At 72.6% G+C, this 55,906-nt stretch carries 47 protein-coding genes and 5 tRNA genes (1 of these 52 cut by a window edge); 33 read left to right on the top strand and 19 right to left on the bottom strand.

Annotated elements, in window-relative coordinates:
- Positions 1 to 142: 142 nt before the first annotated feature.
- The 3 genes from ACIG36_RS29385 to ACIG36_RS29395 all read right to left on the bottom strand — a co-directional run bounded on the left by ACIG36_RS29385 (position 143) and on the right by ACIG36_RS29395 (position 4,180).
- Positions 143 to 1,072 (bottom strand): Yip1 family protein, encoded by a 930-nt coding sequence (locus tag ACIG36_RS29385; RefSeq protein ID WP_399934497.1) that lies wholly within the window; start codon positions 1,070 to 1,072, stop codon positions 143 to 145.
- Positions 1,073 to 1,247: 175 nt separating this feature from the next.
- Positions 1,248 to 1,763 (bottom strand): MarR family winged helix-turn-helix transcriptional regulator, encoded by a 516-nt coding sequence (locus ACIG36_RS29390; protein ID WP_399934275.1) that lies wholly within the window; start codon positions 1,761 to 1,763, stop codon positions 1,248 to 1,250.
- 134 nt (positions 1,764 to 1,897) lie between these two features.
- Entirely contained in the window at positions 1,898 to 4,180 is a 2,283-nt protein-coding gene (locus ACIG36_RS29395) for a (Fe-S)-binding protein (RefSeq protein WP_399934278.1), read from the bottom strand.
- Positions 4,181 to 4,480: 300 nt separating this feature from the next.
- On the opposite strand from ACIG36_RS29395, the gene dnaK reads away from it, so the two are divergent.
- The 5 genes from dnaK to ACIG36_RS29420 all read left to right on the top strand — a co-directional run bounded on the left by dnaK (position 4,481) and on the right by ACIG36_RS29420 (position 9,756).
- Positions 4,481 to 6,346 carry a molecular chaperone DnaK gene (dnaK, locus tag ACIG36_RS29400; RefSeq protein WP_399934281.1) on the top strand — a complete coding sequence of 622 codons (1,866 nt, stop codon included), beginning with the start codon at positions 4,481 to 4,483 and terminating at the stop codon, positions 6,344 to 6,346.
- Entirely contained in the window at positions 6,343 to 6,999 is a 657-nt protein-coding gene (gene grpE / locus ACIG36_RS29405; RefSeq protein WP_399934284.1) for a nucleotide exchange factor GrpE, read from the top strand. The genes dnaK and grpE overlap by 4 nt, the downstream gene beginning before the upstream one ends.
- A 33-nt stretch (positions 7,000 to 7,032) precedes the next feature.
- Positions 7,033 to 8,211, top strand: coding sequence for a molecular chaperone DnaJ (gene dnaJ, locus ACIG36_RS29410; RefSeq protein WP_399934286.1), 1,179 nt, complete (start codon positions 7,033 to 7,035; stop codon positions 8,209 to 8,211).
- Between the two features lie 5 nt (positions 8,212 to 8,216).
- Positions 8,217 to 8,672, top strand: coding sequence for a heat shock protein transcriptional repressor HspR (locus ACIG36_RS29415; protein ID WP_399934288.1), 456 nt, complete (start codon positions 8,217 to 8,219; stop codon positions 8,670 to 8,672).
- A 133-nt stretch (positions 8,673 to 8,805) separates the two neighbouring features.
- Positions 8,806 to 9,756 carry a hypothetical protein gene (locus tag ACIG36_RS29420; protein WP_399934291.1) on the top strand — a complete coding sequence of 317 codons (951 nt, stop codon included), beginning with the start codon at positions 8,806 to 8,808 and terminating at the stop codon, positions 9,754 to 9,756.
- Positions 9,757 to 9,799: 43 nt separating this feature from the next.
- Here ACIG36_RS29420 and ACIG36_RS29425 read toward each other — a convergent pair whose 3' ends face one another.
- On the bottom strand, positions 9,800 to 10,204 hold the full coding sequence (locus ACIG36_RS29425; protein ID WP_399934294.1) for a pyridoxamine 5'-phosphate oxidase family protein: 405 nt from the start codon (positions 10,202 to 10,204) through the stop codon (positions 9,800 to 9,802).
- A 185-nt stretch (positions 10,205 to 10,389) separates the two neighbouring features.
- Between ACIG36_RS29425 and clpB the strand changes: the two genes are divergently transcribed.
- Complete coding sequence (gene clpB, locus ACIG36_RS29430; RefSeq protein ID WP_399934296.1) at positions 10,390 to 13,050, top strand: ATP-dependent chaperone ClpB; 2,661 nt, start codon at positions 10,390 to 10,392, stop codon at positions 13,048 to 13,050.
- 79 nt (positions 13,051 to 13,129) lie between these two features.
- Positions 13,130 to 13,663, top strand: coding sequence for a YbjN domain-containing protein (locus tag ACIG36_RS29435; RefSeq protein WP_399934298.1), 534 nt, complete (start codon positions 13,130 to 13,132; stop codon positions 13,661 to 13,663).
- Between the two features lie 55 nt (positions 13,664 to 13,718).
- On the opposite strand, the gene ACIG36_RS29440 is transcribed toward ACIG36_RS29435, so the two are convergent.
- On the bottom strand, positions 13,719 to 14,945 hold the full coding sequence (locus ACIG36_RS29440) for a hypothetical protein (protein ID WP_399934300.1): 1,227 nt from the start codon (positions 14,943 to 14,945) through the stop codon (positions 13,719 to 13,721).
- Positions 14,946 to 15,214: 269 nt separating this feature from the next.
- Here ACIG36_RS29440 and ACIG36_RS29445 point away from each other — a divergent pair, with 269 nt between their 5' ends.
- The 3 genes from ACIG36_RS29445 (at position 15,215) to ACIG36_RS29455 (ending at position 18,958) form a co-directional block, all read left to right on the top strand.
- Entirely contained in the window at positions 15,215 to 16,435 is a 1,221-nt protein-coding gene (locus ACIG36_RS29445; RefSeq protein ID WP_399934501.1) for an aminotransferase class I/II-fold pyridoxal phosphate-dependent enzyme, read from the top strand.
- Positions 16,436 to 16,793: 358 nt separating this feature from the next.
- Complete coding sequence (locus tag ACIG36_RS29450) at positions 16,794 to 17,312, top strand: DUF2617 family protein (protein ID WP_399934302.1); 519 nt, start codon at positions 16,794 to 16,796, stop codon at positions 17,310 to 17,312.
- 92 nt (positions 17,313 to 17,404) lie between these two features.
- Positions 17,405 to 18,958: a polyamine aminopropyltransferase gene (locus ACIG36_RS29455; RefSeq protein ID WP_399934305.1), complete on the top strand. Its 1,554-nt coding sequence runs from the start codon at positions 17,405 to 17,407 to the stop codon at positions 18,956 to 18,958.
- Positions 18,959 to 18,963: 5 nt separating this feature from the next.
- Here the strand turns inward: ACIG36_RS29455 and ACIG36_RS29460 are convergent, their stop codons facing one another.
- Positions 18,964 to 19,878: a helix-turn-helix domain-containing protein gene (locus tag ACIG36_RS29460; RefSeq protein ID WP_399934307.1), complete on the bottom strand. Its 915-nt coding sequence runs from the start codon at positions 19,876 to 19,878 to the stop codon at positions 18,964 to 18,966.
- Between the two features lie 127 nt (positions 19,879 to 20,005).
- Here ACIG36_RS29460 and ACIG36_RS29465 point away from each other — a divergent pair, with 127 nt between their 5' ends.
- The 12 genes from ACIG36_RS29465 to ACIG36_RS29520 all read left to right on the top strand — a co-directional run bounded on the left by ACIG36_RS29465 (position 20,006) and on the right by ACIG36_RS29520 (position 31,371).
- Positions 20,006 to 20,656, top strand: a complete 651-nt coding sequence (locus ACIG36_RS29465; RefSeq protein ID WP_399934310.1) for an NAD(P)-dependent oxidoreductase — start codon at positions 20,006 to 20,008, stop codon at positions 20,654 to 20,656.
- Between the two features lie 78 nt (positions 20,657 to 20,734).
- Positions 20,735 to 21,535, top strand: coding sequence for an SRPBCC domain-containing protein (locus ACIG36_RS29470; protein WP_399934313.1), 801 nt, complete (start codon positions 20,735 to 20,737; stop codon positions 21,533 to 21,535).
- A gap of 76 nt (positions 21,536 to 21,611) precedes the next feature.
- Positions 21,612 to 22,403 (top strand): aldose 1-epimerase, encoded by a 792-nt coding sequence (locus ACIG36_RS29475; RefSeq protein ID WP_399934315.1) that lies wholly within the window; start codon positions 21,612 to 21,614, stop codon positions 22,401 to 22,403.
- 4 nt (positions 22,404 to 22,407) lie between these two features.
- Positions 22,408 to 22,953, top strand: a complete 546-nt coding sequence (gene pyrE / locus ACIG36_RS29480; RefSeq protein ID WP_399934318.1) for an orotate phosphoribosyltransferase — start codon at positions 22,408 to 22,410, stop codon at positions 22,951 to 22,953.
- A 203-nt stretch (positions 22,954 to 23,156) separates the two neighbouring features.
- Positions 23,157 to 24,179, top strand: a complete 1,023-nt coding sequence (fbaA, locus tag ACIG36_RS29485; protein ID WP_399934321.1) for a class II fructose-bisphosphate aldolase — start codon at positions 23,157 to 23,159, stop codon at positions 24,177 to 24,179.
- Positions 24,180 to 24,322: 143 nt separating this feature from the next.
- Complete coding sequence (locus tag ACIG36_RS29490) at positions 24,323 to 25,816, top strand: MFS transporter (protein WP_399934324.1); 1,494 nt, start codon at positions 24,323 to 24,325, stop codon at positions 25,814 to 25,816.
- A 152-nt stretch (positions 25,817 to 25,968) separates the two neighbouring features.
- Entirely contained in the window at positions 25,969 to 26,382 is a 414-nt protein-coding gene (locus tag ACIG36_RS29495; RefSeq protein WP_399934327.1) for a DUF3151 domain-containing protein, read from the top strand.
- Positions 26,383 to 26,527: 145 nt separating this feature from the next.
- Positions 26,528 to 27,394: a tryptophan 2,3-dioxygenase gene (locus tag ACIG36_RS29500; protein WP_399934330.1), complete on the top strand. Its 867-nt coding sequence runs from the start codon at positions 26,528 to 26,530 to the stop codon at positions 27,392 to 27,394.
- On the top strand, positions 27,387 to 28,625 hold the full coding sequence (gene kynU / locus ACIG36_RS29505; protein ID WP_399934333.1) for a kynureninase: 1,239 nt from the start codon (positions 27,387 to 27,389) through the stop codon (positions 28,623 to 28,625). The genes ACIG36_RS29500 and kynU overlap by 8 nt, the downstream gene beginning before the upstream one ends.
- Positions 28,622 to 29,341, top strand: a complete 720-nt coding sequence (locus tag ACIG36_RS29510) for an alpha/beta hydrolase (protein ID WP_399934336.1) — start codon at positions 28,622 to 28,624, stop codon at positions 29,339 to 29,341. Before kynU ends, ACIG36_RS29510 begins: the two co-directional genes overlap by 4 nt.
- 78 nt (positions 29,342 to 29,419) lie before the next feature.
- Entirely contained in the window at positions 29,420 to 30,694 is a 1,275-nt protein-coding gene (locus tag ACIG36_RS29515; RefSeq protein WP_399934503.1) for a sensor histidine kinase, read from the top strand.
- Complete coding sequence (locus tag ACIG36_RS29520; RefSeq protein ID WP_399934339.1) at positions 30,691 to 31,371, top strand: response regulator; 681 nt, start codon at positions 30,691 to 30,693, stop codon at positions 31,369 to 31,371. Before ACIG36_RS29515 ends, ACIG36_RS29520 begins: the two co-directional genes overlap by 4 nt.
- 247 nt (positions 31,372 to 31,618) lie before the next feature.
- Here the strand turns inward: ACIG36_RS29520 and ACIG36_RS29525 are convergent, their stop codons facing one another.
- Complete coding sequence (locus ACIG36_RS29525; protein ID WP_399934342.1) at positions 31,619 to 32,521, bottom strand: diacylglycerol kinase; 903 nt, start codon at positions 32,519 to 32,521, stop codon at positions 31,619 to 31,621.
- Between the two features lie 176 nt (positions 32,522 to 32,697).
- Here ACIG36_RS29525 and ACIG36_RS29530 point away from each other — a divergent pair, with 176 nt between their 5' ends.
- Positions 32,698 to 33,984 (top strand): adenylosuccinate synthase, encoded by a 1,287-nt coding sequence (locus ACIG36_RS29530; RefSeq protein WP_399934344.1) that lies wholly within the window; start codon positions 32,698 to 32,700, stop codon positions 33,982 to 33,984.
- Between the two features lie 67 nt (positions 33,985 to 34,051).
- Here the strand turns inward: ACIG36_RS29530 and ACIG36_RS29535 are convergent, their stop codons facing one another.
- Positions 34,052 to 35,797: a protein kinase gene (locus ACIG36_RS29535; protein ID WP_399934347.1), complete on the bottom strand. Its 1,746-nt coding sequence runs from the start codon at positions 35,795 to 35,797 to the stop codon at positions 34,052 to 34,054.
- A gap of 236 nt (positions 35,798 to 36,033) precedes the next feature.
- Complete coding sequence (locus ACIG36_RS29540; RefSeq protein ID WP_399934350.1) at positions 36,034 to 36,237, bottom strand: cold-shock protein; 204 nt, start codon at positions 36,235 to 36,237, stop codon at positions 36,034 to 36,036.
- 381 nt (positions 36,238 to 36,618) lie between these two features.
- Between ACIG36_RS29540 and ACIG36_RS29545 the strand changes: the two genes are divergently transcribed.
- From ACIG36_RS29545 to ACIG36_RS29560, 4 genes are all read left to right on the top strand, one after another.
- Positions 36,619 to 37,974, top strand: coding sequence for an aspartate aminotransferase family protein (locus tag ACIG36_RS29545; RefSeq protein WP_399934352.1), 1,356 nt, complete (start codon positions 36,619 to 36,621; stop codon positions 37,972 to 37,974).
- A 155-nt stretch (positions 37,975 to 38,129) separates the two neighbouring features.
- The gene (locus tag ACIG36_RS29550) at positions 38,130 to 38,858 is read left to right on the top strand and encodes a GntR family transcriptional regulator (protein WP_399934355.1); all 729 of its coding nucleotides are present in this window, start codon (positions 38,130 to 38,132) and stop codon (positions 38,856 to 38,858) included.
- 45 nt (positions 38,859 to 38,903) lie between these two features.
- Entirely contained in the window at positions 38,904 to 41,426 is a 2,523-nt protein-coding gene (locus tag ACIG36_RS29555; protein ID WP_399934358.1) for a glycosyltransferase, read from the top strand.
- A 185-nt stretch (positions 41,427 to 41,611) separates the two neighbouring features.
- On the top strand, positions 41,612 to 42,262 hold the full coding sequence (locus tag ACIG36_RS29560) for a hypothetical protein (RefSeq protein ID WP_399934360.1): 651 nt from the start codon (positions 41,612 to 41,614) through the stop codon (positions 42,260 to 42,262).
- Between the two features lie 60 nt (positions 42,263 to 42,322).
- Here the strand turns inward: ACIG36_RS29560 and ACIG36_RS29565 are convergent, their stop codons facing one another.
- A complete protein-coding gene (locus ACIG36_RS29565; RefSeq protein WP_399934362.1) occupies positions 42,323 to 43,066 on the bottom strand; it encodes an SLATT domain-containing protein in 744 nt (247 codons plus the stop codon).
- Positions 43,067 to 43,340: 274 nt separating this feature from the next.
- Here ACIG36_RS29565 and purD point away from each other — a divergent pair, with 274 nt between their 5' ends.
- The 6 genes from purD to ACIG36_RS29595 all read left to right on the top strand — a co-directional run bounded on the left by purD (position 43,341) and on the right by ACIG36_RS29595 (position 51,429).
- Positions 43,341 to 44,588 carry a phosphoribosylamine--glycine ligase gene (gene purD, locus ACIG36_RS29570; RefSeq protein WP_399934365.1) on the top strand — a complete coding sequence of 416 codons (1,248 nt, stop codon included), beginning with the start codon at positions 43,341 to 43,343 and terminating at the stop codon, positions 44,586 to 44,588.
- Between the two features lie 312 nt (positions 44,589 to 44,900).
- Entirely contained in the window at positions 44,901 to 46,583 is a 1,683-nt protein-coding gene (locus ACIG36_RS29575; RefSeq protein WP_399934506.1) for a hypothetical protein, read from the top strand.
- A 219-nt stretch (positions 46,584 to 46,802) separates the two neighbouring features.
- Positions 46,803 to 48,281, top strand: a complete 1,479-nt coding sequence (locus ACIG36_RS29580; RefSeq protein ID WP_399934368.1) for a N,N-dimethylformamidase beta subunit family domain-containing protein — start codon at positions 46,803 to 46,805, stop codon at positions 48,279 to 48,281.
- Positions 48,282 to 48,350: 69 nt separating this feature from the next.
- Positions 48,351 to 49,250, top strand: a complete 900-nt coding sequence (locus tag ACIG36_RS29585) for a phosphoribosylaminoimidazolesuccinocarboxamide synthase (protein ID WP_399934371.1) — start codon at positions 48,351 to 48,353, stop codon at positions 49,248 to 49,250.
- 101 nt (positions 49,251 to 49,351) lie between these two features.
- The gene (locus tag ACIG36_RS29590) at positions 49,352 to 50,050 is read left to right on the top strand and encodes a response regulator transcription factor (protein ID WP_399934373.1); all 699 of its coding nucleotides are present in this window, start codon (positions 49,352 to 49,354) and stop codon (positions 50,048 to 50,050) included.
- On the top strand, positions 50,047 to 51,429 hold the full coding sequence (locus ACIG36_RS29595; protein WP_399934376.1) for an ATP-binding protein: 1,383 nt from the start codon (positions 50,047 to 50,049) through the stop codon (positions 51,427 to 51,429). The genes ACIG36_RS29590 and ACIG36_RS29595 overlap by 4 nt, the downstream gene beginning before the upstream one ends.
- A gap of 97 nt (positions 51,430 to 51,526) precedes the next feature.
- Here ACIG36_RS29595 and ACIG36_RS29600 read toward each other — a convergent pair.
- From ACIG36_RS29600 to ACIG36_RS29640, 9 genes are all read right to left on the bottom strand, one after another.
- Positions 51,527 to 51,599: transfer RNA gene (locus tag ACIG36_RS29600), tRNA-Gly, on the bottom strand.
- Positions 51,600 to 51,633: 34 nt separating this feature from the next.
- Positions 51,634 to 52,266 carry a response regulator transcription factor gene (locus ACIG36_RS29605; RefSeq protein ID WP_399934379.1) on the bottom strand — a complete coding sequence of 211 codons (633 nt, stop codon included), beginning with the start codon at positions 52,264 to 52,266 and terminating at the stop codon, positions 51,634 to 51,636.
- Complete coding sequence (locus ACIG36_RS29610; protein ID WP_399934382.1) at positions 52,263 to 53,612, bottom strand: sensor histidine kinase; 1,350 nt, start codon at positions 53,610 to 53,612, stop codon at positions 52,263 to 52,265. Before ACIG36_RS29610 ends, ACIG36_RS29605 begins: the two co-directional genes overlap by 4 nt.
- 42 nt (positions 53,613 to 53,654) lie before the next feature.
- A complete protein-coding gene (locus ACIG36_RS29615; protein ID WP_399934386.1) occupies positions 53,655 to 54,413 on the bottom strand; it encodes an ABC transporter permease in 759 nt (252 codons plus the stop codon).
- Positions 54,413 to 55,360 carry an ABC transporter ATP-binding protein gene (locus ACIG36_RS29620; RefSeq protein WP_399934389.1) on the bottom strand — a complete coding sequence of 316 codons (948 nt, stop codon included), beginning with the start codon at positions 55,358 to 55,360 and terminating at the stop codon, positions 54,413 to 54,415. The genes ACIG36_RS29615 and ACIG36_RS29620 overlap by 1 nt, the downstream gene beginning before the upstream one ends.
- A gap of 143 nt (positions 55,361 to 55,503) precedes the next feature.
- Positions 55,504 to 55,576 (bottom strand) — tRNA-Gly (locus ACIG36_RS29625).
- Positions 55,577 to 55,648: 72 nt separating this feature from the next.
- Positions 55,649 to 55,720 (bottom strand) — tRNA-Gly (locus ACIG36_RS29630).
- Positions 55,721 to 55,765: 45 nt separating this feature from the next.
- A tRNA-Gly gene (locus ACIG36_RS29635) sits at positions 55,766 to 55,837 on the bottom strand.
- Positions 55,838 to 55,882: 45 nt separating this feature from the next.
- Positions 55,883 to 55,906 (bottom strand) — tRNA-Gly (locus tag ACIG36_RS29640); it runs 148 nt beyond the window's last position.

Below are 55,906 nucleotides of genomic sequence, written 5' to 3' on the forward strand. Positions count from 1 at the left end.
GGGTGTGGGGTGGTTCGGCGTCGCTCCGTCCCGCCCCGCCCCCGCCCCCCCCCCCCCCCCCCGCCCGGCGCCGCGCCCGCCCCCCCCCCCCCCCCCCCCCCCCCCCCCCCCCCCCCCCCCCTCTCCCGTGGCTGCCGTCCGGCTAGAGCGTGCCCAGCTTCATCAGCGACAGCAGCGCTATCAGCTGGATCGCCGAAGCGCCCAGCGCCCTCGGCCAGGGCAGGTCGTGCGACTTGGCGACCATCGAGGTCAGCAGCGCGCCGCCGGCGAGCCAGGTGGCCCAGCCCAGCACCTGCACCAGCGTGCTGTCGCCGCCCAGGAACATCGCGAAGAGCAGCCGAGGCGCGTCCGAGATCGACATGATCAGCATCGACAGGCCGACCGTCGGCTGCCACAGCCCGTCGCCGCCGAGCTGCCGGGCGAGCGTGTGGGTGACCGCGCCCATGATCGCCCCGGCGATCACCACGACCACGCCGGTGATCAGCACCGCCGGCAGGCTGTTGGCGAGCGAGGCGTTCAGCACGTCCTCGCGGGCCTTGTCGAAGCCGAAGACGGCGAGCAGGCCGTAGACGAACGTGACGATCAGCGCCGGACCCCACACCGCGTGGTCGCGCATCTGCCAGAAGGTGGCCTGCGGGCGCAGCACGATGCCGCTCAGCAGGTCCTTCCAGTGCAGCCGCGGCCCGGCGGGCGGGGCGGGCGCCCCGGCGTCGCCGTACGGGCCGTCGCCGCCGTCGTACGAGCCGTAGGCGTCCGGCGCCTCACCGAGGCTGAACTGCTGGGTACGGCCCGGATCGCCGGCGCCGCGCCCGTAGTACGGATCGTGGGCGCCCTGCCCGCCGCCGTACGGCTGCTGCCCGTACCCGGGCGGGGGCGGCGCCTGGTGCTGCTGCCCGCCGCCGAAGTACTCCGGCTCGTCGTACCCGCCCTGCTGCTGCCACTGCTGCCGGCCGCCGCCGTAACCGGGTATGCCGGGCTGCCCCGGCGCGCCCTGCCCGCCCTGCCCGCCGTAGGGAGCCTGCTGTCCTTGCCGCGCGGGCCCGGGGTCGTGCGAGTCCCGTCCGCGTCCCATCCTGAATCCAGCCACGGTTCGAACGTACCCGGTCCCGGCGCGTGCGGGCGCCGGGGCGGGGGCGACGGGCCCGGCATTGCGGCCGACCTGTGACATCCCTTAGGGGAAAGTCCCGGGTCGGCCGCTCCCCAGGTGGGCCTTCGGGGTGAGGCTTCTTCAGGAGATCAGCGCGGCTTCAGGAGATCAGCGCGTCGATGCCGCCGGTGTTGTCGATCATCCGCCGCAGCACGCGCAGCGCGGCCACGTACTCCTCGTCGGTGATGCCGTCGTGGATCTCCGAGCGCACCCGCGTGACGACCTCCTTGGTGCGCGCCTTGGCCTCGCGGCCGGCGTCGGTGAGGTGGAGGAGGCCGTCGCCGTCGGCAGTGAGCCAGCCGCGGGCGAGCAGGCTGTCGGCCGCCTGGCCGATCTCGGGCGAGCCGATGCCGACGACGGGGCGCAGCCGCTCGCCGATCTGCTCGCGCCGGAGTCCGGCCTCGCCGGCGTTGTGGACGTGGTTGAGGATCCACCACTGCGGCTGGGTGATGTCGACATGGGCCATCGCGGTCCGGATGTGCCGGATGACGGCCTCGTGGGCCACCCAGCTCCAGTAGCCGATGGGCTGTGCGGCGAGGGAGTCGAAGTCGGTGGGGGTGTGGGGATCGGCGGGGTTGGTCGTCGGCTGCGTCGTCGTCTTTGTCGTCGTCGTCATGGGAACGACGCTATGACCTCAACCTTGCTTGAGCTCAAGTGTGTTGGCGGTCACGGAAAAGGCCGGGCCCCGCGGTTGCCCGCGGGGCCCGGCCGTACGCACGCACGCGCGCGTGGCGCGCTTTTTTCTCCGGCCTACTTCACCGGCTCCGGGTCCGGCTCCGGGGCGTTCGCCGTCTCGCCGTCACCGTTCTCGTCGCCCTCCGGGGCGAGGGGCGTCCTGACGGACTCCAGCAGCAGCTGGGCGACGTCCACGACCTGGATGGACTCCTTCGCCTTGCCGTCGTTCTTCTTGCCGTTGACCGAGTCGGTCAGCATGACGAGGCAGAACGGGCAGGCGGTCGAGACGATGTCGGGGTTGAGGGACAGCGCCTCGTCCACGCGCTCGTTGTTGATGCGCTTGCCGATGCGCTCCTCCATCCACATGCGCGCGCCGCCGGCGCCGCAGCAGAAGCCGCGCTCCTTGTGACGGTGCATCTCCTCGTTGCGCAGGCCCGGCACCTTGGCGATGATCTCGCGCGGCGGCGTGTAGACCTTGTTGTGGCGGCCCAGGTAGCAGGGGTCGTGGTAGGTGATCAGACCCTCGACCGGGGTGACGGGGATCAGCTTGCCCTCGTCGATGAGGTGCTGCAGCAGCTGGGTGTGGTGGATGACCTCGTACTCGCCGCCGAGCTGCGGGTACTCGTTGGCGATGGTGTTGAAGCAGTGCGGGCAGGTCGCGACGATCTTCTTCTTCGCCTTCTCGACCTTGACGCCCTCCTCGGCATCCTCGCCGAACGCCATGTTCAGCATCTCGACGTTCTGCTGGCCGAGCTGCTGGAAGAGGAACTCGTTGCCCAGGCGGCGGGCGGAGTCACCGGTGCACGCCTCGTCGCCGCCCATGATGGCGAACTTCACGCCCGCCATGTGCAGCAGCTCGGCGAAGGCCTTCGTGGTCTTCTTGGCGCGGTCCTCCAGGGCGCCGGCGCAGCCGACCCAGTAGAGGTAGTCGACCTCGGTGAGGTCCTCGATGTCCTTGCCGACGACCGGAACCTCGAAGTCGACCTCCTTGGTCCACTGCAGGCGCTGCTTCTTGGCCAGGCCCCAGGGGTTGCCCTTCTTCTCCAGGTTCTTGAGCATCGTGCCCGCCTCGGACGGGAAGGAGCTCTCGATCATCACCTGGTAGCGGCGCATGTCGACGATGTGGTCGACGTGCTCGATGTCGACCGGGCACTGCTCGACGCAGGCGCCGCAGGTCGTGCAGGACCACAGCACGTCCGGGTCGATGACGCCGCTCTCCTCGAGCGTGCCGATCAGCGGGCGCTCGGCCTCGGCCAGCGCCGCGGCCGGAACGTCCTTCAGCTGCTCCTCGGTCGCCTTCTCCTCGCCCTCGGCGGACTTCCCGCCGCCGGCGAGCAGGTACGGGGCCTTGGCGTGCGCGTGGTCGCGCAGCGCCATGATGAGCAGCTTCGGCGACAGCGGCTTGCCGGTGTTCCAGGCGGGGCACTGCGACTGGCAGCGGCCGCACTCGGTGCAGGTGGAGAAGTCGAGGATGCCCTTCCAGGAGAACTCCTCGACCTTGGAGACGCCGAAGACGTCGTCCTCGCCCGGGTCCTCGAAGTCGATCGGCTTGCCCGCGCTGGTCATCGGCTGCAGTGCGCCGAGTGCCACGTCACCGGACGCCTCGCGCTTGAACCAAATGTTGGGGAAGGCGAGGAAGCGGTGCCAGGCCACGCCCATGTCGGTCTTCAGGGAGACCGTGATCATCCAGATGAAGGACGTCGCGATCTTCAGGCCGGCGAAGAAGTAGGTGAGGTTCTGGAGCGTGGAGACGTCCATCCCCTGCAGCCACGAGACGACCGGGTACGAGACGAAGAACGAGGCCTCGTAGCCGTCCACGTGGTGCTGCGCGCCCTCGAGCGCGTGCAGCATGAAGATGCAGATGCCGACGATGAGGATGACGGACTCGACGAAGTACGCCTGGCCGGTGTTGGAGCCGGCGAAGCGGGACTTGCGGCCCGGCTTGCCCGGCCGGTTCAGCTGCCGGATGACGATGAGCGTCAGGATGCCGAGCGCGGTCATCGTGCCGAGGAACTCGACGAAGACGTTGTACGGCGCCCAGTCGCCGATGACCGGCAGGATCCAGTCGGCCTGGAAGAGCTGGCCGATGGCGTTGACGATCGTCAGCAGCAGCGAGAAGAAGCCCACCGCCACGAACCAGTGCGCCACGCCGACGACGCCCCAGCGGTTCATCCGCGTGTGCCCGAGGAATTCCTTGGCGACGGTTACGGTGCGCTGTGCGGGATCGTCCGTGCGGGTACCGGCGGGTACGGGCTGGCCTAGCCGTACGAAGCGGTAGATCTGCAGGATGGCACGGCCGAACAGCGCGACGCCGACCGCGATGAGGACCAGCGACACGATGATCGCGGCGAGTTGCATGGAGGGCTCCTCGAACCTGCGAGAGCGGGATTACTAATCGGTAACTTATGCAGTCCGTACGAGACTACTCACTCACCCGCGCGCGATATACCCGCATCGCCGGTGATCTGTGTCGCTCAGGCATGCCTTAGGTGGTGCCTGCGGGTGACCCGCCTTCCAGTGTGCTCTCGGTTCTCCGCGGGCGACTGACTGTGAAGCGGACATAAAAGTTGAGCGGGCTCGACTCAGGTCTGTTGACAGGTTTGCGGGGGGTGTTGCACCCTTGAGTCCGTTCCACTCAAGTCAGCTGGAGGAATCGACATGGCACGTGCGGTCGGCATCGACCTGGGTACGACGAACTCCGTCGTCAGTGTTCTCGAAGGCGGTGAGCCCACCGTCATCACCAACGCCGAGGGCGCCAGGACCACGCCGTCCGTCGTCGCCTTCGCGAAGAACGGTGAGGTGCTCGTCGGCGAGGTCGCCAAGCGCCAGGCCGTCACCAACGTCGATCGGACGATCCGCTCGGTCAAGCGCCACATGGGCACTGACTGGAAGATCAACATCGACGGCAAGGACTTCAACCCGCAGCAGATGAGCGCCTTCATCCTGCAGAAGCTCAAGCGGGATGCCGAGGCCTACCTGGGCGAGAAGGTCGTCGACGCGGTCATCACCGTCCCGGCGTACTTCAACGACTCCGAGCGCCAGGCCACCAAGGAGGCCGGTGAGATCGCGGGTCTGAACGTCCTGCGCATCGTCAACGAGCCCACCGCGGCCGCCCTGGCCTACGGCCTCGACAAGGACGACCAGACCATCCTGGTCTTCGACCTCGGTGGCGGCACCTTCGACGTCTCGCTCCTCGAGATCGGCGACGGCGTCGTGGAGGTCAAGGCGACCAACGGCGACAACCACCTCGGTGGTGACGACTGGGACCAGCGCGTCGTCGACTACCTGGTCAAGCAGTTCGCCAACGGCCACGGCGTCGACCTGTCCAAGGACAAGATGGCGCTGCAGCGTCTGCGCGAGGCCGCCGAGAAGGCGAAGATCGAGCTGTCCTCGTCCACCGAGACCTCGATCAACCTGCCCTACATCACGGCGTCCGCCGAGGGCCCGCTGCACCTGGACGAGAAGCTCACCCGCGCCCAGTTCCAGCAGCTGACCGCGGACCTGCTCGAGCGCTGCAAGACCCCGTTCCACAACGTCATCAAGGACGCCGGCATCAGCCTGTCCGAGATCGACCACGTGGTCCTGGTCGGCGGCTCCACCCGTATGCCCGCCGTCGCCGAGCTCGTCAAGGAGCTGACCGGCGGCAAGGAGGCCAACAAGGGTGTGAACCCGGACGAGGTCGTCGCCATCGGCGCCTCGCTCCAGGCCGGTGTCCTCAAGGGTGAGGTCAAGGACGTCCTGCTCCTCGACGTGACCCCGCTGTCCCTCGGCATCGAGACCAAGGGCGGCATCATGACCAAGCTGATCGAGCGCAACACCACGATCCCGACCAAGCGCTCCGAGATCTTCACGACGGCCGAGGACAACCAGCCGTCCGTGCAGATCCAGGTCTACCAGGGCGAGCGCGAGATCGCGGCGTACAACAAGAAGCTCGGCATGTTCGAGCTGACCGGTCTGCCGCCGGCCCCGCGTGGCGTCCCGCAGATCGAGGTCTCCTTCGACATCGACGCCAACGGCATCATGCACGTGACCGCGAAGGACCTGGGCACGGGCAAGGAGCAGAAGATGACCGTCACCGGCGGCTCCTCGCTCGCCAAGGACGAGGTCGACCGCATGCGCCAGGAGGCCGAGCAGTACGCGGAGGAGGACCACCGCCGCCGCGAGGCCGCCGAGACCCGCAACCAGGGCGAGCAGCTCGTCTACCAGACCGAGAAGTTCCTCAAGGACAACGAGGACAAGGTCCCCGGCGAGGTCAAGACCGAGGTCGAGACCGCCGTGGCCGAGCTGAAGGAGAAGCTCAAGGGCGAGGACACGGCCGAGATCCGCACCGCGACCGAGAAGGTCGCCGCGGTCAGCCAGAAGCTCGGCCAGGCCATGTACGCCGACGCCCAGGCCACTCAGGCCGCGGGCGGCGCCGAGGGCGCCGGTGCCGGTGCCGGTGCCGCGGGCGCCAAGGCCGAGGACGACGTCGTCGACGCCGAGATCGTGGACGACGAGAAGCCGAAGGGCGGTGCGTCGGCGTGACGGAGGAGACCCCGGGCTTCGACGAGAACGAGAAGCCTGAAGGCCCCTCCGACGCCACCACTCCCGACGACGCGGCGAAGGCCGCCGGGTCCGCCGACAAGGCGGGCCCGGCCGGCCCGGCCCCCACGGGCGAGGAACTCGTCGAGGTAGGCCTCCAGGCACAGCTGGACCAGGCCCAGGCCGCGCTCAACGAGCGCACCGCGGACCTCCAGCGGCTTCAGGCCGAGTACCAGAACTACCGTCGCCGTGTGGAGCGGGACCGTGCCACGGTCAAGGAGATCGCCGTCGCGAACCTCCTGTCCGAGCTCCTGCCCACGCTCGACGACATCGGTCGCGCCCGTGACCACGGCGAGCTCGTCGGCGGCTTCAAGTCCGTCGCCGAGTCGCTGGAGACGGTCGTGTCGAAGATGGGTCTGCAGCAGTTCGGCAAGGAGGGCGAGCCCTTCGACCCGCTGGTGCACGAGGCCCTGATGCACAGCTACGCGCCGGACGTCACCGAGACCACGTGCGTGCAGATCCTGCAGCCGGGGTATCGGATCGGCGACCGGACGATCCGCCCGGCGCGGGTCGCGGTCGCCGAGCCGCAGCCGGGCGCGAGCCCGAAGGCCGACGAGGCGTCGGACGAGGAGAGCGGTGGCCCGGAAGAGGGCTGACGCCCTGGGTGACGGGAAGGAGGGACGTCGGGGATGAGCCTGAGCAGGGACTTGCTGGAGAAGGACCTCTACAAGGTCCTCGGCGTTCCCAAGGACGCCACCGAAGCGGAGATCAAGAAGGCGTACCGGAAGCTCGCCCGCGAGTACCACCCGGACGCCAACAAGGGCGACTCCTCGGCCGAGGAGCGCTTCAAGGAGATCTCCGAGGCGAACGACGTCCTTGCCGACGCCAAGCGCCGCAAGGAGTACGACGAGGCGCGCGCCCTGTTCGGCAACGGCGGTTTCCGCCCGGGGCCGGGCGGCGGCGGCTCGTTCAACTTCGACCTGGGTGACCTCTTCGGGGGCGCCCAGGGCGGCGGTGGTGCCGGGGCCGGCGGCTTCGGCGGCGGCCTGGGCGATGTGTTCGGCGGCCTGTTCAACCGGGGCGGTACGAGCACGCGCACCCAGCCGCGCCGCGGCCAGGACATCGAGTCCGAGGTGACGCTCAACTTCACCGAGGCGGTGGAGGGGGCCACGGTCCCGCTGCGGATGTCCTCCTCGGCGGCGTGCAAGAACTGCTCCGGCACCGGAGACAAGAACGGCACGCCCCGCGTCTGCCCGACCTGCGTCGGCACCGGCCAGGTGTCGCGCGGCACGGGCGGCGGCTTCTCGCTGACCGACCCCTGCCCCGACTGCAAGGGGCGCGGGCTGATCCCCGAGAACCCCTGCGACGTCTGCCACGGCAGCGGGCGGGCCAAGTCGGCGCGCACGATGCAGGTCCGCATCCCCGCCGGCGTCTCCGACGGCCAGCGGATCCGGCTGCGGGGCAAGGGCGCACCGGGCGAGCGCGGCGGCCCCAACGGCGATCTGTACGTCGTCGTCCACGTCGGCACGCACCCGGTCTTCGGGCGCAAGGACGACAACCTCACCGTCACCGTGCCCGTCACCTTCGTGGAGGCGGCGCTGGGCGGCGAGGTGAAGGTCCCCACGCTCGGCGGGCCGCCGGTGACCCTGAAGCTGCCCGCGGGCACGCCCAACGGCCGCACCATGCGCGCCCGCGGCAAGGGCGCGGTACGCAAGGACGGCACTCGCGGCGACCTCCTGGTCACCGTCGAGGTGGCCGTTCCCAAGGACCTCGGCGACAAGGCCCGGGAAGCCCTGGAGGCCTACCGCGAGGCGACCGCGGGTGAGGACCCGCGAGCGGAGCTGTTCCAGGCCTCGAAGGGAGCGTGAACCCCATGGAAGGTGTCGGCCGCCGACGCAACCCCTATGAGCTGACCGACGAGTCGCCGGTCTACGTCATCTCCGTCGCCGCCCAGCTCTCGGGGCTGCATCCGCAGACCCTGCGGCAGTACGACCGCCTCGGCCTGGTCTCCCCGGACCGCACGGCCGGGCGCGGTCGGCGCTACTCGGCGCGCGACATCGAGCTGCTGCGGCAGGTCCAGCAGCTGAGCCAGGACGAGGGCATCAACCTGGCCGGCATCAAGCGCATCATCGAGCTGGAGAACCAGGTGGCGGCGCTCAGTGCCCGTGTCGCCGAGCTCCAGGCCGTCGCCGACGGCGCGGCGGCGGCCATGCAGCAGCGCGAGGCCCAGGTCCACGCCTCGTACCGCCGCGACCTGGTGCCGTACCAGGACGTCCAGCAGGCCGGCGCGCTGGTCGTCTGGCGTCCGCGGCGGGACCGGGAACGCTGACATCGCACGGCGGGGCCGGGAGAGCGGCAGCTCTCCCGGCCCTTTCGCTTGCCCGGCTCCTTTGCCCCGCGTGCTCACGCGGAGTTATCCACAGGCCTGGACGGTGACGGTGAGTGGCCGGGACACTCGGGGCATGACGGGGGACGGGACTTCATTGCGGGCCCTGGCGGATGCCCAGGGCGGGGTGGTGCTCACGGCGCAGGCACTGGCCGGGGGCTGGACGCGGGGGCGGCTGAGCCGGTTCCTGGCGGCGGAGGGGTGGACGCGCGTCCGGCCGGGGGTGTGGCTGGTGCCGGGGCGCGAGGTGGGACCGGCGGAGTTGCTGTGGACGCATCAGCTGCTGCGGCCGGAGCTGGTGGCCAGTCACTGGTCGGCGGCGCTGCTGCACGGCGTGGAGATCCGGCCGGTCGACAGGGTCGAGTTCACCAGAGCCGGAGGCGGGGCAGTGGCCGGGGCCGGTGCCGTGACGGGGGCGACGCTGCACCGGCTGCCGCTGGAACCGGGGGAGGTGACCCGCGTGGCGGGCCTGCGGGCGACCACGATCGCCCGGACGATGGCGGATCTGCTCAGAGCGGGCCCCCGGGACGACGTCCTGGTGGCCGTCGATTCGGCCCTGAGCTGGCGGCACGGCGGGGCGGCGGGGGCACGGGGGTCGCGCAGACCGCCGCTCACCACGCTCGACGCGATCGGACGGGCCCTGACGGCCGCGCCCTCGCTGCGCGGCGCACGCGTGGCCGCCTGGTGGCTGGCGATGGCGGACCCCAGGGCGGGATCACCGGCCGAGACGGTCGCCCGGCTGCGGATGCACGACGCCGGGCTGTGTCCCGAGACCCAGGTGATGCTCGTGGTCCCGGACAGCGGCCGCCGGGTCTACCCCGACTTCCTCTTCCGGCCGCAGGGGGTCGCCGTGGAGACCGAGGGGTACGCCTGGCACGGCAGCAGGGCGCAGCACCAGCGGGACGTCATACGGTTCAACGACCTGGCGGCGTGCCCGGAGGTGCGCCGGGTCCTGCGGTTCACCACGGCCGACGTCTATCACCGGCCGGCCATGATGATCCGCGACATCCGCAACGCGCTGGGGTGAGGGCCCGGGTGGTGAGGGCCTGGGGGTGGTGAGGGCCCGGGGTTCAGCCGCGGCCCATGGCCCGGGTGACGGTGATCTCGATGACGATCCGGTCGGGGTTGGGCAGCGGGGTCCGCTGGTAGCGCTCGGCGTAGCGGGCGACGGCGTCGGCCACGGCGGCCTCCTCGGTACGGACGACCGCGCGGCCCTCGAGGGTGGCCCAGCGCTTGCCCTCCAGCTGGCAGACCGCGACGCGTGCGCCGTCGGGTCCGGCGGCCAGCACATTGAGGGCCTTGCGGCTGTTCTTGCCGGTGATGACCCGGGCGATGCCGGCCTCCGGGTCGAAGGTGACGCCGACGGGGACGACGTGCGGGGAGCCGTCGGGACGGGGGGTGGTGAGGGTGCATATGTGCCGCTCGCGCCAGAAGGCGAGGTAGGCGGGGTCGGGGTTGCGGAGGTCCTGGGCCATGACGGGAAGCCTAGGGGGCGCGGGTGCCTCGCGGTCGCGTGTCCCGGCCGCGGGGGCTTCACTCACAAGTGGGGCATTTCGCCGGTCCACGCTACCGAAGACGAGGTTGAGTGGAATAGACTCAACTTATCGCATGTTGCTTCCAGCAAGATGGTGTGACGAGGTATGAGGAGGAGCCCCGAGCCGTGGATGCCGAGCTGACCAACAAGAGCCGGGAGGCGCTCAGCGCCGCGAACGACCGGGCCGTGTCGGCGGGCCACGCCGACATGACGCCCGCGCATCTGCTGCTGGCCCTGCTCGCCGGCCGGGACAACGAGAACGTCATGGACCTGCTGGCCGCCGTGGACGCCGACGCCGCCGCGCTGCGCTCGGGGGCCGAGCGGCAGCTCGCGGGGCTGCCCAGCGTGCAGGGCTCCACGGTGGCGCCCCCGCAGCCCAACCGGGAGCTGCTGGCGGCCCTGGCGGACGCCTCGGAGCGGGCGCGCGACCTGGGCGACGAGTACATCTCCACCGAGCACCTGCTCATCGGTCTCGCCGCCAAGGGCGGGCGCACCGGCGAGCTGCTGGCGGACCAGGGCGCCGCGCCGAAGAGGCTGCTGCAGGCCTTCGAGAGCGCCCGCGGCGGGCAGCGGGTGACGAGCGCCGACCCGGAGGGCACGTACAAGGCGCTGGAGAAGTTCGGCACCGACTTCACCGCCGCCGCGCGGGAGGGCAAGCTCGACCCCGTCATCGGCCGTGACCACGAGATCCGCCGTGTCGTCCAGGTGCTCTCCCGGCGCACCAAGAACAACCCCGTCCTCATCGGCGAGCCCGGCGTCGGCAAGACCGCCGTTGTCGAGGGGCTGGCGCAGCGGATAGTGAAGGGCGACGTTCCCGAGTCGCTGAAGAACAAGCGCCTGGTCGCGCTCGACCTGGGCGCGATGGTCGCGGGCGCGAAGTACCGCGGCGAGTTCGAGGAGCGACTCAAGACCGTCCTGGCCGAGATCAAGGCCAGCGAGGGCCGGATCATCACCTTCATCGACGAGCTGCACACCGTCGTCGGGGCCGGCGCCGGCGGCGACTCCGCCATGGACGCCGGGAACATGCTCAAGCCCATGCTGGCGCGCGGCGAGCTGCGCATGGTCGGCGCGACCACCCTCGACGAGTACCGCGAGCGGATCGAGAAGGACCCGGCGCTCGAGCGGCGCTTCCAGCAGGTGCTGGTCGCCGAGCCGTCCGTCGAGGACTCGATCGCCATCCTGCGCGGCCTCAAGGGCCGCTACGAGGCGCACCACAAGGTGCAGATCGCCGACTCCGCGCTGGTCGCGGCCGCCACCCTGTCCGACCGGTACATCACCTCCCGCTTCCTGCCGGACAAGGCCATCGACCTCGTCGACGAGGCCGCCTCCCGGCTGCGCATGGAGATCGACTCCTCGCCCGTCGAGATCGACGAGCTGCAGCGCGCCGTCGACCGGCTGCGGATGGAGGAGCTGGCGCTGAAGAACGAGTCCGACGAGGCCAGCAAGGAGCGCCTGGCCAAGCTGCGCCGCGACCTCGCCGACAAGGAGGAGGAGCTGCGGGGCCTGACCGCGCGCTGGGAGAAGGAGAAGCAGTCCCTCAACCGGGTGGGCGAGCTCAAGGAGCGCCTCGACGAGCTGCGCGGCCAGGCCGAGCGCGCCCAGCGCGACGGCGACTTCGACACGGCCTCCAAGCTGCTCTACGGCGAGATCCCGGGCGTCGAACGGGAGCTGGAGGAGGCCGCGAAGGCGGAGGCCGAGGCCGAGCAGGAGGCCGCGTCCAAGGACCTCATGGTCAAGGAGGAGGTCGGCCCGGACGACATCGCCGACGTCGTCGCCTCCTGGACCGGCATCCCGGCCGGCCGCCTGCTGGAGGGCGAGACGCAGAAGCTGCTGCGCATGGAGGACGAGCTGGGCAAGCGGCTGATCGGCCAGAGCGAGGCCGTACGGGCCGTCTCGGACGCCGTGCGCCGCTCCCGGGCCGGCATCGCCGACCCCGACCGCCCCACCGGCTCCTTCCTCTTCCTCGGCCCGACCGGTGTCGGCAAGACCGAGCTCGCCAAGGCGCTCGCGGACTTCCTCTTCGACGACGAGCGGGCGATGGTCCGCATCGACATGAGCGAGTACAGCGAGAAGCACTCCGTCGCCCGTCTGGTCGGCGCGCCGCCCGGCTACGTCGGCTACGAGGAGGGCGGCCAGCTCACCGAGGCCGTGCGCCGGCGCCCGTACACCGTCGTCCTGCTCGACGAGGTGGAGAAGGCCCACCACGAGGTCTTCGACATCCTGCTGCAGGTCCTCGACGACGGCCGGCTCACCGACGGCCAGGGCCGGACGGTGGATTTCCGCAACACCATCCTCATCCTGACCTCCAACCTCGGCTCGATGTTCCTGGTGGACCCCGCGCTGAACGAGGAGCAGAAGAAGGAGAGGGTGCTGGAGACGGTACGGGCCTCCTTCCGCCCGGAATTCCTCAACCGGCTCGACGACGTCGTGGTCTTCCACCCGCTGGGCACCGAGCAGCTGGGGCGGATCGCCCGGATCCAGATCGGCCACCTGCAGCGCAGGCTCGCCGACCGTCGGCTGACGCTCGAGGTCAGCGATGCCGCGCTGGCCTGGCTGGCGGCGCTGGGGCACGTCCCGGAGGCCGAAGGCGGAGAGGCGCCGGACCTCAGCTACGGCGCCCGCCCGCTGCGCCGTCTGGTCCAGACCTCCATCGGCGACCGGCTCGCCCGCGCGATCCTGGGAGGAGAGGTGCGCGACGGCGACACCGTCCGTGTCGACGTCGCCCGGGGAGGCAGGTCGCTGGAGGTTTCGCCCGCCCGCGAGAGCGTGGCGGCGAAATCCCTGTGACAACAGGCCGGGCGGGGGTTGCCAGCTCCCGCCCGTGATGGGGGAGGATGGCGTCAGACCGTACGAAGGGAAAATCACGGTGAGCATCGACCCGTCCTCGATTCCGAATTTCGGGGGCCAGCCCGAACCGCAGCCTGAGGCGGGCCCGACCGGCCCCGTCATCCCCGACCAGGACCTGGTCAAGCAGCTCCTCGAGCAGATGGAGCTGAAGTACGTCGTGGACGACGAGGGCGACCTCGCCGCGCCGTGGGAGCAGTTCCGGACGTACTTCATGTTCCGGGGCGAGGAGGAGCAGCAGGTCTTCTCCGTGCGCACGTTCTACGACCGTCCGCACGGCATCGAGGAGAAGTCCAAGCTCCTCGAGGTCATCGACGACTGGAACCGCCGCACCCTGTGGCCGAAGGTCTACACGCACACCCACGACGACGGCACCGTCCGCATGATCGGCGAGGCGCAGATGCTGATCGGCGTCGGCGTCGCCCTGGAGCACTTCGTCTCCAGCACGGTCAGCTGGGTGCGCGCCTCGATCGAGTTCGACAAGTGGCTGGTCGAGCAGCTCGGCCTCGAGGCCGACATCGAGTCCGACGACGACAAGCCGGACGACGAGGCGTAGTCCCGACGACGAGGCGGTCCCCGCGGGGCCCAAGGCCTCGCACGGCACCACCGCCTCACATCGGGACCTTGGCCACGGCCAGCAGGTACGTCCCGTAGAAGTACGAGAGCCCGGCCAGCGCGCCCGCCGTCACGGCGAGGGTGCGCGGCCGGGCTCTTGCCATGGCCACGGCCGCCGGCAGCAGCAGCGGGAAGGCCGGCAGCAGGAAGCGCGGCTTGGAGGCGAAGTAGCTGGAGCCGCCGACCGCGATGACGGTCAGCACCAGCACATACACCAGCAAGGCGGCCGGTGGCCGGTCCAGGGCGAGGAAGACCAGCGCGATCAGCGCGGCGCCCAGGATCGCCAGGGTGACGTAGTACGCCATGTAGTCGCGCGCGGTGATCAGGTGCCGGACGAAGAGGAAGGCGTCCCGCCCGAAGTCGAAGCGCGACCCCCACAGCCGCTGTACCTCGAAGTAGCCCAGCAGCCCGTGCCCGGAGCGCAGTCCGGCCCAGGCGACGTACCCCGCCCAGCCCAGCGGCGCCATGGCCGCGCCCGCCCACAGCCGCCGGTCCGCGCGCGCCCCCCGGTCACGCCACAGGACGAGCCCGGCCGCACAGCACACGGCGGCGGCCACCGCGATCGCGTTGGGCCGGGAGAGCCCGGCCAGCAGGGCGAGCGAGCCCGCCCACAGCCACCGGCCCGTGATCGCGGCGTAGAGCGTCCAGGCCGCCAGCGCCGTCATCAGGGACTCGGTGTAGGCCATGGTCTGCACGATCGCGTGCGGCAACAGCCCCCACAGCAGCACCAGCAGCGTCCCCACCCGGCGCCCGTGCAGCCGCTCGCCGACCGCATAGACGCCCCAGGCCGCCGCGCCCGCCGCCGCCCACGCCACCAGCAGCCCGGCGCTGACGACGGTCACCGGCAGCAGGCTCGCCACCCCCCGCACCAGCCCGGGGAAGAGCGGGAAGAAGGCGAGGTCGTTGTAGAACACCCCGCGCGTGGTGGGCGACGGGACGACCAGCCCGTAGCCGTTGCGCGCGATGCCCGCGTACCAGATGCCGTCCCAGAGATGCCCGAGCAGCGTGCGCGGGTGTTTGCCGACCCACCAGGCCCACGTCGCCATCACCGACATGCCGGTCAGCCGGACGGCGGCGTACAGCCCGAGCGCGGGCAGGGCCCGCAGCAGTGCCTCGCGGACGCGGTCCACGCGGTCGGCACGCCGGTCGCCCCGGGTGGTGCCGCGCGGTTCCGGGGCCCGGACGGGCGCTGCGACGCGGTGAATTGCTGGGCCGGCGGACACGGGGGCACCTCCGGTGCGGGACTACGGGAAGTGGAGGCTGGCCGACGGCATTTCCGGATGGCAACCCGGCGGCATACCGACCATGCGGCCCGTGCCTCGCGCGCGCGACCTGCAGCGCCCGTAAGCGGTGCACCTTCCACCCGCTCGGGTGCACCCCGGGGTGTTGCCCTTCCGCCGGGCCGCTTCATGTGCTGTGCCCGCGCTCGTGATCTGCCTATGGTGAGGCCGATCGTCAGGAGTCGATGGTGGACCGAGGGGAGCGGGACCGGATGGCACAGGACGCGGGGAGCACCGGGCACGGCGAGTGGAGCCCGGCGGCGCGGGTGCGCGGGCTGGGGACGTCGGTGTTCACGGAGATGACCGAACTGGCCCGGCGCACGGGCGCGGTGAACCTGGGTCAGGGGGTGCCCGAACTGGACGCCCCCGGCCCGCTGCTGCGGGACGTCGCGGACACGGTGCTGGCGGGCGGTAACCAGTACCCGCCCGCCCACGGCTTCCCGGCGCTGCGCGAGGCCGTCGCCGCGCACCAGGCCCGGCGCTACGGGCTCGCCTACGAGCCGCAGCGCGAGGTGCTGGTCACCACGGGCGCGACGGAGGCGCTGGCGGCGACGCTGCTGGCGCTGTGCGACCCGGGCGACGAGGTGATCGCCTTCGACCCCTGCTACGACGCCTACCCGGCGGGGGCGCGCTTCGCGGGCGCCCGGCTCGTGCCCGTCCCGCTGGCGGAGGACGGCGAGGGAGAAGCCGGAGGGGCCGGAGGGGCCGGCTTTGTGCTGGACGAGGACGCGCTGCGCGCCGCCGTCACCGGGCGCACGCGCGTCCTGCTGCTCAACACGCCGCACAACCCCACCGGCAAGGTCTTCACCGCCGCGGAACTGGCGGTCATCGCGCGGCTGTGCGAGGAGCACGACCTGACGGTCGTCACGGACGAGGTGTACGAGCACCTGGTCTACGACGACGCCGTGCACCGCACGATCGCCGCCCTGCCGGGGATGCGGGAACGGACGCTGACGATCTCCTCGGCCGGCAAGACCTTCAACGTCACCGGCTGGAAGGTGGGCTGGGTGTGCGGCCCGGCGCACCTGGTGGCGGCCGTGGCGGCCGCGAAGCAGTTCCTGACCTACGCCTCCGGCACGCCGTACCAGGAGGCGCTCGCGCGGGCCCTGGGGGGCGTGGAGGCGTGGGCGGTGGAGCTCAGGGGGACGCTGCGCCGCAACCGGGACCTGCTGAGCGCGGGGCTCGCGCGCGCGGGTCTGCGCCCCCACCGCGCGGACGCGGGGTATTTCGTGCAGGCGGACATCCGCGCGTGGGGGCACGCGGACGGCGTGCGATTCTGTCGTGAACTCCCTTCGCGCGCCGGGGTGGTGGCCATTCCCACATCCGCCTTCCAAATGCGCCCCGACGCCCCCTCCTATCTGGTGCGTTTCTCCTTCTGCAAGCGGGAGAAGTCGGTGCTCGAGGCCGTGGAGAAGCTGGTCAACGCCGTTTGACCGATGGATTTGCAACTGGCTCATGCTCAATCGCATATGCGTCCGGCGGGATATCGGGCATCGGTGTCATGCATCGGACGCCGGTGTGTTGAACATTTGAGCTGCATGGCCCTCGCGTGGATGGAAAGTTGCAGATGATGGGTAAAACTGCTGTGGGCGCGGCTCATTCGTGATTCCCTCTCATTCAGAGCCACGTTGAGAGACAACTCCTCGGAATCGCCGGAATCCGGAACCTCATCCACCGGAGCGGAACCAGGGGCCCTCGAATGTGGGCATGCGCCGGCGCACCCGAAAGGAAATCTGGTCCTCCTCGGGGCGGGCCGGCGCACCCTCCACTGCTCGCTCGCGGAGCCGACCCATGCTCACCACCCTCAAGACCACCTACACCGATACCCGCGCCGCCGATCTCGCCTGGTGTCTGGGGAAGGAGCCCCTTCCCGCGCTGGCGGTCCTCGACCTGCGACTGGACGGGGCGGCCGTGCAGTTGCGCCTGCTGGGCGCCTCCCACCAGGTCATACTCGAAGAGGAGGGCGGGCTCTGTTCGGAGACGGTCGCCTGCATAGCCGGCAGCAGCACCCCCCTGCCGCTGGGCGTCGCCAAGCGCGTCGGCGCATGGGAGTACGAGTTCGCGGCGCGCGTCGAGACCCTCTCCGACTGCTCGTTCGCCGGCCGGGCCCAGGAGCTGCTGGCCCTGGTCGCCGAGCATCCGCAGGGCCTGGCCGGAACGTTTCCGGGCAGCCCCCACGCCTTCACCGCGCTGCTCGCCCAGCGCCAGGACGGGCAGATAAGCTGGCGCACCTGGCACGCCTACCCCCAGGAGGGACGGCTGGTCGCCACCCGGACCCGAGTGGGTGTGCGGATGACCGCGCCGCTCTGAGGCCACCGGAGGCTCCCCCGTTACCGCTGGGCCCAGCATTGAACCCGTGTGGGTGACAAAGGGGATGCCGGTTCGTGACGTAGCGTTCCCGCATGGTCCACCACCGCCCGGTACCAGCGCGGCTGCCCGTACCGGCCGGGCTCGGCCGCCTCCTCGTCCTGACCACGGTCTTCATCTGCGCCGCCTGCGGGCTGGTGTACGAGCTCGAACTCGTCGCCCTGGCCTCGTACTTGATCGGCGACTCGGTCACCCAGGCCTCCGTCGTCCTGTCGGTGATGGTCTTCGCCATGGGCGTCGGCTCGCTGCTCGCCAAACGGCTGCGCGCCCGCGCGGCCCTCGGGTTCGCCGCGGTCGAGGCGGTGCTGGCGCTCACCGGCGGCCTGTCGGCGATGGCGCTCTACGCCTGTTTCGCCTGGTACGGGCAGGCCCGGCTCGCCCTGGTGGGGTTCTCGCTCGCGATCGGGGTGCTGATCGGCGCCGAGGTGCCGCTGCTGATGACCCTCATCCAGCGCATCCGCCGCCAGGACGCGGGCTGCGCGGTCGCCGACCTGTTCGCCGCCGACTACGTGGGAGCGCTGGTCGGCGGTCTGGCCTTCCCGTTCCTGCTGCTGCCGGTGCTCGGGCAGTTGACGGGCGCGCTGCTGACCGGAGCGGTCAACGCCGTCGCCGGCGGGGCGCTGGTGCTCTGGCTCTTCCGCGGCGACCTGAGCATACGCACGCGCTGGACGCTGGTCGCCGCGAACGCGCTGGTCCTGGTGGTGCTGGCGCTCTGCTCGGTGCTCACCGGCCCCTTCGAACGGGCTGCCCGCAACGCCGTGTACGGCACGGACGTACGGGTCGCCGTCCAGTCGGAGGTCCAGGAGGTCGTGCTGACCGGCGGCGGCGTCAGCGGACGGCCGCTCTCCCTCTTCCTCGACGGCCGGCTGCGGGTCAGCGGCGAGGACGAGTACCGCTACCACGAGGCCCTGGTCCATCCCGCCATGGCCGGGCCGCGCCGCCGGATCCTGGTCCTCGGCGGGGGCGACGGCCTCGCCGTGCGCGAGGTGCTGCGCTACCGGGACGTCGCCTCCGTGACCGTCGTCGAGCTCGACTCCGCGGTGCTGCGGCTGGCCCGCACCGACCCGGACCTGGTCGCCCTCAACCGGCGCGCCTACCGCGATCCGCGGGTGCGCGTCGTGTCCGCCGACGCCTTCGAATGGCTGCGCGGCGCCACCCGCGGCCCGTTCGACGTGGTGATCTCCGATCTGCCCGACCCCGGGGTGACGCCCAGCGCCAAGCTGTACTCCCAGGAGTTCTACGGCCTGGTGGCGCGGGCGCTGGCCCCCGGCGGCCGAATAGCCGTCCACGGGGGCGACCTCGACGCCCGGCCTCGCGTCTTCTGGACCGTGGACGCGACGGTCCGTTCCGTGGGGCTGCGGACCGCGCCCTACGAGGTCCGGGCCCCGGCCGCGCACGGGCAGCGGCGCCAGGGGTGGGCGTTCGTGCTGGCCGCCCGGTCGCCCGTCCGGCTGCGGCTGCCGGATGCCCGGCCCGAGCTGCCGCATCTGACGCAGGAGACGCTCAGCGCCGAGGGGCGTGACGCCGCGCTCCGCAGGGAACCGGGGCTGCTGCCGTCCACATTGATGCACCCGCGCTACGCGGGGTAGACCGGCTAACCGCGCGGCCGGCGCAGGGAGGCGCGGAAGGCGCCGGGGGACAGGCCCGCGCGATGGTGGAAGAACTTGGAGAAGTTCGCCGCGTCGTCGAAACCGAGCCGTTCGGTGATCCGCGCGGCGGGCAGATCGCTGTGCGCGAGCAGCCGCTTGGCCTCCAGCATCACCCGGAGATCGATGAACTCCTTGGCCCCCACCCCGGCCGCCGCCTGCGTGGCCCGCGAGAGGGTGCGGGAGGAATAGCCCAGCGTCCGGGCGTAGTCGGCGACCCGGCGGCGGGTGGCGAAGTCCCGCTCGACCGCGGCGCGGAAGCGCAGGAACGTGTCGTCGCCCGCGGGTACGCCGCCCACGGCGGCGATGGCGTGCGCGAGACGCAGCACCAGCACGGAGAACAGATGGCGCAGGACGTCCGTGTGGATGCCGGCGGGCAGCCCGCTGCCGGTGCGGTAGTCGGTGGCCAGGTGGCGCACGGCGCAGAAGACGGCCTCCCGGTCGCCCCCGGCGGGCCGCCACAGCACCGGGCGGAAGGGGTCGTCGGCGGTCGCTGCGACCGTGCTGCCGGGCGGCAGGAAGCCGGGGTCGACGAGGACGACCGTGCCCTCGAGCTCCGTGACGCCCTCACCGAACTGCTGCACCTGCCCCGGGCGCACCCACAGCACCGAGCCGGGACCGAGCCGGTAGGTGGCGAAGTCCACGATGTGCGAGGCCGTGCCGGAGTCGACGGTGACGATCTGGTGGAACTCCAGCCGTTGCGGCCGGGTCAGCAGGCCCTCCGCCGCGCGCTCGCGGAGCTCGGCGAGCGTCATCACCTCCAGTCCGGCGGGGGCGCCGGGCGGGGCGTCGTAGGCGAGGTCGACGATCCCGTCGGTATCGTCGCGCTCGCCATCCGGGTCGTTGTGTCGCGTTTTCACCATGAGCAGACGCGAGCCTACCTGGCCGGGCGCCGGTGGCCTGCCTAGCGTGGTCATTCGGCACAACCGTGCCGTTCATCCGCCCTCGAGCGGCCCCAGTCTCGAGCGGTTCCGACAGGAGACACCCCCCATGGCCAAGATCGCCCTCTTCGGTGCCACCGGCACGATCGGCAGCCGCGTCCTGCGCGAGGCGCTGGACCGCGGACACCAGGTCACGGCGGTCGTCCGTGACCCCGCCAAGCTCACCGAGAGCCACGCCAACCTCACGGTCACCACCGGTGACGTCCTCGACCCCGCCTCCGTCGCCGAGGTGGCCCAGGGCCAGGACGTCGTGGTCAGCGCGGTCGGCGGCGGTGACGGTCCCGGCCATGTCGCCACCATCGAGCCCGCGGCGAAGTCGCTGGTGACGGGCCTGCGCACGCTCGGCGACGCGGCCCCGCGGCTGGTGGCGGTCGGCGGCGCGGGCTCGCTGCGCACGCCGGACGGCAAGCAGGTGTGGGACGCGGAGGGGCTCCCGGAGTTCCTGCTGCAGATCATGCACGCGCACGGCGACGCGCTGGACTTCTACCGCACCGTCTCCGACGTGCGCTGGACCAACCTCAGCCCCGCGGGCCTCATCGAGCCCGGCGAGCGCACCGGCACCTACCGCACGTCGCTGGACGACCTCGTCGTGGACGCGGACGGCAAGAGCCGGATCTCCGCCGAGGACTACGCGGTGGCGCTCATCGACGAGATCGAGACGCCGAAGCACGTCGGTGAGCGCTTCACTGTCGGAGACTGACCGTCTTCTGACGGAAAGTTCGACCGGAGCCCACCGGGGCGGTACCCGTACGGGGCCCGGTGGGTAGGCTCGCTAGCTATGGAGCATGAGGTGTTCGTTCCGTTTCCCGTCGGTGCGGTGCGGCGAGTTCTTTCCGACCCCGCGCGCGTCGCGCGCTGCGTTCCCGGCCTGCAGCAGGACGCCTCGGCGGGCGCCGCCCTCGCGGGGCGCCTGCGGCTGCGCATCGGCGGCTCGACGATCACCTACCGCGGGGCGCTGCGGCTGACCGAGCGGGACGGCTCGTACGAACTGTCCGGCGAGGGCACGGAGGCGCGGGGCTCGGGCACGGTCACGCTCGCGCTGAGCGCGCTGCCGGAGGAGATGCCCGGCGGTACCCGGCTGAGCTGCACCGGAACGGTGGGCGGCGCGGGGCGGCTCGCGGAGTTCGACGACAGGACCGCGGAGTCCGCGGCGCGGCGGCTGCTGGACCGGTTCGCCGCCGCCCTGGCCGAGGAGCTGCGCGCCGACGCCGCCTCGGCGGTCTCCGCCCCCACCACCCCCGAGGCGGAGGCCGGCCCGGTCGCGGACGCCGGGAACGCCGGGAACGCCGAGAACGCCGAGGATGCTTCCGGCTTCGAGGGCGACTCGCTCGAGGAGGGCTCGCTGGAGAACGAGCTCGAGGACGACGAGCCGCCGGCCGAGGCCGCCCATGCCCGCCGCACCATGATCGGCCGCAGTGCCGAGGAGGTCGACCACGCCCCGCCGCGGGGGCGGTACGCCCCCGTTCCCGCCCCCGAGACGGCGTCCGGCACGGCGGTGCTGCGCTGGGTGGCGCCGGCGGCCGCGATCGCCCTGGCGGGCGCGGTGGTGGTGACCCGCGCGCTGCGGCGAAAGCGCTGACTCCGCGCCCCGGCAGGCCCCCTCAGCTTGTCCGAATCGGTGGGTATGCCCAGGTCCCAGGGCATAGGGTCGGGGCGTGAGCGATGACGTACGGCTGAGCGCCAAAGACGCCGAAGTGACCCTGGACCCCCGCAACGGCTGCCGTGTGAGCAGCCTCGTGATCGGCGGTACCGAACTCCTGCGGCAGGGGGCGCGCTACGGCGCGTTCCCCATGGTCCCGTGGTGCGGCCGCATCGAGCACGGCCGCTTCCGCAACGGCGGCGAGACGCACCGGATGCCGCTCAACTCCCCGCCGCACGCCATCCACGGCACGGGCCGGGACGCCGCCTGGCACACGGCCCGCGCCGAGGAGCGCAGTGCCGCGTTCACCTACGACCTCGCCGAACCGTGGCCGTACAGCGGCCGCGTCACCCAGCTGGCCGAGCTGACGGACGATTCCCTCACCCTGACCATGGGCGTCGAGACCTACGACGACTCGTTCCCGGCGCAGGCCGGCTGGCACCCCTGGTTCCTGCGCAACCTGGGCACCGGCAAGGACGTGGAGATCGACTTCCGGCCCGCCTGGCAGGAGCAGCGAGGCGAGGACCACCTGCCCACCGGCCGGCGCATCGACCCCCGCCCCGGCCCCTGGGACGACTGCTTCGGGATGCCCGACGGCGTCGACGTCACCCTCACCTGGCCCGGCGCCCTGGAGCTGAGGATCACCAGCCGGGCCGAGTGGGTCGTGGTCTACGACGAGCAGAGCGAGGCGGTCTGCGTCGAGCCGCAGTCCGGTCCCCCGAACGGGCTGAACACCCACCCGCGCCTCGTCACGCCGATCGACCCCCTGGAGATCTCCACGACGTGGACCTGGCGGTCGCTGGCCTAAGCTCATGGCCATGAGCGATGCGCGTGACGCCCTGCTGCAGCAGATCAAGGACAAGGCCGTGGTGCACGGCAAGGTGACCCTCTCCTCCGGCAAGGAGGCCGACTACTACATCGACCTGCGCCGGATCACCCTCGACGCCGAGGCGGCGCCGCTGGTCGGCCAGGTGATGCTGGACGCCACGGCGGACCTGGACTTCGACGCCGTGGGCGGACTGACCCTGGGTGCCGATCCGGTCGCCACTTCGATGCTGCACGCGGCCGCCGCCCGTGGCCGCAAGCTGGACGCCTTCGTCGTCCGCAAGGCCCAGAAGACGCACGGCATGCAGCGCCGCATCGAGGGCCCGGACATCAAGGGCCGCCGGGTGCTCGTCGTCGAGGACACCTCCACCACCGGCGGCTCCCCGCTGACCGCCGTCGAGGCGGCCCGCGAGGCCGGTGCCGAGGTCGTCGCGGTGGCGACCATCGTCGACCGCGGAGCGGAATCGGCCATCGAGGGCGCGGGCCTGCGTTATGTGACGGGTTACTCGCTGGGAGACCTGGGTCTGTCCTGACCTGCGGTTTTCTTTCGGAATTCGTTCAGAGCGTCGCCAGGGGGCGCGTGGTTTCACGTGAAACCACGCGCCCTTTGCACAGGTGCGTGGTCCTCATGTGGAGTAATACGGGGAGTCTGGGAAGATGGGTCCGACGATGACCGTCGCCCCCTAGGTCAGGGCCCGTATTTCGCCCGTACCCGCACATCACAAGGAGCGGACAGATGCCCATCGCAACCCCCGAGGTCTACAACGAGATGCTCGACCGGGCGAAGGCAGGCAAGTTCGCCTACCCGGCCATCAACGTGACCTCCACGCAGACTCTCCACGCCGCGCTGCGCGGCTTCGCCGAGGCGGAGAGCGACGGCATCATCCAGATCTCCACCGGTGGCGCGGAATTCCTGGGCGGCCAGTACAGCAAGGACATGGTCTCGGGCGCCGTCGCGCTCGCCGAGTTCGCGCACGTGGTGGCCAAGAAGTACCCGGTGAACATCGCGCTGCACACCGACCACTGCCCGAAGGACAAGCTGGACGGCTACGTCCGTCCGCTGCTGGCCATCTCGCAGGAGCGCGTCGCCGCCGGTCAGAACCCGCTCTTCCAGTCCCACATGTGGGACGGCTCCGCCGAGAAGCTCGACGAGAACCTGGCCATCGCCAAGGAGCTGCTCGCCGAGGCCGTGAAGGCGAAGATCATCCTCGAGGTCGAGATCACCCCGACCGGTGGCGAGGAGGACGGCGTCTCCCACGAGATCAACGACGACCTCTACACCACCGTCGCGGACGTGGAGCGCACCGCCGAGGCGCTGGGCCTGGGCGAGAAGGGCCGCTACCTGCTGGCCGCCTCCTTCGGCAACGTCCACGGCGTCTACAAGCCGGGCAACGTCGTGCTGCGTCCGGAGCTGCTGCGCGAGCTCCAGGACGGCATCGCCGCCAAGCACGGCAAGGCCGACCCGTTCGACTTCGTCTTCCACGGCGGCTCCGGCTCCACGGAGGAGGAGATCCGCACCGCGCTGGAGAACGGCGTCGTGAAGATGAACCTCGACACCGACACCCAGTACGCCTTCACCCGTCCGGTGGCGGCCCACATGTTCAAGAACTACGACGGCGTCCTGAAGGTCGACGGCGAGGTCGGCGACAAGAAGACCTACGACCCGCGCACCTGGGGCAAGCTGGCCGAGGCGAGCATGGCCGAGCGCGTCGCCAAGGCCTGCGCCGACCTGCGTTCCACGGGCACCAAGCTGAAGTAGGCGCGGGAAGCCGACGTAGGCGCGAGCCGCCGACGCGAGCGCGAGCGAGGGGCCCGGCACGGTTTTCCGTGCCGGGCCCCTTTGCGTGTGCACCGGTTGCGTCTGCACTGGCCGTGGCGGTGCCGCCCGGGGATCATCCAGGTATGAGCGACTCGGCAACGGAGGCCGGCGCCGTCCGTCTCCGCACGTCCGTGGGGCGCTGGGTGCTGCTGACGACCGTCCTCGGGTCGGGCCTGGCGCTGCTGGACAGCACCGTCGTCAACGTCGCGCTCCCGCACATCGGCCGCGACCTCGACGCCGACCTCGGCGCCCTGCAGTGGATCGTCAACGCCTACATGCTCACCCTCGCCGGGCTGATCCTGCTCGGCGGCTCGCTGGGCGACCGCTACGGGCGGCGGCGGGTGTTCGTGATCGGCGTCGTGTGGTTCGCGCTGGCCTCGCTGCTGTGCGGGGTGGCGCCGGACGCCGAGGTGCTGATCGCCGCGCGGGCCCTGCAGGGCGTCGGCGGCGCGCTGCTCACACCGGGCTCGCTGGCGCTCATCCAGGCGGTCTTCCACCCCGACGACCGGGCGGCCGCCGTGGGCGCCTGGTCGGGCCTGGGCGGGGTCGCGGCGGCCGTCGGGCCGTTCGTCGGCGGCTGGCTGGTGGACGGGCCGGGCTGGCGCTGGGTCTTCCTGATCAACCTGCCGCCGGCCGCGCTCTGCGTCCTGGTCGCCCTGCGGCACGTGCCGGAGACCCTCCCCGACGGAGGCACGGCAGGTGCTCCGCGCGGCCGCTACGACGTCTCCGGCGCCGCCCTGGGCGCCCTGTCCCTGGCCGCGGTGACGTACGCGCTGATCGCCGCCCCCGACCGGGGCGCCTCGGCCTGGGTGATCGTCCCGGCGGTCGTCGGCCTGTTGCTGGGCGTTGCGTTCGTGTACGTCGAGGGGCGGCGCGACGAGCCGATGCTGCCACTGGAGGTCTTCGGCATCCGGCAGTTCTCGGCGATCAACATCGTCACGCTCTTCGTCTACGCGGCGTTCAGCGGGTTCTTCTTCCTCTCGGTGATCCAGCTGCAGGTGGTGGTGGGCTGGTCGGCCCTGGAGGCGGGCATGGCGCTGCTGCCGACGACCGTGCTGATGCTGCTGCTGTCGGCCCGTTCCGGGCGGATGGCGCAGCGTATCGGGGCCCGCATCCCGCTGACCGTCGGACCGCTGCTGTGCGCGGTGGGCATGCTGCTGATGACGAGGGCCGGGGCGGGCGCGGTGTACTGGCGCGACGTGCTGCCGGGCCTGCTCGTGCTGGGCCTGGGCATGGTGGTGCTGGTGGCGCCGCTGACCGCGACGGTCCTCGCCTCCGTCGACGTCACCCGCGCGGGCCTGGCCAGCGGCATCAACAACGCCGCCGCGCGGGCCGCCGGGCTGATCGCGGTGGCGGCGCTTCCGCTGGCGGCGGGCATGGGGCCGGACGCGTACCGGGATCCGCAGGCGTTCTCCAGGACGTTCGACCGCGCGATGCTGCTGTGCGCCGGGCTGCTGGTGGTCGGGGCCGCGCTGGCCTGGGCCACGGTCCGGGCCCCCGAGCGGCGTGTGTGTCACCCGGAGTGCGAGTACCACTGCGGCGTCACCTCGCCACCGCTGGACCCGGGCGACGCGTAGGGCGTGTCCGGGCCGCAGGACGGCCCGCAGGGCGCCCAGGGCGTCGCGGGCCGGACGGACCTCGCGGGCACGCCCCGGGGGCCGTCCGGCGGGCCGGTACGGGCCCGGCACGGCCTTCGGCCCTCGTCACCGGCTGCGGCAGACTGGGGCTCATGTCCATTCACGAGAACCTTCTCGGGGGCCCGGCCCCGACCCACCTGCCCGACGACCCCGAGCCGCGCGAGCTGCTGGCCTCCGGCGCGGCCCCCGCCGAGGTCGCCGCCAAGTACCCGGCGTCCTCGCTCGCCTGGGCCCAGCTCGCGGACGAGGCCTTCGAGGCCGGCCGCGTCGTCGAGTCGTACGCCTACGCCCGCACCGGCTACCACCGCGGCCTCGACGCGCTGCGCCGCAACGGCTGGAAGGGCCACGGCCCGGTGCCCTTCGAGCACGAGCCCAACCGCGGCTTCCTGCGCGCCCTGCACGCCCTCGCGCGCGCCGCGCAGTCGATCGGCGAGCAGGAGGAGTACGAGCGCTGCTCGACCTTCCTGCGCGACAGCTCCCCGACGGCCGCCAACACCCTGGGCTGAGCCGCCCCGCACGGCACCGGACACCACTCTCGGCTCTTGCCGTAGGTGGTGTCCGGGTCGCATGATGCGCGCAGGGGACCGGGGCTCCGATGCCGGCAGGAAGGGGCGGACCGCTACCCGGAAGCCACGCGCCCAGGAGTACGCGATGCCGCATCCGCAGCCACCCTTCCCCCCGGCCCCCGAGGCCACCCGCCCGGAGACCGCCGCGTCCCCGAACCTCGAATTCCAGGGCACGACCCCGTACGAGGACTACGTACGGGCCGAGGTCCTCACCCGGCTCCAGCATCCGCTGTCCGACGACCCCGGCGAGATGGTCTTCCTCGTCACCACCCAGGTGATGGAGCTGTGGTTCACCGTCATCGTCCACGAGTGGCACACCGCCGCGCGCGCCCTGCGCGGGGACGACCTGCCCGTCGCCATGGCGGCGCTCAAGCGCTCGACGTACGAGCTCGCCTCGCTCAACGCCTCCTGGGAGCCACTGGCGCACCTGACGCCCGCCCAGTTCAACGCCTTCCGCGCGGCGCTCGGCGAGGCGTCCGGCTTCCAGTCGGCGACCTACCGGCGCCTGGAGTTCCTGCTGGGCGAGAAGTCCCCGGCCATGCTCGTCCCCTACCGCAACGCGCCCCGCACGCACGCCGAGCTGACCGAGGCGCTGCACGCCCCGAGCCTGTACGACGAGGTGCTGCGCTGGCTCGCGCGGCGCGGCCACGCGATACCCGCCGACGTCCTCGACCGCGACCCCGCCCAGCGGTACGCGCCGGTCCAGGCCGTGGAGGACGTGTGGCAGCGCGTCTACGCGGGTGATCAGGGCAGCGAGGAGTGCCGCCTGGGCGAGGCCCTGACGGAGGTCGCGGAGCTCGTCTGGCGCTGGCGCAACGACCATCTCGTCGCGACCCGGCGGGCGATGGGCGCCAAGGTGGGCAGCGGGGGCTCGGCCGGCGTCGCCTGGCTGGAGAAACGTGCCACCAAGCACGTCTTCCCCGAGCTGTGGACGGCGCGCAGCAATGTCTGACAGCACAGGGTCGAAGTCCGACCGCACACGGGACGAACTGGCGGCCGAGGCCCTGGAGCTGGACGCCGCCGACCCGCTGCGCACCAAGCGCGCGGAGTTCGTCCTGGACGACGAAGTTGTCTACCTCGACGGCAACTCCCTGGGCGCCCTGCCCCGCGCCGTCGCCGGGCGCGTGGCCGACGTGGTGGAGCGCCAGTGGGGGCGGCTGGGCATCCGGTCGTGGACGGAGTCCGGGTGGTGGACGGCGCCCGAGCGGGTCGGCGCCCGTGTCGCGGCGCTCGTCGGCGCCGGGCCGGGCCAGGTCGTGGTGGGTGACTCGACAAGCGTCAACGTCTTCAAGGCGGTTGTCGCCGCCGTCCGCCTCGCCGGGCGGGACGGCGGCGGCCGCGACGAGATCCTCGTCGACGCCGCCACCTTCCCCACCGACGGCTACATCGCCGAATCCGCCGCCCGCATGACCGGCTGCCGAGTGCGTGCCGTCGACGCCGGCTCCGTCGCCGCCGAGGCCGGACCGCGGACCGCCGTCGCGCTCGTCAACCACGTCGACTACCGCACCGGCCGGCTGCACGACCTGCCCGGCACGACCGCCGCCGTCCACGCCGCCGGCGCGCGCGTCGTGTGGGACCTGTGCCACAGCGCGGGCGCGCTGCCGGTCGGACTGGACGCGCACGACGTGGACTTCGCGGTCGGCTGCACCTACAAGTACCTCAACGGCGGCCCCGGTTCGCCCGCCTACCTGTACGTCCGCCGGGACTTGCAGCCCCGCTTCGACTCGCCGCTGCCCGGCTGGAACTCCCACGCCGACCCCTTCGGCATGGCGCCCGCCTACACGCCCGCCGACGGTGCCGCGCGCGGCCGGGTCGGCACGCCCGACATCCTCTCCCTGCTCGCCCTGGAGGCCGCCCTCGACGTCTGGGACGGCGTCGCCGTCGAGGCGGTACGGGCCAAGAGCCTGGCCCTCACCGACTTCTTCCTGCGCTGCGTCCGGGCGTACGTACCTGCCGGGCGCGCCGAGCCCGTCACGCCCGCCGCGCACGACGAGCGCGGCAGCCAGGTCTCGCTGCGGTGCGAACCGGACGCGGAACGGGTGATGGCCGAGCTCGTCCGCCGGGGCGTCGTCGGCGACTTCCGCCCCCCGGACGTGCTGCGCTTCGGCTTCACACCGCTGTACACGGGCTTCGCCGACACCGAGCGCGCGGCGCGCGTGCTCGGTGAGGTCCTGGCCGGGTGAGCGAGGCGGACGCCCTATTCGGCCTGCCGTACGTGCCACCGGACCGGACCGTCGCGTACGGCCCGCATCCCAGCCAGGTGGTCGACCTCTACGGGCCGCGGCGCGCGGCGGCCCGGGTGACGCTGCTGCACGGCGGTTTCTGGCGCGAGGCGTACGACCGCCGGCACCTGGCCCCGCTGGCGGCTGCGCTGGCCGACGAGGGGCTGTCGGTCGCGCTGACGGAGTACCGGCGGGTGGGCGGCGACGGCGGCTGGCCGGCGACGTTCGACGACGTCCTGGCGGCCGTCCGCACGGCCGCCGGGACCGCCCGGCGGCACGTCGTGGCCGGCCACTCGGCGGGCGGCCACCTCGCGCTGCTGGTCGCCGCGCACACGACCGCAGTGGACGGCGTGGTGGCGGTCGCCCCCGTCGCCGACCTCGCGCGGGCGCGGACGCTCGGGCTGAGCGCGGACGCCGTCACCGCGTTCGTCCGGGCGGCCGACGAGGCACGGGCGGATCCCATGCGGCTGCCGCCGCCACGGGTGCCGGTCACGCTGCTGCACGGGACGTGCGACCCGGAGGTACCGCCCGGCTTCTCGGAGGCCTACGCCCGCCGTGTCCCCTCGGCGGCCTTCCGCCCGCTGCCCGGCACCGGCCACTACGCGCCCGTGACGCCGGGCACGCGCGCGTACACGGCCCTGCTGGCGGCCGTCCGGGACCACGCCGGGCGCGCGTAGTACTTGAGACGGACCCCCGGATATCCCCTTCCGTGCGGACGCCGTACGCACGGCCCGTTGCCTACCGTGGAGTGCGTGATGGACACCCATGAGACGAACGGCGGCGGCCTGCGCAGCGAGATGCGCATCGCGAGGAGTGCCCTCGAGGGCATACGCCGGGACCTGTTCACCGACCCGTTCGCCTTCCGGCCCCTCCCGCCGCTCGGCGGCAGGGGCCGGTACACGCGGTGGCTGCCGCACGCCGCCGTCGTCATGCTCACGAACCTGGTCATGCTGGGGTCGCTGGCGTACGAGCCCAGCCCGGCCGGCGTGCTGCTCGCGCTGTTCGTGGGGGCGCCGCTGCTGATGACGCTGTTCCGGCCGGTCGGCGCCTGGTGGCTGTCGATGGGCTCGCTCTTCGTCACCGGCGTCGTCACCGGCGCCGCGCCCTGGACGCCGACCGGCCTCGTCTCGCACATGGCGGTCATGGTGATCGTCACGATCCGCACCCGGCCGCGCATGGCGGCCTGGATGTGGCTGCTGACCGCCGCGTGCGGGGTGTTCCTCGGGATCCTGCGCGGCTCCGGCTACGACACCGGAACGCTCGAGCTGACGGTGATGGCCGGCATGGTCCTCGTCGCCGTCGCCGCCGTCCGCGGCCTGACCGAGTCCCGGCAGCAGGTCGCGGCCCAGGCCGCCGTCACCGAGGAGGAGCGCTCGCGCCGCACGGTGCTGGAGGAGCGCACGACGATCGCCCGCGAGCTGCACGACGTGGTCGCCCATCACATGTCCGTCGTCGCCATCCAGGCCGAGGCCGCGCCGTACCGGGTGCAGGACACGCCGCCGGAGCTGGCCGCCGCATTCCAGACGATCCGGGAGAACGCCGTCGCCGCCCTGACGGAGCTGCGGCGCGTGCTGGGCGTCGTGCGGTCGGAGAACCCCGACGCCTTCGCCGACCCCGAGGCCCCGCAGCCCACGCTCGCCGCCCTGCCGGCGCTGATCGAGAACGTCCGCTCGGCCGGGCTGGCCGTCGAGCACGTCACCACCGGTGCGGTGCGGCCGCTGCCGCAGGGTGTGGAGCTGTCGGCGTACCGGATCGTGCAGGAGGCGCTGAGCAACGTCCTGCGCCACGCACCCGGCGCCCACGCGCGCGTGGAGGTCTCCTACGTCCTCGGCGGCCTCGGGCTGCGGGTCGTCAACGGCCGCCCGGACCGGCTGGCCAAGCCCTCCCCGGGCGCCGGGCACGGCGTCCTGGGCATGCGCGAGCGGGTCGGCATGCTCGGCGGCGGGATGACCGCGCAGGCGACGGACGACGGCGGCTACGAGGTCGCGGCCTTCCTGCCCGTCGGCGCCCCGGGTGAGGCGGCCGCGTGAGTGCCCCCAACGTCGCCGGCACCATCCGCGTGCTGATCGTCGACGACCAGATGATGGTCCGCGAGGGCTTCTCCGTCCTCCTCAACGCCCAGCCCGACATCGAGGTCGTCGGCGAGGCCGTGGACGGCCGCCAGGCCCTGCGGAAGGTGGCCGAGCTGCGCCCGGACGTCGTGCTGATGGACATCCGCATGCCGGAGCTCAACGGCCTGGACGCGACCCGCGAGATCGTCGCCGCCGACGCGGACGCCAAGGTGCTGGTGCTGACCACCTTCGACCTGGACGAGTACGTCTACCAGGCGCTGCGCGCCGGAGCGAGCGGCTTCCTGCTCAAGGACGCCTCCGCCCGGCAGCTCGCCGACGGCGTGCGCGTGGTGGCGGCCGGGGAGGCCCTGCTCGCGCCGACCGTCACCAAGCGCCTCATCCAGGAGTTCTCCCGCCTGGGCGCGCCCAAGGCGCCCACGCAGGAGCGCGTCGCCGATCTGACCGAGCGCGAGACGGAGGTGCTGGTCCTGGTGGCCCAGGGCCGCTCGAACTCCGAGATCGCCGGACGGCTCGTCGTCGCCGAGTCGACCGTCAAGACGCACGTCAGCCGCATCCTGGTGAAGCTCGGCCTGCGCGACCGCACGCAGGCCGCCGTCTTCGCGTACGAGGCGGGCCTGGTCACCCCGGGCGGTTAGGGGGTGTCCGACGGGTCGGCACGGGCCCTGCGGCGCCCGGCACGGCGCCTCGCCGCGTTGTCGCATCAGCCGAGGACGCCCAGTCCGAGGCCGATGCTCCGCCTTGCGATCCACCGCACCGGACACCGCAGGACCCGCGCCGACCCATCGGACACCCCCTAAGGCGTGCCCGGCGGGTCACCACGGGCCGCGTCGGACATGAACTGGGGCGCAGGCCCGCGCGGCCCCTGGCGGCCCTCCAGGCCGCCTACGGGCGCGGCAGCGTCAGCCGCCACGCCTCCCGCTGTGCCGTCCAGGTACGCGTGCGTACCGGCCCGCGTATGCGGTTGTCCGCGCGGTAGCGGAAGTCCGGCCCGGAGACGGTGACCGCGCGGGCGCGGGCGCGTACCGGCTCGTCCCCGGCGCGCTGCTGGACGACGACCTCGGCCAGGCCGTCCACCGCCGAGACCGCGACACGCCCGACCGGCCGGTCGAGATCGGCCAGCAGCACCCCGTCCGCCTCCACCCGCAGCCGGGTGCACGCGGGCAGCGGATGCCGCCCGCCGGGCCCCGACAGCAGGGTCAGCGCCGTACGGGCCGTACGGGCGGCCGGCGACCACCACGACTGGTGCCCGCCGCTGTCGCCCGGCGCGGCCCCCGCCTCGCCCGGCACCCCGCCGGCGCCCTCCACGCCCGGCCCCGGCCCGCCGACCGCGCGGTGGGCGGCCCCCGCGGGCACCCACAGCCCGCCCAGGACCACGCCGTCGCTGTCGTCGGCCAGCAGCCCCAGCCGCCGCTCCACGCCGTCCAGCACGGCCCGTGCGGCCGCCACGGCACTCAGCGGCACGCCGAGCACCCGGGCCACGGAGACGGCCGGCAGGGCGCCCACCGGCACCCACGCCAGGGGCGCCACGGACAGCTCGCGGCGCCGGTGCAGCAGCCCGACGACGCGCAGCAGGGCGCGGTCGTCGCCGATGACGACCGTCCGGCGGCGTCCGCGTCTGGCGACGGCTCGGGCCACCTCCTCCGGCCCGTTCGGGAGGCAGATTTTGGCCACCGCTCCGGCGCACAACACGTCCCGCGCGATCCGCGTGGACTCGCCGTCCACGCGCCTCGCGGCCGGGTCGATGACGACGAGCAGCTGCGCTCCGGTCGGGTCTGCAGCCGACACCTTCGTCCTTCCTCAGGTAATCTCTCGGTGCAAGAGCCCCTGTCGCTGTTGCGCCAGGGGCTTCGTCTATCCGGGGCACCGGTTCGACGGCTCTAGTGGTGGTGAACGCCCGAATCAAGCGGGCTCCCGCCACCTGTGCACGTTGGACATGCCCCGCCCGGAAGGGGTGTACGCCTGTGCCCGCACTTGTGCTGCTCGGTGCTCAGTGGGGTGACGAGGGCAAGGGAAAGGCCACCGACCTGCTCGGTGGATCCGTCGACTACGTGGTGCGCTACCAAGGTGGCAACAACGCCGGCCACACGGTCGTCGTGGGTGACCAGAAATATGCGCTCCACCTCCTCCCTTCCGGAATCCTCTCGCCGGGGTGCACCCCGGTCATCGGCAACGGCGTCGTCGTCGACCCGGCGGTCCTGCTCTCCGAGCTGAGCGGACTCAACGAGCGCGGTGTCGACACGTCCAAGCTGCTGATCAGCGGTAACGCGCACCTGATCACGCCGTACCACACGACTGTCGACAAGGTGACGGAACGCTTCCTCGGCAAGCGGAAGATCGGCACCACCGGCCGCGGCATCGGCCCGACCTACGCGGACAAGATCAACCGCGTGGGCATCCGGGTCCAGGACCTGTACGACGAGTCGATCCTGGAGCAGAAGGTCGAGGCCGCTCTCGACTTCAAGAACCAGATCCTGGCGAAGCTCTACAACCGCCGCGCCATCGAGTCCGGCAAGATCGTCGAGGAGCTGCTGGGCTACGCCGAGCAGATCAAGCCGTACGTCGCCGACACCACGCTGATCCTCAACAACGCCATCGACGAGGGCAAGGTCGTCCTCTTCGAGGGCGGCCAGGGCACGCTGCTGGACGTCGACCACGGCACGTACCCCTTCGTCACCTCCTCCAACCCGACCGCGGGCGGCGCCTGCACGGGTGCGGGCGTGGGCCCGACGAAGATCAACCGCGTGATCGGCATCCTCAAGGCCTACACCACGCGTGTCGGCGCCGGCCCGTTCCCGACCGAGCTGTTCGACAAGGACGGCGAGGCGCTGCGCACCATCGGTGGCGAGCGCGGCGTGACCACCGGCCGTGACCGCCGCTGCGGCTGGTTCGACGCGGTCATCGCCCGCTACGCGACCCGCGTCAACGGCCTGACGGACTTCTTCCTCACCAAGCTGGACGTGCTGACCGGCTGGGAGCAGATCCCCGTCTGCGTCGCGTACGAGATCGACGGCAAGCGCGTCGAGGAGCTGCCCTACAGCCAGAGCGACTTCCACCACGCCAAGCCGATCTACGAGATGCTGCCGGGCTGGTCCGAGGACATCTCCAAGGCCCAGACCTTCTCCGACCTGCCGAAGAACGCGCAGGCGTACGTGAAGGCGCTGGAGGAGATGTCGGGCGCGCCGATCTCCGCGATCGGCGTCGGTCCGGGCCGCACCGAGACGATCGAGATCAACTCGTTCCTGTCGTAGGCGGCACGCGCGCGTGCACGGCGCCCCGGTGGCTCACGGCCACCGGGGCGCCGTCGTCCGTCCGGCCTCAGTAGATCTTGCGGTAGACCAGCGACGCGTCCTTGGTGTCCGAGTCGCTGAAGTCGCGCCGCACCCTGCCGTCCGGCAGCATGACCAGCTCGGACGACGAGCCGGGCTGGCAGGCCGACTTGGGCATGGCCCGGGTGACGCTGGACGGACCGAGGCGCAGCGGGCCTCCGCCGGTGCCGCCGCCGGTGGCGGTCGTCCGCCAGGTGCAGACGTAGGAGGTGCCGTCGTCCAGGACGCCGCTTCCGTCGATGGTGACGTCGACGACCGAGCCCCCGGAGATGGTGAGGGTCCGGGTGTTCACGCGCGAGCCGCTGCCGAAGCTCGACTGCCATGTGCCGAGGTACGCCTGCGGGCCCGTGCCGGGCGAGGTGGCGGCGCCGGTCGTCGGCGGGGTCGGCGGCGGCGTGGGCTGTGTCGTCGGATGCGCGGTAGGACCGGACGACGGCCTGTGGGTGGCCGCCGAGGGGCTGGGGGCCGGGCCGGGGGAGCGCGCGTCGTCCTCGGTGTGGCGGTTGAGCAGGAAGACGGTCCCGCCGCCGGCGAGCAGCCCGGCGGCCACGATCGCCGCCACGATGTAGGGCGCCTTCGAACGGGGCGGTACCGGCGCGGGGTGACCGTAGGGCGCCTGCCCGTACGGGGCCGGGCCGTACGGGCCGGGGTAGCCGTATCCGGTGCCGGGCGCGGGCGGCGGCAGGGGCTGCCCGGAGTGCGCGGTGACCGTCGGCGGCTCGGCGGGACGGGCGTCCCGCGGCTCCACGCGGGTGGGCGACTCGGCGGCCGGGGTGGGTATGGACCCGGCGGCCCCGACGGCCGTGGCGGGGTGCGCCGGGCTCTCCACGTCGAGCAGCTGCACCGCGTGCCGGCCGAGCTGGGCGACGAGGCCGCCCGGCAGCCAGGGCTCCGCCGACCGCAGGTCGCTCAGCACGTCCTCGACGCCCGTGCGCTCCAGGACCTGCTGGGGCGAGGGCCGGTCGGCGGGGTCCTTGGCGAGGAACGCGGTGATCAGCGGGCGCAGCGTGGGCGGCACGCCGGTGAGGTCCGGCTCCTCCTCCGCGATGCGGTACATCAGCGCGTGGACGCCGCTGTCGGCCGTGCCGAACGGCATGGTGCCGGTCGCCGCGTACGCCAGCACCGAGCCGAGGCAGAAGACGTCGCTGGCGGGCGTGATCTGCGCGCCGCGCACCTGCTCGGGCGACATGAAGCCGGGCGAGCCGACGGCCGCGCCCGTGCGGGTCAGGCCGCCGTCGGTGACGGTCTCCAGGGCGCGGGCGATGCCGAAGTCGATGACGCGCGGCCCGTCGAGGGTGACCAGCACGTTCGAGGGCTTGAGGTCGCGGTGGACGATCCCGGCGGCGTGGATGGACTGCAGCGCGCGGGCGAGCCCGGCGCCGAGGATGCGCACGGACCGCTCGGGCAGCGGGCCGTAGTCGGTGTCGACGACCTGGCGCAGCGAGGGCCCGGCGATGTAGCCCGTGGCGACCCAGGGGACGTCGGCCTCGGTGTCGGCGTCGAGGACGGGAGCCGTCCATTCCCCGCCGACCTGCCGGGCGGCGCGCACCTCCTGGCGGAAGCGGCGCCGGAACTCCTCCTGGCCGGCGAGTTCCGGCTGGACGAGCTTGACGGCCACCGTGCGGCCGCGGTCGGAGCGGGCGAGATAGACCCGGCCCATGCCGCCCGCCCCCAGCCTGCCGAGCAGGCGATAGGCACCGAGTTCTCGCGGGTCTTCCGGCGACAGGTCTTCCATGCCGGCTGCTCCTTCCCCCATGTTTCGTCGCGGGGAGAATAGCGGCACGGCAAAGGGCCGGGTATCCGCACGGTCGAGAAGTGCGGTCCCGGCCCTTGTCGTTCCGGCCCCCGGAGGGTACGGCCCGTCCGGGCGGGCGCCCCGGGGGCCGCGGGGCGGCCGTCCGGCCCGTCCCGTCCGCCCGGTCGCCGGACCGGTTGTCAGGCCGGTCGTCAGACCGCTCGTCAGACCGCTCGTCAGGCCGGAAGGATGTTCTCCGCCTGCGGGCCTTTCTGGCCCTGCGTGATGTCGAACGTCACCTTCTGGCCCTGCGTGAGTTCCCGGTAACCCTGACTGACGATGTTGGAGTAGTGGGCGAAGACGTCGGCGCCTCCGCCGTCCTGCTGGATGAAGCCGAAGCCCTTTTCCGAGTTGAACCACTTGACGATGCCGGTAGCCAAGACGATCTCCTTATCGGGGGCGTGCGGAGGAATTCCGCGCGCCCATGGAAAAACGCAAGTGCGCCCGAGGTCACGGACCTTCAGGCGCACATGACAAATGGGTACCAAACTGCAACCGCAAAGGACCGTAGCAGGCGAATGCCCGCGAATTGGGATTTCCCGTACGGCGATTTGTGTGGTCTCGCACCGTACGGCGGTACCCGGCACTGTGTCCGGGAGCGCGCGGGTGGGCCCAACAGAGTGCCGGTACCGGCCGGAAGCCCGCGCTCCCTAGGCTCGCCCGTACCGGCAGGCTCGGCCCGTACGGCGCCCGAGCCGCTGCCGGGGCACGTCCGCACGCTTCCCCCACTGCCCTCACCTCCTTCGACCAGAGGTACGCCCGTGAGCACGCAGCCCGATCCCTCCCTCGGCGCGGCGGTCAAGGCCGCCGACCGCGCGCACGTCTTCCACTCCTGGTCCGCGCAGACCCTGATCGAGCCGGTGGCCGTGGCCGGCGCCGAGGGCTCGTACTTCTGGGACCACGACGGCAACCGCTACCTCGACTTCTCCTCCCAGCTGGTCAACACCAACATCGGCCACCAGCACCCCAAGGTCGTCGCCGCGATCCAGGAACAGGCGGGACGGCTGTGCACGATCGCGCCCGGCTTCGCGGTGGACGTACGGTCCGAGGCCGCCCGGCTGATCGCCGAACGCACCCCCGGCGACCTCGACAAGATCTTCTTCACCAACGGAGGCGCCGAGGCCGTCGAGAACGCCGTCCGGATGGCCCGGCTGCACACCGGCCGCCCCAAGGTGCTCAGCGCCTACCGCTCGTACCACGGCGCGACCGCCGCCGCGATCAACCTCACCGGCGACCCGCGCCGCTGGCCCTCCGACACCGCCTCCGCGGGCGTCGTGCGCTTCTGGGGGCCGTTCCCGTACCGCTCGCCCTTCCACGCCGCCTCCGAGGAGCAGGAGTGCGAGCGCGCGCTGCGCCACCTCGAGGACACGGTCGTCTTCGAGGGGCCGGGGACGATCGCCGCGATCGTCCTGGAGACCGTGCCCGGCACGGCCGGGATCCTGGTGCCTCCGCCCGGTTACCTCGCCGGTGTGCGCGCGATCTGCGACCGGTACGGCATCGTCTTCGTCCTCGACGAGGTCATGTCCGGCTTCGGCCGCACGGGCCGCTGGTTCGCCGCCGACCACTTCGGCGTCACCCCCGACCTGCTCACCTTCGCCAAGGGCGTCAACTCCGGCTATGTGCCGCTGGGCGGCGTTGCGATCTCCGGCGAGATCGCGGCCACGTTCGACGAGCGCCCCTATCCGGGCGGACTCACCTACTCCGGGCACCCGCTCGCCTGCGCCTCCGCCGTGGCGACGATCAACGCCATGGCCGAGGAGGGCATCGTGGAGAACGCCGCCCGCATCGGCGCGGACGTCCTCGGCCCCGGGCTGCGCGAACTCGCCGGGCGGCACCCGTCGGTGGGCGAGGTGCGCGGGCTGGGCGCGTTCTGGGCGGTGGAACTGGTCCGCGACCGGGCCACCCGCGAGCCGCTGGTCCCGTACGCGGCGACCGGCGAGGCGGCCGCCCCCATGGGCGCCTTCACCGCCGCCTGCCGGGAGGCGGGCCTGTGGCCGTTCGTGAACATGAACCGCACCCACGTCGTGCCGCCGTGCACCATCACCGAGGCCGAGGCGAAGGAAGGCCTGGCGGCCCTGGACCAGGCGCTGACGGTCGCGGACGCGTACGTCTCCTGACGGGCCCGCCCGCCACCGCCCCGGCCGGCGGGAGGATCCGGTAGCGTTCGCCCTTCCCGCCCGCACGGGATATATCGCCCGTGACGGCCCTCGCATATCGTTGCGGGGGCCGTTCGCACGCCAGGCGCGCGGCAGGGAAAGGGAGACGGAGAACGATGTCCGGCAGCGAGACTGTCAAGCGCACCACGCTGCGCTCACAGATCGCCGAGGCGCTGCGCGACGAGGTGATCGCCGGGCGGCTCCCGGCGGGCCGGCAGTTCACCGTCAAGGAGATCGCCGAGCAGTACGGGGTCTCGGCGACGCCCGTGCGCGAGGCGCTGCTCGACCTGTGCTCGCAGGGGCTGCTCGAGGTGGAGCTGCACCGCAGCTACCGGGTGCGCGAGTTCTCGTACGCCGACTTCCGGGACATGATCGAGGCCCGCACCCTGATCGTCGAGGGCATGTTCCGCCTCCCGCACAGCCCCGGCGGCGTGGGCGGTCCGCCCATCACCGAGCGGGCGCTGGCGGCCGCGACGCCGCAGGCGCTGGCCTCGGTGCGACGCCGGGCGGAGGAGGCCGGGCGGGCCGCGCTGGCGGGGGACCTGGACATTCTCATCGGCTACGACCTGCGGTTCTGGCGGGAGATGGCCGGACTGGTGGGAAATCCGTATATATCGGGCTTCCTTGACCGGGTGCGGGTGCAGAGCTGGGTCTTCACGGTGCCGCTGCTGCGGCGCCTGGGCGACCTGCGGGGGCGGCTGTGGCACGGCCACTCCGAGCTGGTGGAGGCGGTGGCCTGCCGCGACGTGGCACGCGCGCAGCAGATCATCGCCGCGTACAACCAGCACTCGCTGGCGCTGATCGACGGCTTGACCCGGCAGACCGATCACGGTTCGACCACATAAGGTCGAAGTCGCTCGCCGTCGTCGACAAACGGAATGTGATTCGAAATGAAGCCGGCACCGGACCGACCGTCGGATCCGTCCGGGAGGGCCACCGGGCCACGAGTCGACCCGTCCGCCGGCCCACCTGCCCCACGGTCCCCCGAACCGTCCGCCGACCTGTCGGTGATCGTCCCCGCGTACAACGAGGAGGACCGGCTCGCCCCGACGCTGCGCGCGATACGGGCGCACCTGGCGACCCTCGGACCCCTGCGCTGGGAACTGATCGTCGTCGACGACGGCTCGAGCGACGGCACGGCCGCCGTCACCGAGGCCGCCGCGGCCGAGGAGCCGCGCATCCGGCTGCTGCGCACTCCCGACAACCGCGGCAAGGGCCACGCCGTACGCACCGGCGTGCTCGCCTCGAGCGGCCGCCGCGTGCTGGTCACCGACGCCGACCTGGCCACCCCCATCGAGGAGATGGACCTCCTCCAGGAGCGGCTGGAGCGGGGCGCCGCCGCGGCCGTCGGCTCCCGCGCACTGCCCGGATCGCGCATCGACGTGCACCAGAACCCGCTGCGCGAGCTCATGGGCCGCGTCGGCGCCCGGCTGATACGCGCGGCCGCCGTGCCCGGCATACGCGACACCCAGTGCGGCTTCAAGCTCTTCGACGGGGACAAGGTCCGTACCGCCTTCGCCGGCTCCCGCCTCGACGGCTGGAGCTACGACGTCGAGATCCTGCGCTTCTTCCACCAGATGGACTGGGAGGTCGCCGAAGTGCCCGTCCGCTGGGCCCATCAGCCCGGTTCCAAGGTCCGCCCGCTGGCCTACCCCCGCGTCCTCGCGGACCTCCTGCGACTGCGCTGGCGCGCGGTGCGTCCCGCGCAACTGGCGATACCCGCGATCTTCCTCTTCCTCTCCTTCGTGCTCTACGGCGGGCTGTGGGGCGGCCTCGGCAGCAGCTACCTCGCCGACTCCGGCTCCGACCAGCAGCAGTGGGAATGGTTCTTCGCGGTCACCGCCGACAACGTCGCGCATCTGCGGAATCCGTTCTTCAGCGAGCTGCAGAACGCCCCGCTCGGGGTGAACCTCATGGCGAACACCGCCATGCTGGGCCTGTCCGTCCCGCTCGCGCCCCTCACGCTCGCCCTGGGCGCCCACGTCACCTGGGCCGTCGTGCTCACCGGCGGGCTGGCCGCGACCGCCTGCTCCTGGTACTGGCTGATAGCCAAGCGCTTCGTGCGCTCCCGCTGGGCGGCCGCGCTGGGCGGCGGCTTCTGCGCCTTCGCGCCGCCGATGATCTCGCACGGCAACGCGCACCCCAACTTCCTGGTGCTCTTCATGATGCCGCTGATCATCGATCGGATGCTGCGGCTGTGCGAGGGCGGGCGGCGGCACACACGCGACGCCGTCGTCCTCGGCCTGTTCCTCGCCTACCAGATCTTCCTCGGTGAAGAGGCACTGCTGCTGGCCGTCACCGGCCTCGCCCTCTTCGCCCTCGGCTACGCGATCGCCTCCCCGGACGTCACCAGGGCCGTCGCCGGGCCCCTGCTGCGCGGCCTGTGCGTCGCCGCGCTGGTGTCCGTCCCCCTGGTGATCGGACCCGTCGCCTGGCAGTTCTACGGTCCGCAGAGCTACCACAGCGTGCTGCACGGGCAGGTCGGCAACCACCCGATGGCCCTGCTGGAGTTCGCCACCCGCTCGCTGGCCGGCGACGAGAAGGTCGCGGCCTCGCTGTCGCTCAACCGGACCGAGGAGAACGCCTTCTTCGGCTGGCCGCTGGTCCTCGTCACCGTCGCGATCGTCGCCCACCTGCGCGACCAGCCACGCGCGCGTGCCCTGGGTTTCACCGCGCTGGCCGCCGCCGTCCTCTCCCTGGGCCAGAACATCCCGCTGCTGGGCACCGACAAGACCCTGCCCGGACCGTGGCGCGTCGTGGCACAGATGCCGTTCTTCGAGTCGGTCATCGAGTCGCGGATGGCGATGGTCTGCGTGCCCGCCCTCGGCATCCTCCTCGCCCTCGCCTGCGACCGGCTGGCCCTGCGGCGCGTCCGCAGCGAACGCGAGAGCTCGCGCCGGGTGCTCGGCTGGGCGGCCCTGGCGGTGGCCGTCCTGCCGCTGGTGCCCACCCCGTACCGGATCGTCGAGCGGGCGCCCGTGCCCGCGTTCGTCGCCGACGGCACCTGGCGCGAGTACGTACGCCCCGGCCGCTCGCTGGTGCCCGTACCGGTCCCCTCGCCGTCCGACACCGCCGCCCTGGGCTGGCAGATCGACGCGGACCTCGGCTTCCGTTTCCCCGGCGGCTACTTCAACGGTCCGTGGGGCCCCGAGCGCATCGGCATCTACGGGCCCCAGCCGCGCCCCACGTCCGATCTGCTGGGCAAGGTCCGCGAGAGCGGCAAGGTGCCCGCCATCGGGCCGCAGCAGCGCCGTGAGTTCGCCTGGGACCTCGCCTACTGGCGCGCGGACTCCCTCGTCCTCGCCCGGCAGGACAACGAGGACGCCCTGCGCCGGGCGGTGACGCAGCTGGCCGGCAAGGAGCCGAAGCGGGCCGGCGACGTATGGGTGTGGGACGTGCGGGACTCCGGCTGACGGCAGCTGTGGCGGACGGCAACGGCCGGCGGGCGCGAGCCGCCGGCCGGCCGTGCGCGGACCGTGCGGAGCGCGGGATTCCATGTCCGTCGCCCCTGTGTGACAACCGGCTGAGCGGCACTACTCTGGCCCGACCATCGCATGCCCCGACCATCGCAGCAATGCGAAGACGAGAGTGAGTTCACGTGGCCTGTGACCTCTGGCTAGTGCCCCTTGTCGACGTGCTGTGCCACAGCCCCGACAACCCCTTCGCCGAGGAGATCGCCGCGTACGACAAGGCGCTCGGTGACGCCGGACTGCCTCCCGTGCCCGTCTTCGGCTACATGCCGGGCCTCTCCGGCGACGTGGCCCCGGTCGCGGGCTTCGACTACGACGCGCTGCACTTCCTGCGCCGCGCCCACCTGCTGAACCTGTGCGGGCTGGCCGTCACTCCCGTGGATGAACTCGGTGGTGACTACGAGCAGTTGCTGGAAATGTTCGAGGCCACCGCCCAGCAGTCCCACCTCGTCTGGCACTACGACCACGCGGGCGCCTACGTCCCCGTGGACTTCGCGCATCCGCTCTCGAACGAGGAACTCCTCGAGGGTGGCGGTCCGTTGGGGTCCAGCCATGGCCTGCTGCGCGAACTACACGCCGTGGCGCCGGTGCTGGGCATCGACCCGGACAACCCGCCCGCCGCGCCCGCCGCTCCCGACCGCCCGACGGGCCTCGAGGAGCGCGCCGCGCCGGGACCGCGCGACGACAGCCCCTTCGCCCGGGAGCGCCACGTATGGCTGGGGCTCCACGCGGCGGCCACCCGGAGCCTGGGCCAGGGCTCGATGATCGTCTTCAGCTGAGGGCACGGTTCCGGGGCCGGGCCCCGGAACCGCCGCTCAGGTCAGCGCCGGCGCGACGCCCTAGCGCGGTGACTCCGGCGGCCGCTGCCGCGGCATGTTCGGCCGTGTGTGCGGCGGCATCGGGAACCGCCCCACCGGACCGCCACCCTCGCCCCGCGGCCCCCACGCCACCAGCGACTGCGTCAGCAGCGGCGCGGGCCCCGCCCGGAACTCCACCATCCAGTCGGCCGTCTCGGCCCGTACGAGCTCCGAGACGTCCTCGGAGAACCGCCGCAGCACGGTCAGACACCGCTCGGCGGCCTCGCTCGCCGTGCCCTCCGTCGGCCCGAGCACCTCCCGCACGCACTCCGACGCCCAGTCGAACTGCAGCACCTCCAGCCGCCGCTGCACCGCCTGTGCCGTGGCCACCGCCCGCATCCAGCCGGACGTCAGCCCGAAGTAGCGGTCGCACGCCACGCACGCCACCGCGCCGAGCAGCGCCAGGAACGCCCACGCGGACCCGGTGCGCAGCACCTTGGTCAGCTCCAGCAGCGGCAGGGAGGCCCCGATCACCGCGCAGAATGCCGCGCCCAGGCGCAAACCGCGCGCCCAGCGGCGCTTCCACGCCCGGTCGGTCAGATACCAGTCGGCCAGATTGAGCGCCCCGGCCTCGACCCATCTGTACAGCTCGTCCAGCCGCTCGGCGGGCTCGCCCCAGTCCCCGAGCGGGAAGGACCGGCCGCGCAGGTCGTCCCGGTGCTGCCCCCCTTGGTGGCCGCCCTTTTCCCTCGGGAGCCCCTCGGGTTGCATCTCAGGCTGGCTCACCCCTGCACTCCCTCTCAGCCGTGTGCGTTATCCGTGATCGCAGCCTCCTTCCTACCGCCGAACGGTTGGCGTTGGGCACAGGATCGAGCCTTTTCCGTCCGTAAGTGCGGCGGAATCAGGTATAGGAGGCTTGCGGGCATCACCCGAAAGAGGGCGGCCCGGTCCGCCCAGTGACGCCCCACGGGCGCCGAAACGTTCTGACGAGAGGTTCCTACGAGTCGGCGGCGGCCCCCGAGTCGTAGTGATCGACAAGGCAGGCAATAGGGTGGGGCCCGTGAAGGTCCTCGTCATCGGCGGCGGCGCCCGCGAACACGCCCTGTGCCGCTCTCTGTCCCTCGACCCCGACGTCACCGCGCTGCACTGCGCCCCCGGCAACGCCGGGATCGCCGAGGTCGCCGAGGTGCACACCGTGGACGCGCTGGACGGCGCGGCCGTCGCCGGGCTGGCCGCGTCACTGGGCGCGGACCTGGTGGTCATCGGCCCGGAGGCCCCGCTGGTCGCGGGCGTCGCCGACGTGCTGCGCGAGCGCGGCTTCCCCGTCTTCGGCCCGTCGGCGGAGGCGGCCCGGCTGGAGGGCTCCAAGGCCTTCGCCAAGGACGTCATGGCCTCCGCGAACGTTCCCACCGCCCGCAGCTACGTCTGCACCACCCCCGACGAGATCGACGCGGCCCTCGACGCGTTCGGCGCCCCCTACGTCGTCAAGGACGACGGCCTGGCCGCCGGCAAGGGCGTCGTCGTCACCTCCGACCTGGCGGCCGCCCGCGAGCACGCGCTGGCCTGCTCGCGCGTGGTGATCGAGGAGTTCCTGGACGGCCCCGAGGTCTCCCTCTTCGCCATCACCGACGGCGAGACGGTCCTGCCCCTGCAGCCCGCGCAGGACTTCAAGCGCGCCCTGGACGCGGACGAGGGCCCGAACACCGGCGGCATGGGCGCCTACTCCCCGCTGCCCTGGGCCGACCCCAAGCTGGTCGACGAGGTGCTGCGGACCGTGCTGCAGCCCACCGTGGACGAGCTGCGCCGCCGGGGCACGCCCTTCTCCGGACTGCTCTACGCGGGCCTGGCGATCACCTCGCGCGGTGTGCGGGTCATCGAGTTCAACGCCCGCTTCGGCGACCCGGAGACCCAGGTCGTGCTGGCCCGCCTGAAGACCCCGCTGGCGAGCGTCCTGCTGAACGCCGCCACCGGCAACCTGGCCGCCGAGCCGCCGCTGCGCTGGAGCGACAGCGCGGCCGTGACGGTCGTCATCGCCTCGCACAACTACCCGGGCACCCCGCGCACCGGCGACGTGATCGAGGGCCTGACCGAGGCGGCCGAGGTGGACCGGGCCTACGTCCTGCACGCGGGCACCGCCCACGACGCCGAGGGCCGCGTGGTCAGCGCCGGCGGCCGCGTCCTGTCCGTGACCGCGACCGGCGACGACCTGACCCGGGCCCGCACGCGCGCGTACGAGGCGGTCTCCCGCATCCACCTGGACGGCTCCCACCACCGCACGGACATCGCGGCCAAGGCGGCATCGGCCTGACGCCGAACCGCGGCCGGCAAACCGGCCCCGCCCACCCCCGCCCCAGCCGAACGAAGTGCCCGGCCGCGCGCAGCGCACCAGGCTTTGCCCAAAGCCATTCCATCGGGTGACCGCTAGCCCAACCGGCTGACGCGCGCCCCACCCCCAACTAGGGTGCGGCGAAGGCCTGCTGCGCGTCCGGCAACTGGCCCACCGGCATTGCGATGTCAGAGGCCGGTGCCACAGTGGGGGTGGTAAGCAACGCCGACGGCGTCGGCCCCGGACCGGTCCCATGCCGGCACCTGGGCAGAGCACTACAGGCAACTGGGGGTGATCGGTCCCGTGGCAGGTCCGGAAGCAGGCGCGCTGGCCGCGCGCACCCGAGCCCTCGCCGTGCTGCGCGTGCGCGGCGCCGCGCTCGCGGTCGCTCTGCTGCCCGCCGCGGCGGCGGTCGTCCTGGCGGCGGGCTCCGCCATGGGCCGCATCCCCGACGGCTCCGTCTGGGACGTCGTCCGCCCGGTCGTCTCCGCCCTCGCCGTGCTGTCGCTGCTGCTGGCGGCCGGGGTCGCCGTCGTCGTCGCCCGCGCCCGGCCGGCCCTGAGCCCCACCGTCCCCATCCCGGAGGAGACGGCCCCCGACCTTTACCGCCTGGTCCGTGACCTCGCCGAGCGGCTGGACGTGCCCGCCCCCTCCGCCATAGCCCTCACGCCCGACTGCGACAGCTGGCTGGAGGACCGTACGCACCCCGCGCACGGCCCTCCGCGCGAGCGGGCAGTACCGCGCCGCCGGGCGGGTGCCGCCCCGGTACTGGTGATCGGCTCGCCGTTCCTGTGGTGGATGCGTGTCGCCGAGCTGCGGGCCCTGCTGGCGCCGGTCGTGGCGGGCACGGGCCCGGCCGCCCATCCCGACATAGCGGCGGCCCGCCGCTTCGTGCGGGGCCTGGACGCGGCCGTGGCGGTCGCCGCCGGGCGGCCGCTGCTCGCCTTCGTCGGCTGGACGGCCCGGCTGCTGCTGCGCTCCTGCCGCGACCACGCCGCCGAGATGGAGCGCGGGGTGGCCGCGGCCGCCTCCGAGCGCGCCCAGGCGGTGGACTACGGCCTGCGGATCGTCGCCCAGGAGCAGGTGGGCCTGGCCTACGCCGGCTGGGACCGGCTGCTGAACCGCGTCGCGCTGCCCGCGTGGCGGATGGGCCGCTGGCCCTCCCGCCTGGACGCCGGCGTGGTCTCCGCCCTGACCGAGCTCTCCCGCCGCGACCGGCTGGCGGAAGGCTTCGCCTCCCGGCTGGGCGAGCGCCCCGCGTGCGACCTGCTGGAGGAGCCGGGCCTCATCGACGAGGCCGCGTCCCTGCTGGCCGCCCGGCTCTTCCACGGCGGCCCTCCCGAGCCCGGCCCGGACTGGTCGCCGGTCTCCTGGAGCCAGTACCCGGAGGAGGTCGTGGACCGCAAGTGGCGGCTGGAGGCCGCCCGCCTGCACCGCGTCCTCGACGACATCGCCGCCCGCGGCGCCCTGGCCGGGGCACCGGCGGGCGGCACGCCCGCCCCCCTGGTGCCCGATCCCACGCCCGCCGCGCCCACGGTCGCCCGCGTCCTCGAGCGCCTGACCGGCCCGGCCGGCGGCGGGGTCGGCGAGGAGCTGGAGCTGCGGCTGAGCGCCGAGGTGGCCCGTGAGGCGGCCCGCGAGGAGCGCGCGGCCGAGCGCCGCGGCACGTTCGGCGCCGCCGCCGGCTCCTGGGTCGACGGCCTGGCCCCGCTGTTCCCGCTGCAGCCGCCGCGCAGCGGCCGGGAGCTGCTGGCCGACCATGTGACGGCCATGGTGTGCTGCGCCGCCGTCGACACCGCCGGCGCCACTCCCGGCCTGGACTGGCTCGACGGCCCCGCCCTGCTCGTCGGCGGCGCCCGCCGCGCCGACCTGACCCGTACCGTCCTCAGCCTGATCGAGGACGGCGACGGCGAGCCCCTGCGCGCCTGGCTCGGCGAGATCGGGGTGCGCCCCGAGAAGCCCGTCCGGCTCGGGTGAAACGGTCCCGTCACCGCGGTTCCGTTCCCACCGTCCGGTCTCCCCGGTCCCGTCCCCACGGCCCCGCCCCCGTCACGGACGGTGAAGCGGTGACTGTGCGTAGAGGCCGAGCCATCACTTCCGGGGAATTTGCCGACGAACAGTGACGAGCCAGGTGTGTCCTGTGATCTGCTGGGAAACCGAATGGGTATGCGGTGACCCAGGGGAGGGAGAGCCCACATGGGGATGGATCGGATCCGGCGCTGGGAATCCGGGGCACTCGCACACGCCGTCTCGGACCCCTTCGGGCAGGGCCCGCTGCCCTGGCTGCGCGGCGGCGAGTACTACTTCGACGGCACCGGCCAGATCATCCCCTGGTACGTGGACCCGGTGGTCGCCCCGGCCGGCGCGCGCGTCCCGCCCCCGCGCAGACCCGGGCCCCGCACCGCCGACGACGTCCACTGCCAGATCAAGGGCTTCGCCACCGACAGCGCGGTGGCCCCCGGCGAGGCCGTGGACTTCCGCATCACCGTGGATCCCCCGCAGCAGTTCGCCGTCGACATCTACCGCATCGGTCACTACGGCGGCGTCGGCGCCTCGAAGATCACCACCAGCCCCCGGCTGTCGGGCATCGTCCAGCCGCCCCCGCTCACCGTGGACCGCACGGTCTCCTGCCACCACTGGTGGCTCTCCTGGCGGCTGCAGATCCCCGCCTTCTGGAGCACCGGCGCCTACGTCGCCGTCCTGACCACCGCCGACGGGTACCGCAGCCACATCCCCTTCACCGTCCGCGACAGCGCCCCCGCCGACCTGCTGCTCGTCCTGCCCGACATCACCTGGCAGGCCTATAACCTCTACCCCGAGGACGGCCGCACCGGCGCCAGCCTCTACCACGCCTGGGACGACAGCGGGCGGCTCCTCGGCGAGGAGGGCGCGGCCACCACCGTCTCCTTCGACCGCCCCTACGCCGGTGCCGGACTGCCGCTGCACGTCGGCCACGCGTACGACTTCATCCGCTGGGCCGAGCGCTACGGCTACGACCTCGCCTACGCCGAGACCCGCGACCTGCACGCCGGACGAATCGATCCGGCACGCTACCGGGGCATCGTCTTCCCCGGCCACGACGAGTACTGGTCGCCGGCCATGCGCCGGGCCGCCGAGGACGCCCGCGACGGCGGCACCTCGCTGGTCTTCCTCTCCTCCAACACCATGTACTGGCAGGTCGAGCTCGCCCCCTCGCCGGCCGGCCCCGACCACCTGCTGACCTGCCGCAAGCGCCGCGGCCCCGGCCGCTCGGCGCTCTGGCGCGAGATGTCGCCGCCCGAGCAGCAGCTGCTCGGCATCCAGTACGCGGGCCGGGTGCCCGAGCCCGCCCCGCTGGTCGTCCGCAACGCCGACCACTGGCTGTGGGAGGCCACGGGCGCGGGCGAGGGCGACGAGCTGCCCGGCCTGGTCGCGGGCGAGGCCGACCGCTACTTCCCCCGAACGGCCCTGCCCGAGCACACCCGCCGCATCCTGCTGGCCCACTCCCCCTACGAGGACGGCGACGGCGCGCGGCGGCACCAGGAGACCTCCCTGTACCGCGCCCCCAGCGGCGCCCTGGTCTTCGCCTCCGGCACCTTCGCCTGGTCCCCGGCCCTGGACCGGCCCGGCCACGTCGACGCCCGCGTCCAGCGGGCCACCGCCAACCTCCTGGACCGCATCTGCAAGCGGGCCTGACCCTGACCGCAACGCTTTCCGGACCGTGCGGCAGAATCGAGGTGTTTGGACAAACCACCAGGAGGACGCGTGTCCGGATTCGTCGAGAAGCCCAAGCCGATCGAGGTGCCGGGCCTGACCCACCTGCACACCGGCAAGGTCCGCGACCTCTACCGCGACGAGGCCGGCCGGCTCGTGATGGTCGCCAGCGACCGCATGTCCGCCTACGACTGGGTGCTGCCCACCGAGATCCCCGACAAGGGCCGCGTCCTCACCCAGCTGTCGCTGTGGTGGTTCGACCGCCTGCGCGACCTCGCCCCGCACCACGTGATCTCCACCGACCTGCCCGCCGGCGCCCCCGCCGACTGGGAGGGCCGCACCCTGATCTGTCGCTCCCTCGACATGGTCCCCGTCGAGTGCGTCGCCCGCGGCTACCTCACCGGCTCCGGCCTCGCCGAGTACGAGCAGACCCGCACCGTCTGCGGGCTCGCCCTGCCCGAGGGCCTGACCGACGGCTCCGAACTGCCCTCCCCGATCTTCACCCCGGCCACCAAGGCCGAGGTCGGCGAGCACGACGAGAACGTCTCCTACGAGGAGACCGCCCGCCGGGTCGGCGCCGAGACCGCGGCCCTGCTGCGCCAGACGACCCTGGCCGTCTACGGCCGCGCCCGCGACATCGCCCGCGACCGGGGCATCATCCTGGCCGACACCAAGTTCGAGTTCGGCTACGCGGACGGCGAGCTGGTACTCGCCGACGAGGTGCTCACCCCGGACTCCTCCCGCTTCTGGCCCGCCGAGACCTGGGAGCCGGGGCGGCCGCAGCCCTCCTTCGACAAGCAGTTCGTCCGCGACTGGCTGACGTCGCCCGCCTCGGGCTGGGACCGCCACGGCCAGCTGCCGCCGCCGGAGCTGCCCCAGGAGATCGTCGAGCGCACGCGCGCCAAGTACGTGGAGGCCTACGAGCGCCTGACCGGCACGAAGTGGGCGTAGGCGGGCCCGCGGCCGGCCGGGGGGCTCCCTAAGAGCCCTCTCAGAGTGGGCATGCCATCGTGGGGACACCGCACAGGAACCCGTACCCCGCCGGAGGCGCCATGCCCCAGACGTCGACGCCCGTACTGGTCGTGGACGACGACCCCGACGTACGGGCCGCCGTCGTCGACAGCCTCGCCGTCGAGGGCTACACGGTGCGCGAGGCCGGCGACGGCCTGGAGGCCCTGTCCGCCGTCGCGAGCGCGGCGCCGCGCGCCATCGTGCTCGACCTCGCCATGCCCGTGCTCGACGGCCTCGCCGTCTGCCGGCGGCTGCGCGAACTCGGCGACCGGACGCCCGTCCTCGTCCTCACCGCACGCGACGCCGTCTCCGACCGGGTCGCCGGCCTGGACGCGGGAGCCGACGACTACCTCGTCAAGCCCTTCGCGCTCGACGAACTGCTGGCCCGCCTGCGCGCCCTGCTGCGCCGGGCGGCTCCGGCCGAACCTGCGGGGGAGAGCGCGGAATTGGCCTTCGCCGACCTGCGCGTCGATCCCCTCACCCGCACCGGGGAGCGCGGGGGGACCGTCCTGGAGTTCACCCGCACCGAATTCGCGCTGCTGGAGGTGCTGCTGCGCCACCCGGGACAGGTGCTGCCGCGTGAGGTGATCCAGGAACGCGTCTGGGGCGCCGACTTCGGCCCCGAGTCCAACTCCCTGGCCGTCTACATCGGCTACTTGCGGCGCAAGCTGGAGGCGGGCGGCGCACCGCGGCTCGTGCACACCGTGCACGGCGTCGGCTACCGGCTGGCGGAGCGGTGATCGGGACCGGGGGGCTGCTGAGCCGCAGGCCCCTGCGGACCCGGCTGGCGCTCGTCACCTCCGCGGCGGTGGCCCTGGTCGCCCTCGGCGTGCTGGCCGCGGCCTATGTGGTCATCCGCTACGAACTCGTACGCCAGCTGGACCTGCAGCTCAAGCAGCAGGCCGGGCTCATTGCCCAGCAGAGCCGCGGTGGTGCCGACAGCGGCGTCCTGTACGACCAGTGCGCCTGGCGGGCCGCGCCCGCCTGCGCCCAGATCGTCCGCGCCGACCCTGCGGCCGCCGGGCAGAGCGGGCTGGTGCTGCCGGTCACCGGGGCGTCGCGCCGCGTCGCGGCCGGCACGCTCGGCGCGTACTACAGCGACATCACCCACGACGGCCGCCCCATGCGGATGCTGACCACCCCGCTGCCGGGCAGGGCCGGGCGCGCACTGCAGGTGGCGGCCCGCTCCGACACCGTCGGCCAGAGCGTGGAACAGGCCGGGCTGTACCTGGGGGCGGTCGGCGCCGGGGGAGTGCTGCTGGCGGCGGGCCTGGGCTATGTGGCCTCGCGCACCTCCCTGCGGCCCGTCACCCGGCTCACGTCCACCGCCGAGCGCATCGCCGCCACCCGCGACCCCGCCCACCGCATCGAGATGCCGCACTACGAGGCTCGCCGCCAGGACGAGATCACCCGCCTCGCGACCAGCTTCAACATCATGCTCGGCGAACTGGAGGAGGCCGTCGCCGCCCAACGACGGCTCGTCGCCGACGCCTCCCACGAACTGCGCACCCCGCTCACCGCGCTGCGCACCAACGCCGAACTGCTCGCCCGCGCCGACCGGCTCACCGTGGCCCAGCGCGAGCGCGCCTCGGACGCCCTGGGCCGGCAGCTGCGCGAGGTGACCGGCATGGTCAACGACCTCATCGAGCTGGCGCGCGACGAGGAGCCGCGGCCGCTGGTCGAGCAGGTCCGGCTGGACCGGCTCGCCGAACGCTGCGTGGCCGACGCCCGGAGCCACTGGCCGGGCACGGTCTTCACCGCCGACCTGGACGAGGCCACGGTCGCGGGCGTGCCCGCCCGGCTCGCCCGGCTGCTGTCCAACCTGCTCGACAACGCGGCCAAGTTCAGCCCGGCCGGCGCCGTGGTCGAGGTGCGGCTGACCCATGCGGACGGCGCGCTCGACCTGACCGTCCGCGACCACGGCCCCGGCATCTCCGCCGAGGACCTGCCCCATGTCTTCGACCGCTTCTACCGATCCCGGCAGGCCCGCGCCCTTCCGGGCTCCGGCCTGGGCCTGGCGATGGCCCGCCAGATCGCCCGTGCGCACGGGGCGGAGCTCACGGCGGAGCAGGCCGCGACGGGCGGCGCCCTCTTCCGGCTGAGCTTTCCCGCAGGCTGAGCCCTATACCGGCCGGGCGCCGGGCGCCGGGCGTCGAGCGGTAGCCGCGGGAACGCCGAAGGCCCCGGTCGTTCCCGACCGGGGCCTTCGTTCTCTGAGCGGACGACGAGACTCGAACTCGCGACATCCACCTTGGCAAGGTGGTGCTCTACCAACTGAGCTACGTCCGCATTCGCCCCGCGCTCTCGTGCGGTGCGGGTACCACTATAGCCAACCCTGAGCACGTGCGATGCGCGCCGCCGCATGACGGTTCTCCGCGCCCAGCTTCAGCGCCGCCGCGGAGAGGTAATTGCGGACCGTCCCCTGTGTCAGCGAAGCCCGCTCGGCGATCTCCGAGATGGGTGCCCCGTCCTCCGCCAGCTCCAGCAGTTCCGCCTCTCGTGCGGACAGCGGCGAGTCCCCCGCGCTGATCGCGTCGGCCGCCAACTCCGGGTCCACATAACGGCTTCCTCCGTGCACGGTACGGATGATCTCGGCGAGCCGCTGGGCGGAGACGGTCTTCGGGACGAACCCACGCACTCCCGCCTCCAGCGCCCGCTTGAGATGTCCGGGCCGGCCGTGACCGGTCACGATCATGCTGCGGCAGCCCGGCAGTTCGGCCCGCAGGGATGTGGCGACCATCACACCGTCAGCCCCTGGCATTTGAAGATCCAGTACAGCCACGTCCGGCCGGTGCACCTTGGCCATGGCCAACGCCTCGGGGCCGGTGGCGGCCTCCGCCACGACCTGCAGATCGTCCTCCAGCCCCAGCAACGCGGCGAGCGCCCCACGGATCAGATGCTCGTCGTCGGCGAGCATGATCCGGATGGGGACGGCTCCGGTGGACTCCCCGCTCATGCGGTCCTTCCTTCCGATCGCACGGCCACGGCGGACACCCGGGCCTCCTCGGCCGCCCCTCCACCGGGAAAGGGGCCCGCCGGACGCGCCGGCGGCGGCGCCATGCCCGGCCCTGCCGCGTTCTCCGCCGCCGCCAGCGGGATCCTCGCCGTCACATGGAACGTCCGGTGCGCCCCGCGTTCCACCGTCAGCGTGCCGCCCAGCGCCGTCAGCCGCTCCCGCAGCCCCGCCAGCCCCGAGCCGCCCCCGGCCCCCGCAGGGGCGACGGCTGCTCCCCGTACGCCGTCGTTCTCCATCCGCAGCACCGCCACCCCGTCCACGACCCGCAGCCGCACCGCGCAGCGGCTCGCCTCCGCGTGCCGCAGCACGTTCGTCGTGGCCTCCCTGGCCACCCACGCCAGCGCCGATTGCACCGCCGACGGAAGATGTGCGCCGGCGTCGGCGTCGACGCGGCAGTGGATGCCCGCCGCGGCCAGCACCCCCTTGGCCCCCACGAGTTCGGTGTGCAGATCCGCCTCGCGGTAGCCGCGCACGACCTCCCGGAGCTCACGCTGCGACTCCTGCGCTATGCGCTGGACCTCGGTCATCTGGTCCACCGCGGCATCCGAACCCCGCCGCGAGAGCTGTACGGCGAGCTCGCTCTTGAGCGCGATCACCGCGAGGTTCCGCCCGAGGACGTCGTGCATGTCGCGCGAGAAGCGCAGCCGCTCCTCCGCCACCGCCAGCCGTGCCTGCGTCGCCCGCGCGGCCTCCGCCTCCCACAGCACCGCCAGGAACCACGCGGAGGAGCGCACCGTGGCCATGGCCCACACCCCGAGCAGGAACAACGCCACCGCCAATACGACGGAACCGATCAGCGGCGACCCGAGCGGGAGGAGCGCCAGCCCCACCGCCGCCCCCGCCCCGGCGCAGCCGGCCAGGAACGTGCGGACCCGGCGGGTGAGGATGCTGTACGAACCGAAGACCACCAGCCCGCCGTTCAGCAGCATCATGCCGTTCGCGTAGGGATCCCCCGGAGCTTTGCGCGCCACGAGCATGAACACCACGACGGTGGCGGCGAACAGCGCGGCCGCGAACGAGAGATGCCACCAGGGCGCCGGCTTCTTGCGCAGATAGTGCTCCAGCGCACGCCGGATCAGCTTCACCCCGTGAAGGGACTGGGCGAAGCCCAGGGCCAGCAGCAACCAGGCCAGCGGCGGCATGCCCTGCGGGCTGGTCGGCCACGCCACGGCGTTGACCACGGGAAAGATCCACGGCAGCCCGTAGAGCGTCCACCGCATATAGCTGTCGACCTGGGCTATCCGGCTCCGCCCCCGCCACTCGCGCACCCGCGACCGCACGCCCATGTGCCCCCCGTATCCCTTCCCTACCCCGGTCCCAACAGGCGCTCAGCGCCTCGGCTCCCAGCGGAACCACCGGCGTACAGCAAACACTCCCAGCCCCGACCAGACCAAAGCGGTCCCCAGCGCCCGCAGTGCCTCGCCCGCGTCCATCCCGCCCAGCCAGCCGCCCCGTATCAGGTCGATCACCGGTGTGAGCGGCAACAGACGGCACACGTCCGCGAGCGTCTCCGGCATGACCTCCACCGGCACGAACAGGCCCGAGCCCAGCAGCGAGACCAGGAACAGGGGCATGGTGACCAGCTGCGCGCTCTCCACCGTCTTCGCCTGGCCCGCCGTCACGGCGGCGAGTGTGACGCTGAGCACCACGCCCAGCACCAGACCGGCCAGCACCAGGTCGGGACGGGCGACCGCCCGCAGGTCCAGCAGGGCCACGCCGGCTATGAGCAGCAGCACGGACTGGGCCATGGCCACGGCCACCGCCGGCAGCGCGGTCCCGGAAAGTATCTCGGCGTCGCCGGCCTCGCCCGTGCGCAGCCGCTTGAGGACCAGCTCCTCCCGCCGCGCCACATAGGCGCTGACCAGGTTCTGGTAGACGGCGAAGAGCAGGATGTAGCCGAAGGACCCCGTCATCAGGACCTCGTTGGCCGTCATTCCGGTCTCTTCGAGGTCCACCCGTTCCATCGCCCCGCTCATCGCCCACACCATCGTGAGGGGCATCAGCAGGGCCATGTACAGGGCCATCCTGTTCCGCCCGAGCAGGGTCAGCTCGGCCCGCCCCAGCGCCAGCATCCGTCCGGCCGCCATCACTCGCCCCTCCCCGAGGTCGCGCCCGCTATCGCCAGGAACGCCTCTTCCAGCGAGGCGGTCCGCGCGTCGAGCCCTTCCAGCTCCATGTCCTTGTCCCGGGCCCACAGCAGCAGCCCGGTCAGCGTCCGCTGCAGCTCCCTGGTCTGCAGCTCTATCCGCCCCCCGCTCTCCTCGTGACCGACGACCCCCAGCTCGGCGAGCGGCGGCAGATCACCGACGAACCACCCGTCCGGCATCGCGAAGCGGATCCGCGCCGGATACGCTCCGATCACCTCGGCGGGCGTCCCGGTGGCCACGATCTGTCCCTCGCGCATGATCGCCAGCCGGTCGGCCAGTGCCTCGGCCTCCTCCAGGTAGTGCGTGGTGAGCAGCACGGTGGTGCCCTCCTCGCGCAGCCGCCGCACCAACTCCCACGTGGTGTGCCGCGCCTCGGGGTCGAGGCCGGTGGTCGGCTCGTCCAGGAAGAGCACCTCGGGCCGGCCGAGCAGGGCCAGCGCCAGGTCCAGCCGCCGGCGCTCACCACCGGAGAGCTGCTTGATGCGGACGCCCGCGCGCCCCGAGAGCCCCACCAGGCCGAGGGCCTCGTCGACGGGCCGCGCCCCGGTCGTACAGCCGGCCCACATCCGCACCGTCTCGGCGGCGGTCAGCTCGGAGGGGAAGCCGCCTTCCTGGAGCATCACCCCGATCCGTGGCCGCACCGCGCCCCGCTCCTCGTACGGATCGTGGCCCAGCACCCGTATGCGGCCCGCCGTGGGCCGGGCCAGGCCCTCCAGCAGCTCGACCGTGGAGGTCTTGCCCGCGCCGTTCGTCCCCAGCAGCGCGAACAGCTCGCCCCGCCGCACGGTGAAGGACACGTCCCGCACCGCCTCGTACCCCTTGTCCCCTGACTGCCCGTACCGCCGGCGCAGCCCCGAGACCTCGATCACACTCTCCCCGAAGTCCATGCTTCAAGGCTCCCGGCCGATCCGGCCCGGGGGCAGTGCGGCCTGTCATGACTTCGGATGACGAATGTCATCAGCCCGTCATCAGCCCCGCCGCGGGAACGCCGAAGGCCCCGGTCGTTCCCGACCGGGGCCTTCGTTCTCTGAGCGGACGACGAGACTCGAACTCGCGACATCCACCTTGGCAAGGTGGTGCTCTACCAACTGAGCTACGTCCGCATTCGCCCCGCGCTCTCGTGCGGTGCGTGCACCACTGTACCTGATCCACCGGAGTGGTCGGTAAGCGATGAGAGCGGGTGACAGGAATCGCACACTGCGCCTCCCTCTTGGAAAGAGGGCGCTCTACTACTGAGCTACACCCGCGCGTCCATCCATCCGGACCACGTACGTGGCCGGTTGAACGGTCAGAGCGGGTGACAGGAATCGCACACTGCGCCTCCCCCTTGGAAAGGGGGCGCTCTACTACTGAGCTACACCCGCGCGTCCATCCATCCGGACCACGTACGTGGCCGGTTGAACGGTCAGAGCGGGTGACAGGAATCGCACACT

The organism is Streptomyces sp. NPDC053048 (assembly GCF_044547045.1).
Taxonomy (GTDB): Bacteria; Actinomycetota; Actinomycetes; order Streptomycetales; family Streptomycetaceae; genus Streptomyces.

Coding starts and splice junctions, on each gene's coding strand:
- ACIG36_RS29385 (WP_399934497.1), bottom strand. CDS start 1,072: ATGGGACGCGGACGGGACTCGCACGACCCCGGGCCCGCGCGGCAAGGA.
- ACIG36_RS29390 (WP_399934275.1), bottom strand. CDS start 1,763: ATGACGACGACGACAAAGACGACGACGCAGCCGACGACCAACCCCGCC.
- ACIG36_RS29395 (WP_399934278.1), bottom strand. CDS start 4,180: ATGCAACTCGCCGCGATCATCGTGTCGCTGGTCCTCATCGCGGTCGGC.
- dnaK (WP_399934281.1), top strand. CDS start 4,481: ATGGCACGTGCGGTCGGCATCGACCTGGGTACGACGAACTCCGTCGTC.
- dnaJ (WP_399934286.1), top strand. CDS start 7,033: ATGAGCCTGAGCAGGGACTTGCTGGAGAAGGACCTCTACAAGGTCCTC.
- ACIG36_RS29415 (WP_399934288.1), top strand. CDS start 8,217: ATGGAAGGTGTCGGCCGCCGACGCAACCCCTATGAGCTGACCGACGAG.
- ACIG36_RS29420 (WP_399934291.1), top strand. CDS start 8,806: ATGACGGGGGACGGGACTTCATTGCGGGCCCTGGCGGATGCCCAGGGC.
- ACIG36_RS29425 (WP_399934294.1), bottom strand. CDS start 10,204: ATGGCCCAGGACCTCCGCAACCCCGACCCCGCCTACCTCGCCTTCTGG.
- ACIG36_RS29445 (WP_399934501.1), top strand. CDS start 15,215: ATGGCACAGGACGCGGGGAGCACCGGGCACGGCGAGTGGAGCCCGGCG.
- ACIG36_RS29450 (WP_399934302.1), top strand. CDS start 16,794: ATGCTCACCACCCTCAAGACCACCTACACCGATACCCGCGCCGCCGAT.
- ACIG36_RS29455 (WP_399934305.1), top strand. CDS start 17,405: ATGGTCCACCACCGCCCGGTACCAGCGCGGCTGCCCGTACCGGCCGGG.
- ACIG36_RS29460 (WP_399934307.1), bottom strand. CDS start 19,878: ATGGTGAAAACGCGACACAACGACCCGGATGGCGAGCGCGACGATACC.
- ACIG36_RS29465 (WP_399934310.1), top strand. CDS start 20,006: ATGGCCAAGATCGCCCTCTTCGGTGCCACCGGCACGATCGGCAGCCGC.
- ACIG36_RS29470 (WP_399934313.1), top strand. CDS start 20,735: ATGGAGCATGAGGTGTTCGTTCCGTTTCCCGTCGGTGCGGTGCGGCGA.
- pyrE (WP_399934318.1), top strand. CDS start 22,408: ATGGCCATGAGCGATGCGCGTGACGCCCTGCTGCAGCAGATCAAGGAC.
- fbaA (WP_399934321.1), top strand. CDS start 23,157: ATGCCCATCGCAACCCCCGAGGTCTACAACGAGATGCTCGACCGGGCG.
- ACIG36_RS29490 (WP_399934324.1), top strand. CDS start 24,323: ATGAGCGACTCGGCAACGGAGGCCGGCGCCGTCCGTCTCCGCACGTCC.
- ACIG36_RS29495 (WP_399934327.1), top strand. CDS start 25,969: ATGTCCATTCACGAGAACCTTCTCGGGGGCCCGGCCCCGACCCACCTG.
- ACIG36_RS29500 (WP_399934330.1), top strand. CDS start 26,528: ATGCCGCATCCGCAGCCACCCTTCCCCCCGGCCCCCGAGGCCACCCGC.
- kynU (WP_399934333.1), top strand. CDS start 27,387: ATGTCTGACAGCACAGGGTCGAAGTCCGACCGCACACGGGACGAACTG.
- ACIG36_RS29515 (WP_399934503.1), top strand. CDS start 29,420: ATGGACACCCATGAGACGAACGGCGGCGGCCTGCGCAGCGAGATGCGC.
- ACIG36_RS29535 (WP_399934347.1), bottom strand. CDS start 35,797: ATGGAAGACCTGTCGCCGGAAGACCCGCGAGAACTCGGTGCCTATCGC.
- ACIG36_RS29550 (WP_399934355.1), top strand. CDS start 38,130: ATGTCCGGCAGCGAGACTGTCAAGCGCACCACGCTGCGCTCACAGATC.
- ACIG36_RS29555 (WP_399934358.1), top strand. CDS start 38,904: ATGAAGCCGGCACCGGACCGACCGTCGGATCCGTCCGGGAGGGCCACC.
- ACIG36_RS29580 (WP_399934368.1), top strand. CDS start 46,803: ATGGGGATGGATCGGATCCGGCGCTGGGAATCCGGGGCACTCGCACAC.
- ACIG36_RS29590 (WP_399934373.1), top strand. CDS start 49,352: ATGCCCCAGACGTCGACGCCCGTACTGGTCGTGGACGACGACCCCGAC.
- ACIG36_RS29605 (WP_399934379.1), bottom strand. CDS start 52,266: ATGAGCGGGGAGTCCACCGGAGCCGTCCCCATCCGGATCATGCTCGCC.
- ACIG36_RS29610 (WP_399934382.1), bottom strand. CDS start 53,612: ATGGGCGTGCGGTCGCGGGTGCGCGAGTGGCGGGGGCGGAGCCGGATA.
- ACIG36_RS29615 (WP_399934386.1), bottom strand. CDS start 54,413: ATGGCGGCCGGACGGATGCTGGCGCTGGGGCGGGCCGAGCTGACCCTG.
- ACIG36_RS29620 (WP_399934389.1), bottom strand. CDS start 55,360: ATGGACTTCGGGGAGAGTGTGATCGAGGTCTCGGGGCTGCGCCGGCGG.